56 protein-coding genes and 7 pseudogenes (2 of these 63 cut by a window edge) are annotated in these 55,336 nt (G+C 66.8%); 30 read left to right on the top strand and 33 right to left on the bottom strand.

Annotated features, from left to right (window positions below; all coding sequences use genetic code 11):
* Both tenA and VET27_RS04530 read left to right on the top strand, forming a co-directional pair.
* Nucleotides 1-24 carry the end of a thiaminase II gene (gene tenA / locus VET27_RS04535; RefSeq protein WP_526515554.1) on the top strand. The gene continues 654 nt to the left of window position 1, outside the view, so 24 of the gene's 678 nt are visible here — the last part of the coding sequence; its start codon lies off the left edge, out of view; the stop codon is at nt 22-24.
* Nucleotides 25-135: 111 nt separating this feature from the next.
* Nucleotides 136-1,071 (top strand): R2-like ligand-binding oxidase, encoded by a 936-nt coding sequence (locus VET27_RS04530; protein WP_526515552.1) that lies wholly within the window; start codon nt 136-138, stop codon nt 1,069-1,071.
* 13 nt (nt 1,072-1,084) lie between these two features.
* Here the strand turns inward: VET27_RS04530 and tpx are convergent, their stop codons facing one another.
* From tpx to VET27_RS04505, 5 genes are all read right to left on the bottom strand, one after another.
* Nucleotides 1,085-1,579: a thiol peroxidase gene (tpx, locus tag VET27_RS04525; RefSeq protein WP_526515550.1), complete on the bottom strand. Its 495-nt coding sequence runs from the start codon at nt 1,577-1,579 to the stop codon at nt 1,085-1,087.
* A 61-nt stretch (nt 1,580-1,640) separates the two neighbouring features.
* Nucleotides 1,641-2,657, bottom strand: coding sequence for an NAD(P)/FAD-dependent oxidoreductase (locus VET27_RS04520; RefSeq protein ID WP_526515548.1), 1,017 nt, complete (start codon nt 2,655-2,657; stop codon nt 1,641-1,643).
* A complete protein-coding gene (locus VET27_RS04515) occupies nt 2,654-3,163 on the bottom strand; it encodes an isoprenylcysteine carboxyl methyltransferase family protein (RefSeq protein WP_526515546.1) in 510 nt (169 codons plus the stop codon). The genes VET27_RS04520 and VET27_RS04515 overlap by 4 nt, the downstream gene beginning before the upstream one ends.
* 15 nt (nt 3,164-3,178) lie before the next feature.
* Nucleotides 3,179-4,237 (bottom strand): type III polyketide synthase, encoded by a 1,059-nt coding sequence (locus tag VET27_RS04510; RefSeq protein ID WP_526515544.1) that lies wholly within the window; start codon nt 4,235-4,237, stop codon nt 3,179-3,181.
* Between the two features lie 357 nt (nt 4,238-4,594).
* A complete protein-coding gene (locus VET27_RS04505; RefSeq protein ID WP_526515542.1) occupies nt 4,595-4,924 on the bottom strand; it encodes a hypothetical protein in 330 nt (109 codons plus the stop codon).
* A gap of 132 nt (nt 4,925-5,056) precedes the next feature.
* Here VET27_RS04505 and VET27_RS04500 point away from each other — a divergent pair, with 132 nt between their 5' ends.
* A complete protein-coding gene (locus VET27_RS04500) occupies nt 5,057-5,497 on the top strand; it encodes an SRPBCC family protein (RefSeq protein WP_526515540.1) in 441 nt (146 codons plus the stop codon).
* 48 nt (nt 5,498-5,545) lie between these two features.
* Here VET27_RS04500 and VET27_RS04495 read toward each other — a convergent pair.
* Both VET27_RS04495 and VET27_RS04490 read right to left on the bottom strand, forming a co-directional pair.
* Nucleotides 5,546-6,543: pseudogene (locus tag VET27_RS04495) on the bottom strand (amino acid permease); the annotation flags it as partial.
* A 115-nt stretch (nt 6,544-6,658) separates the two neighbouring features.
* Entirely contained in the window at nt 6,659-7,864 is a 1,206-nt protein-coding gene (locus VET27_RS04490) for an ABC transporter permease (RefSeq protein WP_526515538.1), read from the bottom strand.
* 232 nt (nt 7,865-8,096) lie between these two features.
* Between VET27_RS04490 and VET27_RS04485 the strand changes: the two genes are divergently transcribed.
* Nucleotides 8,097-8,690, top strand: a complete 594-nt coding sequence (locus tag VET27_RS04485; RefSeq protein ID WP_526515599.1) for a cutinase family protein — start codon at nt 8,097-8,099, stop codon at nt 8,688-8,690.
* 8 nt (nt 8,691-8,698) lie between these two features.
* Here VET27_RS04485 and VET27_RS04480 read toward each other — a convergent pair whose 3' ends face one another.
* The 3 genes from VET27_RS04480 to VET27_RS04470 are packed head-to-tail and all read right to left on the bottom strand — an operon-like array spanning nt 8,699 to nt 11,296.
* Nucleotides 8,699-9,634 (bottom strand): o-succinylbenzoate synthase, encoded by a 936-nt coding sequence (locus VET27_RS04480; protein WP_526515536.1) that lies wholly within the window; start codon nt 9,632-9,634, stop codon nt 8,699-8,701.
* A 21-nt stretch (nt 9,635-9,655) separates the two neighbouring features.
* On the bottom strand, nt 9,656-10,444 hold the full coding sequence (locus VET27_RS04475) for a GNAT family N-acetyltransferase (protein ID WP_526515534.1): 789 nt from the start codon (nt 10,442-10,444) through the stop codon (nt 9,656-9,658).
* Between the two features lie 9 nt (nt 10,445-10,453).
* The gene (locus VET27_RS04470) at nt 10,454-11,296 is read right to left on the bottom strand and encodes a hypothetical protein (protein ID WP_526515532.1); all 843 of its coding nucleotides are present in this window, start codon (nt 11,294-11,296) and stop codon (nt 10,454-10,456) included.
* 184 nt (nt 11,297-11,480) lie between these two features.
* Here VET27_RS04470 and VET27_RS04465 point away from each other — a divergent pair, with 184 nt between their 5' ends.
* From VET27_RS04465 to upp, 6 genes are all read left to right on the top strand, one after another.
* Complete coding sequence (locus VET27_RS04465; RefSeq protein ID WP_526515530.1) at nt 11,481-11,924, top strand: Fur family transcriptional regulator; 444 nt, start codon at nt 11,481-11,483, stop codon at nt 11,922-11,924.
* A gap of 43 nt (nt 11,925-11,967) precedes the next feature.
* Nucleotides 11,968-14,181: a catalase/peroxidase HPI gene (gene katG, locus VET27_RS04460; protein ID WP_526515528.1), complete on the top strand. Its 2,214-nt coding sequence runs from the start codon at nt 11,968-11,970 to the stop codon at nt 14,179-14,181.
* Nucleotides 14,182-14,301: 120 nt separating this feature from the next.
* A complete protein-coding gene (locus VET27_RS04455; RefSeq protein WP_526515526.1) occupies nt 14,302-14,913 on the top strand; it encodes a class I SAM-dependent methyltransferase in 612 nt (203 codons plus the stop codon).
* Between the two features lie 90 nt (nt 14,914-15,003).
* The gene (locus VET27_RS04450) at nt 15,004-16,287 is read left to right on the top strand and encodes a GTP cyclohydrolase II (RefSeq protein ID WP_526515524.1); all 1,284 of its coding nucleotides are present in this window, start codon (nt 15,004-15,006) and stop codon (nt 16,285-16,287) included.
* A complete protein-coding gene (locus tag VET27_RS04445) occupies nt 16,284-17,540 on the top strand; it encodes a DUF1688 family protein (protein ID WP_526515522.1) in 1,257 nt (418 codons plus the stop codon). The genes VET27_RS04450 and VET27_RS04445 overlap by 4 nt, the downstream gene beginning before the upstream one ends.
* Before the next feature lie 10 nt (nt 17,541-17,550).
* Nucleotides 17,551-18,180: a uracil phosphoribosyltransferase gene (gene upp / locus VET27_RS04440; RefSeq protein WP_526515520.1), complete on the top strand. Its 630-nt coding sequence runs from the start codon at nt 17,551-17,553 to the stop codon at nt 18,178-18,180.
* On the opposite strand, the gene VET27_RS04435 is transcribed toward upp, so the two are convergent.
* Nucleotides 18,181-18,888: an Rv0518 family GDSL lipase gene (locus VET27_RS04435; RefSeq protein WP_526515518.1), complete on the bottom strand. Its 708-nt coding sequence runs from the start codon at nt 18,886-18,888 to the stop codon at nt 18,181-18,183.
* Nucleotides 18,888-20,129, bottom strand: a complete 1,242-nt coding sequence (locus tag VET27_RS04430) for an acyltransferase family protein (protein ID WP_526515516.1) — start codon at nt 20,127-20,129, stop codon at nt 18,888-18,890. The genes VET27_RS04435 and VET27_RS04430 overlap by 1 nt, the downstream gene beginning before the upstream one ends.
* Before the next feature lie 296 nt (nt 20,130-20,425).
* On the opposite strand from VET27_RS04430, the gene VET27_RS04425 reads away from it, so the two are divergent.
* Nucleotides 20,426-20,872, top strand: coding sequence for a QcrA and Rieske domain-containing protein (locus VET27_RS04425; RefSeq protein WP_526515514.1), 447 nt, complete (start codon nt 20,426-20,428; stop codon nt 20,870-20,872).
* 7 nt (nt 20,873-20,879) lie between these two features.
* Here the strand turns inward: VET27_RS04425 and VET27_RS04420 are convergent, their stop codons facing one another.
* On the bottom strand, nt 20,880-21,527 hold the full coding sequence (locus VET27_RS04420) for a M15 family metallopeptidase (protein ID WP_526515512.1): 648 nt from the start codon (nt 21,525-21,527) through the stop codon (nt 20,880-20,882).
* Between the two features lie 64 nt (nt 21,528-21,591).
* Between VET27_RS04420 and VET27_RS04415 the strand changes: the two genes are divergently transcribed.
* The gene (locus VET27_RS04415; protein ID WP_526515510.1) at nt 21,592-22,728 is read left to right on the top strand and encodes an alkaline phosphatase family protein; all 1,137 of its coding nucleotides are present in this window, start codon (nt 21,592-21,594) and stop codon (nt 22,726-22,728) included.
* A 10-nt stretch (nt 22,729-22,738) separates the two neighbouring features.
* Complete coding sequence (gene yaaA, locus VET27_RS04410; protein WP_526515508.1) at nt 22,739-23,485, top strand: peroxide stress protein YaaA; 747 nt, start codon at nt 22,739-22,741, stop codon at nt 23,483-23,485.
* 106 nt (nt 23,486-23,591) lie between these two features.
* On the opposite strand, the gene VET27_RS04405 is transcribed toward yaaA, so the two are convergent.
* The 3 genes from VET27_RS04405 to VET27_RS04395 all read right to left on the bottom strand — a co-directional run bounded on the left by VET27_RS04405 (nt 23,592) and on the right by VET27_RS04395 (nt 25,112).
* Nucleotides 23,592-23,855 carry an EF-Tu/IF-2/RF-3 family GTPase gene (locus tag VET27_RS04405; protein ID WP_526515506.1) on the bottom strand — a complete coding sequence of 88 codons (264 nt, stop codon included), beginning with the start codon at nt 23,853-23,855 and terminating at the stop codon, nt 23,592-23,594.
* Between the two features lie 4 nt (nt 23,856-23,859).
* Nucleotides 23,860-24,273, bottom strand: coding sequence for a VOC family protein (locus VET27_RS04400; protein WP_526515504.1), 414 nt, complete (start codon nt 24,271-24,273; stop codon nt 23,860-23,862).
* Between the two features lie 263 nt (nt 24,274-24,536).
* Nucleotides 24,537-25,112, bottom strand: coding sequence for an alpha/beta hydrolase (locus VET27_RS04395; protein ID WP_526515502.1), 576 nt, complete (start codon nt 25,110-25,112; stop codon nt 24,537-24,539).
* Between the two features lie 557 nt (nt 25,113-25,669).
* On the opposite strand from VET27_RS04395, the gene VET27_RS04390 reads away from it, so the two are divergent.
* Both VET27_RS04390 and VET27_RS04385 read left to right on the top strand, forming a co-directional pair.
* A complete protein-coding gene (locus VET27_RS04390; protein ID WP_526515500.1) occupies nt 25,670-26,662 on the top strand; it encodes a TerC family protein in 993 nt (330 codons plus the stop codon).
* 48 nt (nt 26,663-26,710) lie between these two features.
* Complete coding sequence (locus VET27_RS04385; protein ID WP_526515498.1) at nt 26,711-28,171, top strand: amidase; 1,461 nt, start codon at nt 26,711-26,713, stop codon at nt 28,169-28,171.
* Here VET27_RS04385 and VET27_RS04380 read toward each other — a convergent pair.
* The gene (locus VET27_RS04380) at nt 28,139-29,710 is read right to left on the bottom strand and encodes an ATP-binding protein (protein WP_526515496.1); all 1,572 of its coding nucleotides are present in this window, start codon (nt 29,708-29,710) and stop codon (nt 28,139-28,141) included. The genes VET27_RS04385 and VET27_RS04380 overlap by 33 nt on opposite strands.
* 97 nt (nt 29,711-29,807) lie before the next feature.
* On the opposite strand from VET27_RS04380, the pseudogene VET27_RS04375 reads away from it, so the two are divergent.
* Nucleotides 29,808-30,023, top strand: a pseudogene (locus VET27_RS04375) (response regulator); the annotation flags it as partial.
* 164 nt (nt 30,024-30,187) lie between these two features.
* Here the strand turns inward: VET27_RS04375 and VET27_RS04370 are convergent.
* Nucleotides 30,188-30,611, bottom strand: a pseudogene (locus VET27_RS04370) (response regulator transcription factor).
* Nucleotides 30,612-30,725: 114 nt separating this feature from the next.
* Between VET27_RS04370 and VET27_RS04365 the strand changes: the two are divergent.
* Nucleotides 30,726-31,643 (top strand): alpha/beta fold hydrolase, encoded by a 918-nt coding sequence (locus VET27_RS04365; RefSeq protein WP_526515494.1) that lies wholly within the window; start codon nt 30,726-30,728, stop codon nt 31,641-31,643.
* A gap of 4 nt (nt 31,644-31,647) precedes the next feature.
* Nucleotides 31,648-32,004 (top strand): hypothetical protein, encoded by a 357-nt coding sequence (locus tag VET27_RS04360; RefSeq protein ID WP_526515492.1) that lies wholly within the window; start codon nt 31,648-31,650, stop codon nt 32,002-32,004.
* On the opposite strand, the gene VET27_RS04355 is transcribed toward VET27_RS04360, so the two are convergent.
* Complete coding sequence (locus VET27_RS04355; protein WP_526515490.1) at nt 31,980-32,747, bottom strand: alpha/beta hydrolase family protein; 768 nt, start codon at nt 32,745-32,747, stop codon at nt 31,980-31,982. The two genes, VET27_RS04360 and VET27_RS04355, sit on opposite strands and share 25 nt — an antisense overlap.
* A gap of 100 nt (nt 32,748-32,847) precedes the next feature.
* Between VET27_RS04355 and VET27_RS04350 the strand changes: the two genes are divergently transcribed.
* A complete protein-coding gene (locus tag VET27_RS04350; protein WP_526515488.1) occupies nt 32,848-32,982 on the top strand; it encodes a hypothetical protein in 135 nt (44 codons plus the stop codon).
* Nucleotides 32,983-33,232: 250 nt separating this feature from the next.
* On the opposite strand, the gene VET27_RS04345 is transcribed toward VET27_RS04350, so the two are convergent.
* The 5 genes and pseudogenes from VET27_RS04345 to VET27_RS04325 all read right to left on the bottom strand — a co-directional run bounded on the left by VET27_RS04345 (nt 33,233) and on the right by VET27_RS04325 (nt 38,643).
* Nucleotides 33,233-35,689, bottom strand: a complete 2,457-nt coding sequence (locus VET27_RS04345; protein ID WP_526515486.1) for an FAD-dependent oxidoreductase — start codon at nt 35,687-35,689, stop codon at nt 33,233-33,235.
* 42 nt (nt 35,690-35,731) lie between these two features.
* Nucleotides 35,732-36,655, bottom strand: a complete 924-nt coding sequence (locus tag VET27_RS04340) for a phosphotransferase (protein WP_526515484.1) — start codon at nt 36,653-36,655, stop codon at nt 35,732-35,734.
* A gap of 6 nt (nt 36,656-36,661) precedes the next feature.
* Complete coding sequence (locus VET27_RS04335) at nt 36,662-37,948, bottom strand: competence/damage-inducible protein A (RefSeq protein ID WP_526515482.1); 1,287 nt, start codon at nt 37,946-37,948, stop codon at nt 36,662-36,664.
* A 23-nt stretch (nt 37,949-37,971) separates the two neighbouring features.
* A pseudogene (locus VET27_RS04330) lies at nt 37,972-38,372 on the bottom strand (helix-turn-helix transcriptional regulator); the annotation flags it as partial.
* 46 nt (nt 38,373-38,418) lie between these two features.
* Complete coding sequence (locus VET27_RS04325; RefSeq protein WP_526515480.1) at nt 38,419-38,643, bottom strand: hypothetical protein; 225 nt, start codon at nt 38,641-38,643, stop codon at nt 38,419-38,421.
* Between the two features lie 194 nt (nt 38,644-38,837).
* On the opposite strand from VET27_RS04325, the gene VET27_RS04320 reads away from it, so the two are divergent.
* The gene (locus VET27_RS04320) at nt 38,838-39,887 is read left to right on the top strand and encodes a glycosyltransferase 87 family protein (protein ID WP_526515597.1); all 1,050 of its coding nucleotides are present in this window, start codon (nt 38,838-38,840) and stop codon (nt 39,885-39,887) included.
* On the opposite strand, the pseudogene VET27_RS04315 reads toward VET27_RS04320, so the two are convergent.
* The 3 genes and pseudogenes from VET27_RS04315 to VET27_RS04305 all read right to left on the bottom strand — a co-directional run.
* A pseudogene (locus VET27_RS04315) lies at nt 39,848-40,546 on the bottom strand (glycoside hydrolase); the annotation flags it as partial. The gene VET27_RS04320 and the pseudogene VET27_RS04315 sit on opposite strands and share 40 nt — an antisense overlap.
* A gap of 921 nt (nt 40,547-41,467) precedes the next feature.
* Nucleotides 41,468-42,529, bottom strand: a pseudogene (locus tag VET27_RS04310) (glycosyl hydrolase 2 galactose-binding domain-containing protein); the annotation flags it as partial.
* A 92-nt stretch (nt 42,530-42,621) separates the two neighbouring features.
* Nucleotides 42,622-43,245: a TetR/AcrR family transcriptional regulator gene (locus VET27_RS04305; RefSeq protein WP_526515478.1), complete on the bottom strand. Its 624-nt coding sequence runs from the start codon at nt 43,243-43,245 to the stop codon at nt 42,622-42,624.
* 61 nt (nt 43,246-43,306) lie between these two features.
* On the opposite strand from VET27_RS04305, the gene VET27_RS04300 reads away from it, so the two are divergent.
* Entirely contained in the window at nt 43,307-44,146 is an 840-nt protein-coding gene (locus VET27_RS04300; RefSeq protein ID WP_526515476.1) for an alpha/beta fold hydrolase, read from the top strand.
* Here the strand turns inward: VET27_RS04300 and VET27_RS04295 are convergent.
* Nucleotides 44,143-44,886, bottom strand: a complete 744-nt coding sequence (locus VET27_RS04295; protein ID WP_526515474.1) for a glucose 1-dehydrogenase — start codon at nt 44,884-44,886, stop codon at nt 44,143-44,145. The two genes, VET27_RS04300 and VET27_RS04295, sit on opposite strands and share 4 nt — an antisense overlap.
* A 99-nt stretch (nt 44,887-44,985) precedes the next feature.
* On the opposite strand from VET27_RS04295, the gene VET27_RS04290 reads away from it, so the two are divergent.
* On the top strand, nt 44,986-46,062 hold the full coding sequence (locus VET27_RS04290; protein WP_526515472.1) for an NAD(P)H-dependent amine dehydrogenase family protein: 1,077 nt from the start codon (nt 44,986-44,988) through the stop codon (nt 46,060-46,062).
* On the opposite strand, the gene VET27_RS04285 is transcribed toward VET27_RS04290, so the two are convergent.
* Both VET27_RS04285 and VET27_RS04280 read right to left on the bottom strand, forming a co-directional pair.
* Nucleotides 46,063-46,509: an ATP-binding protein gene (locus tag VET27_RS04285; RefSeq protein ID WP_526515470.1), complete on the bottom strand. Its 447-nt coding sequence runs from the start codon at nt 46,507-46,509 to the stop codon at nt 46,063-46,065. It abuts the gene before it with no gap.
* A 41-nt stretch (nt 46,510-46,550) separates the two neighbouring features.
* Nucleotides 46,551-46,940, bottom strand: a complete 390-nt coding sequence (locus VET27_RS04280) for an STAS domain-containing protein (protein WP_526515468.1) — start codon at nt 46,938-46,940, stop codon at nt 46,551-46,553.
* A 265-nt stretch (nt 46,941-47,205) separates the two neighbouring features.
* Between VET27_RS04280 and VET27_RS04275 the strand changes: the two genes are divergently transcribed.
* Complete coding sequence (locus tag VET27_RS04275; RefSeq protein ID WP_526515595.1) at nt 47,206-47,979, top strand: HAD family hydrolase; 774 nt, start codon at nt 47,206-47,208, stop codon at nt 47,977-47,979.
* Here VET27_RS04275 and VET27_RS04270 read toward each other — a convergent pair.
* Together VET27_RS04270 and VET27_RS04265 are read right to left on the bottom strand one after the other, a co-directional pair.
* Nucleotides 47,915-48,121 carry a (2Fe-2S)-binding protein gene (locus VET27_RS04270; protein WP_526515466.1) on the bottom strand — a complete coding sequence of 69 codons (207 nt, stop codon included), beginning with the start codon at nt 48,119-48,121 and terminating at the stop codon, nt 47,915-47,917. The two genes, VET27_RS04275 and VET27_RS04270, sit on opposite strands and share 65 nt — an antisense overlap.
* Nucleotides 48,121-48,810, bottom strand: coding sequence for a fatty-acid--CoA ligase (locus tag VET27_RS04265; RefSeq protein WP_526515464.1), 690 nt, complete (start codon nt 48,808-48,810; stop codon nt 48,121-48,123). The genes VET27_RS04270 and VET27_RS04265 overlap by 1 nt, the downstream gene beginning before the upstream one ends.
* A gap of 245 nt (nt 48,811-49,055) precedes the next feature.
* Here VET27_RS04265 and VET27_RS04260 point away from each other — a divergent pair, with 245 nt between their 5' ends.
* From VET27_RS04260 to VET27_RS04240, 5 genes and pseudogenes are all read left to right on the top strand, one after another.
* Nucleotides 49,056-50,657, top strand: a complete 1,602-nt coding sequence (locus VET27_RS04260) for a recombinase family protein (protein ID WP_526515462.1) — start codon at nt 49,056-49,058, stop codon at nt 50,655-50,657.
* A 291-nt stretch (nt 50,658-50,948) separates the two neighbouring features.
* Nucleotides 50,949-52,046, top strand: coding sequence for an IS110 family RNA-guided transposase (locus VET27_RS04255; RefSeq protein WP_526515460.1), 1,098 nt, complete (start codon nt 50,949-50,951; stop codon nt 52,044-52,046).
* Nucleotides 52,047-52,327: 281 nt separating this feature from the next.
* A complete protein-coding gene (locus VET27_RS04250; protein ID WP_526515593.1) occupies nt 52,328-52,687 on the top strand; it encodes a Gp19/Gp15/Gp42 family protein in 360 nt (119 codons plus the stop codon).
* 79 nt (nt 52,688-52,766) lie between these two features.
* Nucleotides 52,767-53,228: an HNH endonuclease signature motif containing protein gene (locus tag VET27_RS04245; RefSeq protein WP_526515591.1), complete on the top strand. Its 462-nt coding sequence runs from the start codon at nt 52,767-52,769 to the stop codon at nt 53,226-53,228.
* A gap of 318 nt (nt 53,229-53,546) precedes the next feature.
* Nucleotides 53,547-53,639: pseudogene (locus tag VET27_RS04240) on the top strand (hypothetical protein); the annotation flags it as partial.
* Nucleotides 53,640-53,693: 54 nt separating this feature from the next.
* On the opposite strand, the gene VET27_RS04235 reads toward VET27_RS04240, so the two are convergent.
* Entirely contained in the window at nt 53,694-53,975 is a 282-nt protein-coding gene (locus VET27_RS04235; protein ID WP_526515601.1) for a hypothetical protein, read from the bottom strand.
* A 412-nt stretch (nt 53,976-54,387) separates the two neighbouring features.
* Here VET27_RS04235 and VET27_RS04230 point away from each other — a divergent pair, with 412 nt between their 5' ends.
* Together VET27_RS04230 and VET27_RS04225 are read left to right on the top strand one after the other, a co-directional pair.
* A complete protein-coding gene (locus tag VET27_RS04230) occupies nt 54,388-54,726 on the top strand; it encodes a GIY-YIG nuclease family protein (protein WP_526515458.1) in 339 nt (112 codons plus the stop codon).
* 59 nt (nt 54,727-54,785) lie between these two features.
* Nucleotides 54,786-55,336, top strand: the beginning of a protein-coding gene (locus VET27_RS04225; protein WP_526515456.1) for a nitronate monooxygenase. It continues 583 nt past the right edge of the window; 551 of the gene's 1,134 nt are visible here — the first part of the coding sequence; its start codon is at nt 54,786-54,788; its stop codon lies beyond the right edge, outside the window.

Genomic DNA, 55,336 nt, shown 5'->3' with positions numbered 1-55,336 from the left:
CGCCGCGAGGACTGGCCCGTCTGAGCCCGACGGTGACGATCTTCGGGTTCGCCTGACTCCGGCCGCTGCGCGGAGGACGATGCGAGGAGGAGTCCACCGGGCCCCATCACCGACGTGATCTAGGAGGTCTGCTTCATGGAACGCACACGACTCGGGTCGCTCGCCGAGGGCGGGCTGAACTGGGACAGCCTGCCGTTGAAACTCTTCGCCGGCGGCAACGCCAAGTTCTGGAACCCGGCCGACATCGACTTCTCACGCGATCGCGAGGATTGGCAGTCGCTGTCGGACGTCGAGCGCGACTGGGCCACTCGGCTGTGTGCCGAGTTCATCGCCGGCGAGGAGGCCGTCACCGAGGACATTCAGCCCTTCATGACGGCGATGCGGGCCGAGGGTCGCCTCGGCGACGAAATGTATCTGACCCAGTTCGCGTTCGAGGAAGCCAAGCACACCCAGGTGTTCCGCCTCTGGCTCGACGCCGTGGGAATCACCGGGGACCTGCACCACTACCTCGACGACCTGCCGGCCTACCGGAAGATCTTCTACGAGGAACTCCCAGAGTCAATGGACACTCTGTCGACGGACCCCTCCCCCGCCGCCCAGGTGCGCGCCTCCGCGACGTACAACCACGTGATCGAGGGCATGATGGCGTTGACGGGATACTATGCGTGGCACAAGATTTGCGTGAGCCGCGACATTCTTCCCGGCATGCAGGAACTGGTCCGTCGCATCGGTGACGACGAGCGACGCCACATGGCGTGGGGCACCTTCACGTGTCGGCGCCACGTCGCTGCCGACGACTCCAACTGGTCGGTGTTCGAGACACGCATGAACGAGCTGATGCCGTTGGCCTTGAGCAACACCCAGGAGGCGTTCGCCCTCTACGACGAGATCCCGTTCAACCTCGACATGGACGAGTTCATGCAGTACGCCACCGACAAGGGGATGCGGCGGTTCGGCACCATCAGCAGCGCCAGGGGCCGGCCCGTGGGCGAAATCGACCTCGACTACTCGCCTCTTCAACTCGAGGAGACGTTCGCCGACGAGGACGAGAGGTCCCTGGCGTCGGCCTGAACGCCCTCGCCGCCTAGCTCAGTGCAGCAAGCGCCGCATCGTAGTTGGGCTCCTGAGCGATCTCGGGCACCAGTTCCGAGTACGTCACGTTGCCGTCCGCGCCGATCACCACGACGGCGCGACCGAGTAGTCCGGCGAAGGGTCCATCGGCGATGGTGATGCCGTAAGTCTGGCCGAAGTCGTCACGGAACCCCGAAGCGGTCGTGACGTTCTCGATGCCCTCGGCACCACAGAAGCGACTCTGAGCGAACGGCAGATCGTTCGACACGCACAGCACCGCGATGCCGCTCGCGGCGGCCCGCTCATTGAACGTCCGCACACTCGAGGCGCACACCGGCGTGTCCACCGACGGAAAGATGTTGAGCAACAAAGCCTTACCGCGGTACTCGTCGATGCTGACCGCGCCGAGGTCGGTCCCGGTGAGGGTGAAGGCCGGAGCCGAAGCTCCGACGGCGGGGAGCTCGCCGACCGTATTGATGGGATTTCCGCTCAAGGTTATCTGTGCCATGGGGACAGTGTGCCAAGCACGGTGGGGCTCGTGTGGCTCAGGGTCCACCTCGGCACGGCAGTCAGTAGGCCAGCTGGTTGACGGCGGTCGCGAAGACCGCGGGCAGGGCGGTGGCTGCCGGAACGATGCGGGCCCGGATCCGGGCATGGACACCGGCCTTGACCAGAGCTGCAGTCAGCATCCGGTAGCGCCGGGTCTCCCGGCGCCATTGACCGTCGTAGTGGCCCGGCCGGTCGGCGACCACACAGTTCACCAGCAGCTTGGCACCGCCGAACGCCAGCCCCACCCCCTCGCCCGTCAACGCGTCGATGTAGCCGGCGGCGTCGCCGACCAGCATCACCCGGCCGGCCGTCCGGCTGCGTGCCCTCTGGCGGAGCGGACCGGCCGCCCGGTCGGGTCCGTGCGCGTGCCCGTTAACCCGTGCCGTCAGTGCCGGGAATTCGTCGAGGTGGCTGTCGAAGCCTCCGCGCGTCGAGCTGAGGATGGCAATTCCGACGCAGTCGTCGGCGACTGGCGTGACATAGGCTTCGGCGCCAGGGGCCCAGTGCACCTCGACGGAGTCCGTCCACGGCGCGATGTGGACGTGGCGGCGGATACCCCACCGGCGCGGGCCGGGACTCGGCTTCTCGAGGCCGAGGGATCGGCGAAGGGGCGAGTGCAGCCCGTCGGCGGCCGCCAGATATCTGGCCCGCAGGTCCCCCGCGCGTACCGACGACGAGTCCTGAGACACCTCGCCGACGTCGCCGTGCACGAATTGCACGCCCGCGGCGCCGGCGGCGTCGCGCAGCGCCGCGTGCAGCACCGTCCTTCGCACCCCGAGGCCGGTGCCGGCCCGGAACGTGGCGTCGACCCGCCGATTCCCGTCGAGGTAGCTGATCCCATGCAGTGGTCTGCCCTCGAGGATGACGCCGAGGTGTGCCAGGTGCGCGAGGGTGTGCGGCATCATTCCTTCACCGCACGCCTTGTCGAGTGTGCCGTGGCGTCGTTCGACGACCATCACCTCGAGGCCGGCCTTCGCGCCGTACAGCGCGGTGGCAAGCCCTGCCGGGCCGCCGCCGGCGACCAGCAGGTCGATCACGTCAGGCTCGCGAGCGCGGCGTTCTCGACCTTGATCCGCGTCCGCAGCAGCGCCGCGTTGAGCACCGTGAAGGTCAGCGCGGTGAGCCAGGACGTGTGCACCAGCGGTAACGCGACACCCTCGACCACGACCGCCACGTAGTTGGGGTGAGCGATCAGGCGATAGGGGCCGCCGGTGATGCGGTCTGCTCCGGGAACGACGATCACCCTGGTGTTCCACTGCGGTCCGAGGGTGGTGATGCACCACCAGCGCAGAACTTGGGCGCCGACCACGACGGCCAGCATCGGCCAGCCCAGCGCGGGGATGAACGGCCTGTGCAGGACGATCGGCTCCACCAGACACCCGACGAGCAATCCGACGTGCAGCACGACCATGGTGGGATAGTGGGCAGCTCCGAACTCGGTGCCCCCGCGCTCGCGACTCCACGCCCAGTTGCGTTTGGAGACGACGAGTTCGGCCAGGCGTTCGACGGCGATTGCGGCAATGAGAAGGCCGTACCAGATCACCTGATCAGCCCGCCCTCAACGCCAGCGCAGCAGGACGAGTTCCGAGCAGAAGCCGGGGCCCATCGCCATCATCAGACCGGGAGTTCCCGCCTCAGGTCGTTTGGCGATGGTGTCCCGCAGGACGTGGAGCACCGAGGCCGATGACAGATTGCCCACCTCGGCGAGGGAACGCCACGTGAGCTCCAGCGCGTCATCGGGTAGGCCGAGCGTGGCGGTGATGGCTTCGATGACCTTCGGCCCTCCGGGATGACTCACCCAGGCGCCCACGTCCTCGATGCGCATGTGGTGAGCGGCGAGGAAGTTCGTGACGTCGTCGCCGAGGTACTGCTCGACGACCTGCGGTACGTCGGGCGAGAGCACCAACCGGAAGCCGGTCGAGTCGACGTCCCAGCCCATCGTGCGCTGCGAATCCGGGTACAGGTGGCTTCGCGAATCGCGCACTTCCGGACCCGAGGCGCCGATCTCCTCGGCGCGCCGGTCCCCGACGGCCACCACGGCCGCGGCCCCGTCACCGAACAAGCTGCTGCCGACCACGGTGGCCATCGACGGATCGCGCTTGGCTATCAGCGAGCACAGCTCCACGGCCACCAGCACGGCGACGCCGTCGGGTGCACCGCGGAGATAGTCGTTGAGCCGGGCCACGCCGGCGGCCCCCGCCACGCAACCCAGCCCGAACATGGGCACCCGGCGGACGTCGGGGCGCAAGCCGATCTTGGCTGCGATCCGGGCGTCGAGGGTGGGCACCGCCAAGCCCGTGACCGTCGTCGAGAAGATGACGTCGACGTCGGAGGGTTTCTGCCCGGCATCGTCCAGCGCTCCCAACACGGCGGCGCACCCGAGCTCGACCGCGTGTTCGATGAAGATGTCGTTGGCTTGGCCGAAGTCGTCGAGCGCGGCGTAGTCCTCGAGCCGCAGCACCATGTGCCGGCTGTCGACCCTCGCGCTTCGATGCAACTTCCTGATGGGTTCGGCGTACTCCGCATACCCGGGGACGGTGAGCAGCGCTTCCGTCACCTCGGCCTGCGTATAGCGGTTGGCGGGCAGTTCTCCTCGTACGGCGGCGATCACGCTCACGGCACCCTCCTCATTCCTGACAACGACCCCCGCGACCATTTAGTTCACGCTACGGATACTCGGAGCTTGCGCCATTGTGGTCTCGGGCCTGGGGCTGCCGGGCGATCCTGGTCCGGGAGTGAGCGTTCGGGGTCGGATGGCGTCACGACTGACTCCTCAGCGGTGAGCCATGTCAACGACTGATGACTCGCGACGGTAAGCACTCGCCAGGTCATGTCAACACATGGTGACTCATGCTCGGATCTGCGCCGCGAGGGCCAAGGCGGTCAGCCGTCACCCGTGATGGAACGGCAAAACCCCCGAGGTAGGGGAACAATCACCTCGAGGGGTTTGCGTGTGTTGCGGATGTGGTGCTAGTTAGCCAGCGGTGGCGCAGAAGTTGGGAACGCAGAAGCTCGCGCCGCCGGGTCCCGCGGTGGCACTCCCGCCAGGAACGAACGCGCCCGTGCCGTCCGGGCCGGCGTTGACACCGGCGCCCGGCACGGTGGCGCCTGCACCGTCGGGTCCGGCGTTCACTCCCGCTCCGGGGACCGTGGCCGCCGCACCGTCGGGTCCGGCCGTGACGCAGGCGGGAGTGCCCTCGACGCCACAGGGAGGTGGTGGGTTGGCCCCTGCGAGGGGAGCGAAGGCGATAGCGGTCGCGCCAGCGCCGGCGACCAGGATCTGTGTCAAGAGGTGCTTTCTCATGAAAGCGGAGTACCACCCGTAAACCTCGTCGAAACATCCTCCTCGACGTATTTGGGTGGTGCAGAGAGTGTTCCGAGCCACGTTCACACGGCGACTTCGTTGCTCGCGAAGGCGTCGGCTAAGTTTGCCGGCATGGCCGTCACCGAAACTCGTGAAGTCGTCATCGAGGCGACGCCCGACGAAATCATGGACGTCTTGTACGACCTGGAAGCGCTGACCGAGTGGTCGTCGGCGCATCAGAAGGTCGAGATCCTCGAGCGCGACGAGGATGGGCGTCCGAGCAGGTCCAGACAGGTCGTCAAGATCGTCGGGATCAGCGACGAGCAGGAACTCGCCTACACGGTTCACGCGGACGGCGTGAGTTGGTCGTTGGTCAGGGGTACGCAGCAGCGCGCCCAGAACGCGCGGTACACGCTGACGCCCGAGGGCGATTGCACCCGCGTGCGGTTCGAGCTCACGGTAGATACCTTGGTGCCGCTGCCGGGCTTCCTGATCAAGCGCGGTGCCAAGGGTTTGATGGAAACGGCGACCGACGGGCTACGCAAGCGCGTGCTGCAACTCAAGAAGAGCTAGAGACCGACGAGTCCGCTCCTCGGTGCTCGCTGCGCCGGTGCACGAATACGCCTGCACCGATGAGATGACCGCGATCGTGAGGTACGGGAAGAGCCATATCCGTACCGGTTCGCGCTCGCCCTCGGCCCGCACCGTGCGGCCGAGCACGAACTGGCTGACGGCGATGGCGAGATAGACGAACAGGGCGACGGCGCCGCTGGTCGCGAGGAGGTAGGCGAACAGCTTCTCCGGCAGCAGATAGTTGCCCACCACGGCCAAGTAGCCGACCACCATCGAGGCCAGTACCGCGACCCAGGGCACGCCGTTGCCGGTCAGCTTGCGCACCGCACGCGGCGCGTCCCTGCGCGCCCCGAGCGAGAACAAAATGCGAGACGCGGTGTACAGCGCGGAATTCAGACAGGATGCCACCGCCGTCGGGATCACCAGATCCATGATGATCTTCGACCCGGGTATCCCGATGGCCTCGAGGGTGGACTGATACGAACCGTCGTCGAGTTGGTCATACGTCATCAGGGCGACGATCACGAAGATCGATCCGATGTAGAACAGCGAGATTCGCCAGATCACCGAGTTCACGGCCTTGCTCATACCGGTCGTCGGGTCCGGTGACTCGGCGGCCGCGATGGTGACGATCTCGGTCCCCATGAAAGAGAACATCTTCACCAACATGCCAGCGATGACGGCGCCGAACCCATTGGGCATGAATCCATCTGGCTGCCACAGCGAACTGATTCCACTTACCTGCGAGTCGGGAATGAGACCGAAGATCGCCGCCACCCCGATGCCGATGAAGGCCATGATGGTCACCACCTTGATCAGTGCGAACCAGAACTCGAACTCCCCGTAATTGCCGACCCTGACGAGAGGTGACCGTGAGCAGGAGGGTGACCGCGAGCGCCCAGATCCACTGGGGAGCGCCGAAAAGATCCGACAGGATCGCGGGCCGCTGCAGTCGCTTCGACGGGGATGAACCCTACCCAGAACCACCAGTACAGCCAGCCGACCGAGAACCCGGCCCAGCCACCGAGCGCGCGTTCGGAGTAGACGCCACCCTTCGGTCCAGACCGGGTGAGCAACGCAGACCCGGAGACGGCGACGTCGCCCAAGCCGCGACGAGTCGAAACCCCCGGTGCTCGGAGCACGATGCGCCCGACCGCGGGATCAGGCCGGGGGGCCGTGCGGCGACTGAGATGCGCGGTACGTCACCATCTCGCGGGAGAGGATCCGGCGGATCCGGGGTTCGCGACTGCAGGTGACCGCGAAGACGGTGAGCAGTACCCAGCTCGTCATCGCGCTGACCAGCACCAGCAGGAACGCCGCCCACTCACCGCCGACCAGTTCGGTCGATGCCGTCTGGCGTGACCACAGACGCCAGAAGATCATCAAGTTCACGGTCAGGCCCACGCCGTAGGACAACGCGAACGAGAACAGGTACGGCTGCCACGTGTCGTCGTGCAGGCGTGCCGAAAGCGGTTCGTGCCGAATCGGATACAGCACCGACAGCACGTTTCCGACGCCAAGCCAGATGAACACCATCGTGATCAGCTGGTCCACCAGCGCGATGGGGTTGCCTTCGTTGGCGACGGTCAGGAATCCGATGACCGGAAGCGCAGCGACGGTCACCAGCACGGCCATGGCGAGGTTCTTGGCCACCAGGATCTGCCAGATCCGTTCACCGCGCGACATCGCGTCGCGGACGCGCTGCGCCTCGAAACACAGCGCGTTGGTGCACACCACGCTGCCGACCACCGCCGAGAACAGGTACAGCGAGAGCCGGCTGACGTCGTCGTACCTCGTCCAGCCACTGAAGTGGTAGAAGGTCACCAGCGACAGGCTGATGCCCAGGGTGATCAGCAGTCGGACGAGGATGTCCCTGGGCTTGTCGGTGACGACGTGACGCACTTCGTCGACGATGCGCCTCCCCACCCCGGACACGGGCGCCACGCGAAGGACGGCCAGGCGTTTCGTCGGCGTGGCGCCGACCACTCCGACTTCAGCGCTGCGCGCGCGGGTGACGGCGAGGATGGCCTCGGCGATGGCAGCCCTGGCGAGTGCCACCGCAACGACGGCATTCGCGCTTGCCTGTTCCGGCGGCACCTCCAGTGCTCCCGTGAGCTCGGCGTCCCGCGCGTGGTCGGCGGCGCGCACGCGCCACGGGTCCGACGCCGCTGCCGCAGCGATGTCGTCGTGGATGGCCTCGTGCACCGCGGTCAGTTCCGCGTGCGCGTCTGCGACCACCCGGGCAAGGGCGTGGTCGTCCCATTGCGCGGCGGCGGTCGCGGCGTCGACGCGTCTCAGGGCGTCGGCGAGGAACCGCAGCTCATCCACGGCCGCGATGTCGGGAGCGGAATCGGCTTCCGAGGTCATGGCGCTTACTGAACCATCCCGCGACTCTGGTGGCGACGTCGCTTGACCCCGGGAACTCGGAGCGGGCGGTAATCTGTTAACAGAGTGATGGGAGTGATAATTGGGTATACGGTCGGCGATTTTCCGACCCACCCCTTCAGGTCAAGGAGCGGCCTTGAACGTCTCAGGAAGTGCTGTGCGGCGCAAACGCCGGGCGGCGGCCGCCAGCGCGGTACTGGTGCTGGCCACCGCGATGCTGGCCGGTGCGCCGATGCCGTCGGCGTCAGCCGCCGACTGTCCGGACATCGAGGTGGTGTTCGCCCGCGGAACCGACGAGCCACCCGGCATCGGCGTCGTCGGCCAGGCCCTCGTCGATTCGCTGAAGCCGCTGGTCAAGGGCAAGTTGATGCGCTCCTACGCCGTCAAGTACCCGGCTTCGTACGACTTTCTGGGCGTCGCGACGGGGGCCAACGATGCCAGCGCCCGCGTTCAGGCGACCGCGAAGAACTGCCCGAAGACCAAGATCATCCTGGGCGGTTACTCACAGGGCGCGGCGGTCATGGACGTCGTCACCACGTCTCCCATCTCCGGGCTTGGATTCAGAACTCCGATGCCGCCTGCGATGGCCGATCACGTCAGCGCCGTCGCCGTCTTCGGCAATCCCTCGGCGCGGCTCGGCCAGCCCCTGACGACGCTGAGCCCCCTCTACGGACCCAAGACCGCCGACATGTGCAACACCAACGACCCGATCTGCTCACTCGGCAAGGACTTCACCTCGCACGTGCGGTACCCGCAGTCGGGCCTGGTCAAGCGGGCCGCTCAGTGGATCGCGGACAATCACCTCTAGGCCGTTGATCACGCGGCGGTCCGAGCCGACCGGAGCCGCCGACGCCACCAGGCGATCCGCTCCATGTCGGTCAAGGCGTACCGCTCAACGAGCTCCGGCGCCGGCGAGGCGGGCATCGGTGCGACGGGCAGGTGGCCGTCGACGGGACGCAGGGAGCGGCGCTCCACCACGACGTCGCCAGCGAGCAGTGAGATGGTGCCGAGCGCACACGCGAACGGAAGTTCTGGAAGCGCGCCCGCCAGCGCGAGACCGGCGGTGAGTCCGATGCTGGTCTCATTCGACGAGGACACCACGCACGGTCGTTCGAGCCGCTCGGCCAGCCGCAACGCGCGTCGCACTCCGCCGAGGGGGCCGCTCCTCAGAACCGCGACGTCGGCGGCCTCGGCCAACGCCGCACTCGCGGCAATCCGGACGTCGACCTTCCGGCGGACGGTGGCCAACTCGTCGAGGGTGCGGCAGGGCTGCTCGACGAACTCGAGCTCGCCTGCCGCCTTCGCGAAGATCGCGATCGCCCGCACGGCGTCGTCCACGTTCCACATTCCGTTGGCCTTGAGGCGAATTCGACCCTCGGGACCGAATGCATCCCGAACCGCCTCGACGCGTGCGACGTCAGCGGCCAGGGAATCCGGTTGGGCGGCGACGGTGACGTCGGCGGTCAGGCACCCCGAGTCCTCGACGATCCGGCGCGCCTGGACGGGATCGACGGCGGGCACGGCCACGGCGATCGGAATCCGGCCCCGCACCGGGTCCGGCCACCCGACGGTTCCCCCCTCAGTCGACGCGGTCAGCCACCGCGCAGTCTCGCGGTCATCGCAGTCCGGTGGCGGGCTGAACTCACCCCACCCCTGGGGGCCCTCGACCAGCATGCCTTCGCGGACGCCCGACCCGTCGATCATGGGAATGCCGAAGACCGGCGCGGCGTCGAAGTCGATCAGTGCCTTCATCAAGCACAAGCTAGCGAAGCGTCATGGGCGCGGCGCGAGGTATGCCTGCACGCTCGGAGCGACGAGTTCGAATCCGGCCTTGCGGTACACGCGTCCGGCAGGGTTGACCGCTTCGGTCACGATGACCCATTGCTTGCATCCGCGCGAAGAGGCCCACCTTGCGGCCACGCCCAGCAGGTGTGACGCGATCCCCCGGCCGCGATGTTCGGACGCCGTACCGACATTCTGGTAGCGCGCAGTCCCGCCGCAGTCGACGATTCCCAGTTCGGCGACCGGCCGGTCCTCGAAGAACGCGCCGACGAACTGGGCGACGCCGCGCTCGACCAGGTCACGCTGGGATTGGGCGCGAGCCCGGGCGAAGCGCTCGTGCGATCGGGGTTCGTGCTCCGCGGTCTCGGCGTTCTCGGTCATCGCACGAACGACGACCTGCTCCCAATCCGCGCCGACGAGGGCGCGGACGTCATACCCGACGGGCGGTGCCGTCTGCCTCGGCAGAGTCGCGGTGGCGAGGACGTCGTCCATCTCCAGTTCCAGCCCGCTCGTCGCCCACTCCTCCTTGTTCGCGGGCATCCGAGCGAGGCCGATCGCGATCCAGTCGGCACCCGGCACGGCCCGCCGGAACGTCTGCACCCACCGGTCCGCATCGTCGACGGCGTCGGGATCGGTGACGAATATGCAATTGCCCCAATGGAAGTCGGGGTTCTGCGCCGTGCGGACGACGAGGTGATCGCCACGATGCTCGACGGTCGAACCCATGTGCTTCAGCACTGCCAGATCCGTGGCCCAGCCGAGCGGGAGGATGCGGGTCACCCCACGGTCTTACCAGCCAAAGCCGCCGCGCCTCGAGGAATCTCCCGGAGTCGAGGAGTTGCGCGGAGGCGGCGGCGGCTGCGGTGGCGTCGCGCTGAGGGGCGCCCGGGTCACGTTCGTCTGCGGCTTCTTCGGTTGGTCGGGGGTCTGATAACGCGGCGTGTACTGGCGTGTGACGACCGGTGGGATGAGTTCTTCGGCCGAAGGTGGTGGTGGTGGCGGCGGTGGTCCCGGCGGCGGTGGCGGCAACGGGGCGTTCGAGGACAGGGCGGGCGCCGAGGTCGTCGACGCAGGGGGTCCGGCGGACTCGCTCGGTGCCACCGGTGTCGACTCCTCGACGGCGGGCGCGGGAGTGCGCAGGACGAGGACGACTCCGACGATGGCCAACACACCCGCGACGATCGCGGCAGCCATCAAGACGACCTTCGACCGGTACCGCGTGCCGCCTGACGCCGCCTTGAAGTCCCAGGCGCCGCTGTTGGACAGCCGGGATTCCCATGACGTCGGAGCGGAGGCACCGACGAAGCCCTTGCGCCGCGTCGGCATGATGGTCAGCGTCGCCGCGATGGACTCGGTCACCGGGCGGTGGTCGACGTCGGCACGCGGACGGTCGTCGAGTTCGACGAGGTCCATGTCCCGAACGAACCACCGGTCGGTGTCTTCGGACGGGTCCTCGTAGTGGTCCGACGCATCGCCGTGCTCGGATCCCTGGCTCGCGTCGTGTGTCCACTGGTCGCGGGCAGATTCCTCGGCGGGGCGCGCCGGGGTGACGTCGGCTGGCCGAGCCATGCCGAACCACCCCTCATCGGGGTCGTCGAAGGTGTATTCGACGTCTACGCCCCGGACGGTCACGGGTCGATGTTAGCGCTAGTGACGTGCTCGAAGGTCGATCGTGTTCACGCGCCACTCCTTCGGGGTTCGGAAGAGGTCGGCGAACGCTCGCGAGGCCACTACGTCGCGGAACCTCGGCGCTGTCACCGGCGTGTCCTTCGCGAAGTCTTGACTGATTCCAGAAAAGAGCGGCATAGTGGTACGTGTGACATCGTCGCCGGACTACGTGGAGCAGCTGCGCCTTGCAGACCTCCGCGTGACGCGGCCACGTGTCGCGGTCCTCGGGGCCGTGTGCGAGCACCCACATGCCGATACGGAGACGATCTTCGATTCGGTGCGGACCGGTCTGCCGGAGGTATCGCGACAGACCGTGTACGACGTGTTGGCAGTCCTGGCGACGGTCGGATTGGTTCGCCGGATTCAGCCATCCGGTTCCGTCGCCCGCTATGAGTCACGGGTCGGCGACAACCATCATCACGTCGTGTGTCGATCTTGCGGCGTGATCGCCGACATCGACTGCGCCGTCGGTGAAGCACCCTGTTTGACCCCGTTCGACGGCGACGGTCTTCTCGATGGCTTTTCCATCGACGAGGCCGAGGTCATCTACTGGGGCCTGTGCCCCGACTGCTCCACCGTTCGAAGTGATTGATTCGCAACAACGCTCAACCGAACAGCCCCGGAAAGGATCTCCCATGGCCGAAGGCAAGACTCCGAACGCAGAAGTCGGAGAAATGAATGAGTCGAGCATCGAGGGCGGCTGCCCCGTCCGCGCTCCCTACCCCACCGAGAGCGCCCGCACCAACGAAAGTTGGTGGCCCAAGAAGCTCAACCTGAAGATCCTCGCCAAGAACCCCGTCGAGACCGATCCCTTCGGCGGCGAGTTCGACTATGCCGCGGCGTTCAACGGCCTCGACCTCCCCGCCGTCAAGCGCGACATCGAAGAGGTGCTGACCACGTCCCAGGACTGGTGGCCCGCCGACTACGGCCACTACGGGCCGCTGATGATCCGCATGGCTTGGCACAGTGCAGGCACCTACCGGGTCAGCGACGGCCGCGGCGGTGCAGGCGCCGGTCAGCAGCGCTTCGCCCCGTTGAACAGCTGGCCCGACAACGGCAACCTCGACAAGGCCCGTCGCCTGCTGTGGCCCGTCAAGAAGAAGTACGGCAAGAGCCTTTCCTGGGCCGACCTGATGGTCCTGACCGGCAACGTGGCACTGGAGTCGATGGGCTTCAAGACCTTCGGCTTCGCCGGAGGCCGTGCCGACGTGTGGGAGCCCGAGGACGACGTTTACTGGGGTCCCGAGACCGAGTGGCTGGGCGACGCGCGCTACACCGGCAAGCGTGACCTCGAGGATCCGCTCGGTGCCGTGCAGATGGGCCTGATCTACGTCAATCCCGAAGGCCCCAACGGCCATCCGGATCCGCTGGCCGCAGCCGTCGACATCCGCGAGACGTTCGGCCGGATGGCGATGAACGATGAGGAGACCGTCGCGCTGATCGCCGGTGGTCACACCTTCGGCAAGACTCACGGCGCGGGTGATCCCGACGCCAACGTCGGGCCGGAGCCCGAGGGCGCCCCGCTGGAACTGCAGGGTCTCGGCTGGAAGCAATCGTTCGGCAGCGGCAAGGGTCGCGACACGATCACCAGCGGAATCGAGGTCATCTGGACCCAGAAGCCGACGGAGTGGACAAACCTCTACTTCGACAACCTGTTCAAGTACGAATGGGAGTTGACGAAGAGCCCCGCGGGCGCCAATCAGTGGGTCGCCAAGGACGCTCCCGAGTCGGAGTACGTGCCCGATCCCGAGGACCCGTCGTTGAAGCGCAAGCCGACGATGCTGACGACGGACCTTGCGCTGCGGCTCGACCCCATCTACGCGCCGATCTCGAAGCGGTTCCACGAGAACCCGGATCAGCTCGCCGACGCGTTCGCGCGCGCCTGGTACAAGCTGACCCACCGCGACATGGGACCCATCCAGCGGTACCTCGGTCCCGAGGTGCCGGCCGAGACCCTGGATTGGCAGGACCCGGTGCCGACGGGCCAGAGTCAGCTCTCCGCCGACGACGTCGCCAAGCTCAAGGGCGACATCCTGGCGTCGGGTCTTACCGTCGCGCAACTGGTTTCGACCGCATGGGCGTCGGCGTCGACCTTCCGTGGCAGTGACAAGCGTGGCGGCGCCAACGGTGGCCGCATCCGGCTGCAGCCGCAGTCGTCGTGGGAGATCAACAACCCCGATGAGCTCGCTCAGGTGATCCGCGTGCTGGAGGGCATCCAGCAGTCGTTCGGTGCCGATAAGGTGTCGTTCGCCGACCTCGTCGTGCTCGGCGGCGTCGCTGCGGTCGAGAAGGCCGCCAAGGACGGCGGCTTCGCCGTAACGGTGCCATTCACGCCGGGCCGTGGTGACGCGACCCAGGAGTGGACGGACGAGGAGTCGTTCGCTTACCTCGAGCCGAAGACGGACGGGTTCCGCAACTACCTCGGCAAGGGCAACCTGCCTGCCGAGTACCTGTTGGTCGACCGGGCGAACCTGCTCACCCTGACCGCGCCGGAGCTGACGGTCCTCGTCGGCGGACTGCGCGTGCTGGGCGCCAACTGGGACGGCTCGGCACACGGGATGTTCACCGACAAGGTGGGGACGTTGACCAACGACTTCTTCACCAACCTGCTCGACATCGGCATCACCTGGTCGGCGACCGACGACTCGTCGGACACCTTCGAGGCTCGCGACGGGTCGGGCAACGTCAAGTACACCGGCACCCGGGCCGATCTGGTGTTCGGCTCGAACTCCGAGTTGCGGGCGATCGCCGAGGTGTACGCCAGCGATGACGCGAAGGAGAAGTTCGTCACGGACTTCGTCGCCGCGTGGGCCAAGGTCATGGACCTCGACCGGTACGACCTCACCTAGTAAGTTCTGCGGCCCAACCGAGCATCCCGCGAGCCGTCACCGGTTCGCGGGGTGTTTCGCGTCGTAGCATCGAATTTGCCACCTCGGCAGCATGATTCGCCGTCTGCGATGATGGCGTCAATGGGTACCCGATGGCAGGATACGGACGCGCCTCGCGGCGAGGGTTATGACGCACGGTGGACGGAGCTCGCCGCGTCCGGTGCGAGCATCCACGGCGAGGCCGACCTCGTCGACGACCTGTTGCCCGAAACGGGCGGTGGGCGCGTTCTCGACGCAGGCTGCGGCACGGGCCGGATCGCCGTCGAACTGACCCGCCGAGGACATTCGGTGGTCGGTGTCGACGCGGACGCTGCGATGCTCGATGCCGCCCGGACAAAGGCTCCCGGCAACCCTTGGATTCTCGCCGACCTCGCAGACCTGCCGGAGAGCATCGGGTCTACTCCGTTCGACGTCGTCCTGCTGGCCGGGAACGTCATGATCTTCCTGACCCCGGGGACCGAGGGCCTCGTCGTGCAGGAACTGGCGGACCGCCTCGCCGCAGGTGGACTACTGGTGGCCGGCTTCTCGATCAAGCCGGACCGCTTGACGCTCCAGGAGTACGACCGGCTTGCCCGTGCCGCCGGCCTGGACGACGTGGCTCGCTGGGCGACGTGGGATCGCGAGCCGTACGACGGCGGCGACTATGCGGTATCGGTCCATCGTCGGGCCGGTGTGACGGGGTCGTCGACTTGAGTCGACGGACGGCGTTGCTCGGGCCCAGTCGATATGCTGGCGCCTCTGCAGGGACTGCCCGGCCGGACGACCTACCAGCGAGGAGCGACCATGGTTGCTGAAGCCGACGCCGTGCCGTCCCCTGCCGTGTCGAAGTCCGCCGCCGGACACATCCGGCTGACCTCGCACAGCGGAGGTATCGGTGCACTCCAGATCAACTGGGACGCCCCGACGGCGACCGAGCGCGGGCCGGTGATCGGCACCACCACCAAGCGCGCCCACCGCAACGTGATCGGTACGCACAGCGGCTCCTACAGCGTGTACCGCGCGCTTGCCGTCGCGGCGGGCGCGTTGTCCCGAGAGCACAAGGCCGACCTCACCAACACCGCACCCACCGACGTCATCGGCCCGTACCCGCAGTGGAGCGAACCGGGCAAGATCGTCAGCCTGGATCCGTGGGGCGCGATGGTCGCCGAGGTGTTCGCCGATGAGTTGGCCGCGGGCCACGACATGCGCCCGACGATCGCCGTCACCAAGGCGCACGTGATCCTGCCCGAGATCGTCGAGGCGGTGCAAAGGGGCAGGCTGGTCCCCGACGGCCACGTCCTGCTGCCCAGTGGCGCGGCGCTCGTCACCAAGGCGGCGGTCGAGCCGGTCTGGTACCTGCCCGGCGTGGCGCAGCGCTTCAACTGCAGCGAGACCGACCTGCGCCGCGTGCTGTTCGAGGAGACCGGCGGCATGTATCCCGAGCTCGTCACCCGCTCGGACCTCGAGGTGTTCCTCCCGCCGATCGGCGGGCAGACCGTCTACGTCTTCGGTGACGCCGGTGATCTGGCCGACCCATCGGTCGAGCTGACGGCGCGCGTGCACGACGAGTGCAATGGCTCGGACGTGTTCGGCTCGGACATCTGCACGTGCAGGCCGTATCTCACGCACGCGATCGAGGAGTGCATTCTCGGCGCCCAGCGCGGCGGCGTGGGGCTGGTCGCCTACTCCCGCAAGGAGGGCCGCGCACTCGGCGAGGTCACGAAGTTCCTCGTCTACAACGCCCGCAAGCGGCAGGTGGGCGGCGACACGGCGGATCAGTACTTCGCTCGCACGGAATGCGTTGCGGGAGTGCAGGACATGCGCTTCCAGGAGCTGATGCCGGACGTGCTGCACTGGCTGGGCGTTCGCAAGATCCACCGACTGGTGTCGATGAGCAACATGAAGTACGACGCCATCACGGGCTCGGGCATCGAGGTTGGCGAGCGCGTCAACATCCCCGAAGAACTGGTTCCGGCAGATGCGCGCGTCGAGATCGACGCCAAGATGGCCGCCGGCTACTTCACCCCGGGGCCGGTACCCGGTGACGAAGAGTTGAAGAAGGCGAAGGGCCGCGGGTTGGGCGGATGAGCCTCGGCACCACTGGCAATCTGGACACCGAGAAGGCCAACGGCGCAACGGCGTTGCTGCGTACCACCACCGCGATCCGCGAACGCGCCGCCCACCTGCTGCGGCGTGCGCGGGCGGGCGAGTCGGCGTATTTCGACGTCGACGACTCATCGGTACCGATCGCGGTGGCCGAGGTCGTTGACGTCACCCGTCACCGCTATCACGACCTGAACATCCCATTCCACAGCCGCTGGCGGCACTTCGAGGCCGGCGGGGTCGACCGCAAGGCCGAATTGGAGGCGCGGCTGACGGCACTCGATGCGGCGGCACGGGCCCGCGCCATGATCGACCTCGCGGTGGTCAGCGTCCTGCTCGACGCAGGCGCCGGCCCCGACTGGCACTACGACGAGGCGGCCAGTGGACAGCGTTTCGACCGGTCCGAGGGGCTTGGCGTCGCCACGTGGAACGCGTTCGTGGACGGGCTGTTCTCCGGTGATGCCGGCGCGCCCCTGCGGGTCGACGCACGGGGCCTGCTGAGCGTGACCCCTGCACGCCTCGCCGAGGCGTTCCAGGTCGGGCCCGACAATCCCCTGGTCGGCATCGACGGCCGGGTGCGGCTGCTGCACCGGCTGGGCGAGGCATTGGCCGCGCAGCCCGATACCTTCGGCCCGCTGGGTCGCCCCGGCGGGTTGTTCGACCGGCTGCTCCCCCAACGCGGTCCCGCCACGATCGCCGCGCACGACATCCTGTCGCAGCTGCTGGTCTCGCTATCGGGAATCTGGCTGACGGACAACGCAATCGGTGATCAGCCGCTTGGCGACTGCTGGCGTCACGCGGCAGTGCCCGGACCCGGCCTCAGCAAGGGCTGGATGCCCTTTCACAAGCTGTCGCAGTGGCTGACCTACTCACTGCTCGAGCCGTTCGAATGGGCGGGTGTCCGCGTGCAGGGTCTTGATTCATTGACCGCGCTCCCCGAGTACCGCAACGGCGGGCTGCTGTTGGACACCGGCGTGCTTCGCATGCGCGATTCGCGATGGCTCACGAGCGCGTGGGCCGTCGGCGACGAGCTGGTCGTCGAATGGCGTGCGCTCACGGTCGCTCTGCTCGACGAACTGGCACCGTTGGTGCGCGACGAGCTCGGCGTGGACGCCTTACGGATGCCGTTGGCATGTGTGCTCGAAGGTGGCACTTGGGCCGCCGGTCGGGTGCTGGCGCAGCGGCTCCGAGGTGGTCTGCCACCGTTCGTCATCGTCAGCGACGGCACGGTCTTCTAGGAGGATGGCAATGGGCGGCATACATCTGATCGATCACCCACTGGTGCAGCACAAGCTGACCCTCCTACGTCGAAAGGAGGCTTCCACCAAGAGCTTTCGGCAACTCGTCAACGAGATTGCAGCTCTGGTGGCCTACGAGGTGCTACGCGACATCCCGCTGCACGACATCGAGATCGAGACGCCGCTGGAGACGATGACGGGCCGGGTCATCGACGGCAAGAAACTGGTGTTCGTGTCGATTCTGCGGGCGGGCACCGGGATTCTCGACGGCATGCTGGACGTGGTGCCCGGTGCCCGTGTCGGCCACATCGGGCTCTACCGCGATCCGAAGACGCTCGTCGCCGTCGAGTACTACTTCAAGATGCCGGGAGACCTGCACGAGCGCGACGTGGTGATCGTCGACCCCATGCTGGCGACGGGCAATTCGGCGGTCGCTGCGGTGGATCGACTCAAGGAGTGCGGCCCCAAGTCGATCAAATTCGTGTGCCTGCTGACGTGCCCCGAGGGGGTGGCGGCGATGCAGGAGGCCCACCCGGACGTGCCGATCTACACGGCCGCCATCGATCGCCAACTCGACGAACACGGTTACATCCTGCCGGGGCTCGGCGACGCAGGCGACCGGATCTTCGGCACCAAGTAGTCAGACCCGACGGGGCAGCTGGTCGCCGATGAGCGGCGCGATCTTGTCCGCCATGTAGACGTGGCCGGCGTCCGTCGGGTGCACGCCGTCACGACCGATCAGGTCGGGCCTGTCGACGAACCAACCCGCAGCGATCGGGTCGATGAACGTGGCGCCCGCCAACATGGACTGGAACGCCAGGATGTCGCGAATCTGCAGGACGGCCGGCGGCACGTCGGCCGTTGGCCACGGCGGTCCGATGACCAGCAGTCGCGCGGTAGGTGCAATGCGGTGCGCGAGGGCGAATGCGTTGAAGATTTGTCCACTGAGCACGTTGGGGTCGGCGCCGTGGTCGTTGCGGGAGCCGTAGAACACCACCAGCGCGTCGTCGGGTTTGACGGCCCGCGGCGTCAGATCGCCGAAGAGGCTGCCCTTCTCACCGCGCACCCCGTAACCGGCCCGGCCCTCGGCGGCCACGTCGGCGACGACCTGCACCCCTTGGCGCGCCAGGGTCCGCCACGCACGAACGGGCCAGGCGTTCGCACCCTGTCCGCCGATCGCGGTGCCGTTCGTATAGGAGTCGCCGACGATCGCCACGCGGCTTATCGGAGCGCCTGCGGTCAGAGCGTCGTAGGGCGTGATCCGGGCCGACGGCGCGTTCAGCACCAAGCCGAGGAGCAGGCCCACCGAGATGACGAACGTGGCGAAACGACTACCGAATGTGCGCATCAACTTGCTCGCAGGGTCTTGGGCCGGTCCTCACGTGGGCCGTGGATTGATTTCAGGTTGTTGTCGGCCGGGTCGGACAGCGGGGTGTGCTCGACCTCCACCGGGGTTCTGCGCTCACCGACCATCCGGCGCATCCACATCCGCGCAGGTTCCTCCACGATGTGGAACAGCAGGATCGCGAGGACGACGGCGACGGCGATCAGCCCCACGAAGACGAGCTTCGCGTTGAGGCTCGGCACCATGGTGATCTGGTACTGCGCCATGATCCAGAGCCAGGCGGTATGCACCAGCTCGTGCACCATGTAGAGGCCGAACGAGGCCTGCCCGCCGTAGACCAGCAGCCTGGTCGACAACAGGGCGGGTAGCGTGCCCGTGCCGATCGCCAGCGCGACCACCAGCGGCATGAACGCCACGTCGACGAGGCCGAAGTCGTCGCGGATGGTGGGTATGGGGTGCGCGTTGAACCAGTAGAGAGCGCCGACGATCGCGGCGATCAGCACGACCGACGCGAACCCGGCGCCGCGACGGACGCGGTCGGTGGGCCTCAGCTTCCGTACGGCGGCACAGGCCAGTGCGCCCGCGGTGAACTGCAGGACGATGCGCGGCAGCCAGCTCCACGGTGTGTAGAACTGTCCCCCCGACGCCATCAGCAGCAGCACTGGCGGCAGGGACGCCGCGACGGCCAACAGCAGTAGGCCCCTGGCCCGTGTCGCGCGCTCGATCCGGAAGACCGCGAGCACGAGCAATCCGAAGAGGAGGTAGGCGAGCCATTCGGCACTGATGGACCAGGCGGGGCCGTCCCAGCTCGAGCCGTCGAAGAACGGTTGAAACCAGAGCTGGACCATGACGAGCTGACGGATGTAACTCGTCGCCGTGAGCGTGCCGGCCTCGGTCGACGGGAAGTCTCCGACGTTGAGCGTGAAGATGATCCACAGCGCTGCGAGGTGCAGGGTGACCAGGTACAGCGGCCACACTCTGGCCAGTCGAAGCCACAAGAAGTGCAGCGTGGCCTTCGTCGACCACGAATCGCCCATCCGGTCCAGGTAGTTCCAGGTCAGGACGAAGCCGCTGAGGATGAAGAAGAGGTCGACGCCCTGCGCGCCGCAGTCGAGAATCGGCTTGAGCGAGTCGTAGACGGGCGGTGACGCCATCTGCAGCAGGGGCCGGAAGTGAAACAGGACCACCCAGAGCGCGGCAACGATGCGCAGCCCGGATAGGGCTCTGATCTCTCCGGTGCGCACAACACTCTTTCCGTGACTTGGGTTGTTCGTTTCGCGTGTGATCCGCGCCGTTGCGTCCGCCAGCCGTGCGGTCGGCGACCTGCCACCGGCTCATGGCAGGGTAACAGCGCCGTTGCGACAGTGGACGTCCACAACGCTGTGCGGTTCCTGAATGGGCCCAATTCGCCAGTGTGCGAGCCTGTCTCGCGATTCGGTTTATCGGCGAGTCCTTCGGGCTAGGCTTCATGCAATTGACCTACGCGACCCTGCACGGCCCGCATCGGTCGCGCAGCCCCATCGACTTGAGGATCCCGCCCATGCTCGAAGAGATTCGTCCACCGCGCAGAGCGGTCGTCGTCGGCGCAGGACTCGGCGCACTCGCCACCGTCGTGGCCGCGTGCAGTTCCTCCGGCAAGACGCCGGAAACGGGTTCCGAGGCAGCGAGCTCGTCGTCCGCACCCACCGGCACGTCGGGCGCGGCGCAATCCGGGGCGCTCGCCAAGATCGCCGACGTACCCGTCGGATCGGGGGTCATCGTCGAGGACGTCGTCATCACCCAACCGACGGCAGGCGATTTCAAGGGCTTCTCGTCGGTCTGCACGCACGCCGGTTGCAACGTCTCCTCCATCGCCGATGGAAAGATCGTCTGCCCCTGCCACAACAGCGAGTACAACCTCGACGGCACCGTGGCTCAGGGGCCGGCGAAGCAGCCACTGGAAGCCAAGGCCGTTTCCGTGCAAGGTGATTCGATCGTCGCAGGCTGAACCGGCTCTACCCAGCTGCGTTGGGCCTCAGCGGTGGGCAGTTGCCCTGGGCGTCGACGGCGAGTTCGAAGTGCCAGATCTCGTTGGCGTATATCTGGCACAGTCCGAACCTCGCGCCGTTGCGGATCATCCAGTCGTCCGCGTTGGTGGGCCCCACGTCCACTGCCCTGCCGAGAACGTGCATCGACACGTCCGGTGACGCCACGAACTGGCTCGCGACGTCGACACTGCCGTAGGTGGCCACTGCCTCGTCGAAGAGTCGCCTCTGGAAGCCCTTCGACCGCCAACCCGACGTCAACCTCACGGCGACCCCTTCGGTGTCGGCGGCCTGAGCGGCGTCCTGAATGGCCTTGAGCAACAACGGATCGAGGAGGCCGACCATGGGGTTCTTGACGTCGAATGGCGAGGCCATCTGGCCGTCGGGAATCGATCCGCCCGTCGTGTCGACGGCACCGGTGCCGATCGACAGTGCAGTGGCCTCGCCTGAGTTCGGGTTGCCTTGAATTAGGGTCGCCGCCGACCCGATCGTCAGCGGTTCGATGGCGACGGTGGCGCCTCTCGTCGGCGTGGGGGTCTGCGCCGTCGGGCCGCATCCCAGCAGAATTGTGCTCAGTCCCAGGGCCGTCACGACCGCTCCGTTCACCCCCTGTCGCATGGGGTGAGCGTATTCGCCGTCGACGATGGCCCGCGCCTCGGAGCCTGTGGCAGGCTCTCCGGTCGTGGACCTTCCGCGCCCCGATCCCGGTCTCCCCCACCTCGCCGACGTGGTGCCATCGGTGTTGGCGGCGCTGGGCGCCTCCGACTTCGAGCGCCGGATCCCCCTGCGCGACGAGATTTCCGGCGCCAGCGTGTTGCTCATCGACGGGCTCGGCGCCGAACTGCTCAACACCTACGCCGATGACGCTCCCGTACTGGCCGAACTCCGCGGGCAGACGCTCAGCGTCGGCTTCCCCTCGACGACGGCCGCGGGATTGGCCGCGGTGGGCACGGGATGCCGCAGCGGTGAACACGGCTTGGTCGGTTACAGCTTCATGTTGCCCGGTACCGGTGTCATCAACGCCCTGCGGTGGCGGCCGCACCCGTGGGGCGAGGATCTGCGCGACTCGGTGCCACCCGAGCAGGTGCAACCGTTGCCGACGGCCTTCGAGAGGGCGGCGTCGGCGGGCTTCGCGGTGAGCGTCGTCTCCAACGCGCAGTTCGCCGGTTCCGGATTGACCCGCGCCGTGCTCCGAGGCGCCCGCTACGTCGGTGTGCAGGGACTCGGCGATCTCGCTGCGGGCATGCACGAGGCGATCGCGGGACGCGGCTTCTGTTACGGCTACCACGGCGACCTCGACGTCATCGGCCATCTTCACGGCCCAGGTTCGTTGGCCTGGCGCCTGCAACTGCGCCAGGTCGACCGGTTGGTGCAGTCCGTGGTCGAAGGCCTGCCGCCCGGCGCGCTGCTCGCCGTGGTGGCGGATCACGGCATGGTCGGCGTCGGCGACGCGGACCGGGTGGACCTCGACGGGAGCGCGGCCCTGCTCGACGGGGTGAACGCGATCGGCGGCGAGGCGCGGGCCCGGCACGTCTACACCGACGACGGCGCCGCGGAGGGAGTGCTCGCGGCCTGGCGGGAGATACTCGGCGATCGGGCGTGGGTGGTGTCACGGGACGAGGCCGTCGCCGCGGGCTGGTTCGGTGAGCGGATCGCCGACGGCGTTCGGCAGCGGATCGGTGACGTCGTGGCGGCCGGCCGCGACTCGACGGTGCTGGTGCGACGCACGGTGGAGCCCATCGAATCGGGACTCGTCGGACACCACGGCTCGCTCACCACCGCCGAGCAGCGTGTCCCGCTGCTACTGGCCTACGGATAACCTCTTCGCCGTGATCGTGCTGCTGCCGCCGTCGGAGACCAAACGTGACGGAGGCGACGGGCCGCCGTTGCGTCTGGATGCCCTGGCTTCACCGGAGCTGGGGCCGCTTCGCGCCGCGCTCGTCGACGAGCTCGTCGCCCTGGCCGCCGACCGTCCCGCGGCCCGGCGGGCGCTGGGCATCTCCGCGTCGCAGGACGGCGAGATCGACCGCAACGCAGCCCTGCTGACCGCGCCGACCATGCCCGCCATCGAGCGCTACACGGGCGTCCTGTACGACGCCCTGGACGTCGAATCCCTGCGTGGCGCCGCGGCTTCGCGCGCCCGGTCGCGACTTGCCGTCGGCTCGGCGCTGTTCGGGCTGCTGCGCACCGACGACGCCGTGCCTGCCTATCGGCTGTCGGCCGGTTCGAAGTTGCCCGGCGGCGCGACGCTGGCCGCGAGATGGCGTCCCGTCCTGGAACCCGTGCTGGCCCGGCTGGCAACCGATGAGGTGGTCGTCGATCTGAGGTCCGGTTCCTACGCGGCGCTCGGCAGGCTACCGGGGGCCGTCGACGTGGACGTCGTCGCCGAACACCCCGACGGCCGGCGGACGATCGTCAGCCACTTCAACAAGTCGCACAAGGGCAGGCTGGCCCGGGTGCTGGCATCCAGCAGATCCGAGCCGAACGACGCGTCGGCGGTGGCCGCGCTGGCCCGTCGCGCCGGGATGCGCGTCGAGCGCAAGGGCAACGAGCTCATCGTGGTGGTGCCCGCCTGAGCGCTACTTCGAGGGCGAGGCGCCAGGGACCGGGGTCAGGCGGTAGATGCCGTGGCGAGCGCACGCGTCCGCTTCGTCAACTCCACGTAGGTCAATTCTCGCCGGACTAGAGGACCGTTGGCGCCGACAGCACGTCGCCGCGGTCCAACCGAGACTTCTCGATACCGGTGAACACCAGTCCGACGTTGTCACCGACGGTGGCTTCGGTGAGCTTCTTGCGGAACGCCTCGATGGCGTCGACGCGCAGGGTGGGGCCACCGTTGACGCTCACCTCGTCACCGGGTCGCAGGGTGCCCGATTCCACTCGGCCCGTCGCGACGACGCCGCGGTTCTTGATGAGGAACACGTCCTCGATGGTCATGGAGAACATCGGCTCACAGCGTCCCGAACAGCTCGATGGAGTTGCCGTCAGGGTCGGCGATGAACATCCAGCCCATCCCTGGGACCGGCTCGAATTCGGTAGGCGGTTCGACGATTTGGTAGCCCGCGGCCTCGACCTTGGCGGCGACGTCGTGAAGGTTTCGCACGCCGATGGTGAAGTACCTCAGCCCCGCCTGCACCCGGCCGCCACCCGGCGTGACCGGCAACTCGGGCGGGGTCGAATACGTGACGAGCTTGAGCACGCTGCCGCCGAGCGCGTACCGCCGCTGAGATCCATCGGCGAACTCGATCTCGCCCTGGGGTCCGAGCCCGAGGAAGCCCTCGTAGAACTCGACCATCGCCTCGAGGTTCGTCGTCACCAGACCGATCTCGATACTGGGGCTCAGCAGGTCCAGGATCACGGACACCATCTAAAACCACCCGAGCAGACGGCGCGCGCGAATGGCGGTCAAGGCGCACACCCAAGGTAGTTCAGAGGCCGGTGGTCGTGAGCCAGGCGTCGATTCGTTCTGCGACCGCCGACCATTCAGGCTCGAGCATCATGTCGTGGCCCATGCGCGGGAAGATCTCGGCTTCAGTGCGGTAGGCGCGTGCCGTGGCTCGTACCTCCGTCGTGGTAAGGCATCCGTCGTGTTCAGCCCCCAGTACCAGGAGCGGTGCGGTGACCTGCTCAGGTCTTGGCAGGTTCAACACCATGCCATCCCAGGACGCACGGGAGCTCTCCTCCTGGAGTCGGTCGGCGCAACGAGCGACCACTTCGTTTGGAGTCGCCTCGGAGCCCCGCACCGCCTCCTCGCTCCAGCAGCAACAACGACTTCCGTGTGATCGCCGAAATGGTGAACTTCCACGGATGTCGCCGCGCCCAGCGCATCGCGAACCCGTTGGCTCCCCGCGTCGGCACGGACGCCAGCAGTACCCCGGCGGGCCCGCGGTGAGTCTCGAGATACTTCTGCACGACGAGGCCGCCCATCGAATGGCCGATGACGACCGGCGGCACGGGTAGCCGGTTCGCCACGGCGCAGACGTCCTCGACGAAGTCGCCGATCGAACACTTGTTGAGTGTCCTGGGCGCCGGTCGCCCACCGTGACCGCGCAGGTTGATGGCCACGGCGTGATATCCACGATCAGCGAAGAAGTCCAGGAAGTGCTCATCCCAGCACCACGCGCCATGCCAGGCGCCGTGAATGAAGACCAGCGGCGCGGGATGGCCGCCGGTACTACGCCCCTTGTCGATCGTTTCGAACATCGTCAACCCCCACCCGTGATCATCCTGTTCACTGCGGTCCTGTGCAGGGAATTCGCAGATCGCCCGTGGCGACGGGTGCGGGGATGCTCACAATATGCTTACCGCGAAATGCTTACCGCGAACAGCGGTCGGCGCGGAGGGAGATCGACGGGATGGCGAAGTTCTGGCGCTACGTCCGCATTCAACTCTTTGTCCTCGTCTGCGACATCGTCGGTCCGATCTTCTTGCCGTTTACTTTGCCGCGCAACCAGAACCAGGCTTGAAGTGGACGTACCGGGCCGGCCTCTTCGTCACCGCGGCGGACGTGTTGATCGCTCTGGGCATCACCAATTCGTCGAGCCCCGTCGACGAGGTGCTCGAGAACTCCCGATATCCGGTGGGGATGGTTGATTTCCCGTCGGTGTTGTCGTCTGACACACTGGATGCCGAGGGGAGTATTCCTTCGCCACGGTGTCGTCATCACGTTGTCCAACGCTGGGCAGCCGGTGCCTTGGATCGCACTCGGTGCGGTGGCAGAGACCTCGGCCGTTTGACCACGCCCGGAGGCAGCCTCAGTCATGCAAGTCACGCAGATCGAATGGATCGTCACCCTCGGTGTGACGGTGGCCGTCCTGCTGTTTGACATCATCTTCATCGCCCGCAGGCCGCACGAGCCGACATTCCGAGAGTGCGCGATCGCGCTGACGTTCTACATCGGACTTGCCGTGGCATTCGGAATCTGGGTCTGGACATCTCACGGCAGCCAGTACGGCGTCGAATTCTACGCGGGCTGGCTGACCGAATACAGCCTGTCCATCGACAACCTGTTCATCTTCCTGATCATCATGGCGAGCTTCAAGGTGCCCAGGAAGTATCAGCAGGAGGCGTTGCTGATCGGCATCATCCTGGCGCTGATCTTCCGCGGCATCTTCATCGCGCTCGGCGCGGTCGCGATCAACCAGTTCTCCTGGATCTTCTACGTCTTCGGCGCGTTCCTGGTGTACACCGCGATCAAACTCGCCCGCGACACCGAGCACGACGACGACGCCGAGAACGCCGTGGTGAAGTTCGCCCGCAAGCACCTGACCCTCACCGACAAGTGGGACGGGCTCAAACTGTGGATCAAGGAGGACGGCAAGCGTCTGATGACGCCGATGTTCCTCGTGATAGTGGCGCTCGGCACGACCGACCTGCTCTTCGCGCTGGACTCGATCCCTGCCATCTACGGGCTCACCAAGGAGCCCTACATCGTGTTCACCGCGAACGTGTTCGCGCTGATGGGTCTGCGACAGCTGTACTTCCTGCTGGGCGATCTGCTCAAGCGCCTGGTCTACCTGTCGCAGGGGCTGGCGTTCATCCTGTTCTTCATCGGCGTGAAGCTGGTGCTGCACGCTCTGCACGAGAACGAACTGCCCTTCATCAACGGTGGCGAGAAAGTGCCCGTGCCCGAGATTCCGACGTTGCTGAGCCTCGGCATCATCATCGTGACGTTGGTCATCACGACGGTCGCGAGTCTGTACAAGACCCGGGTCGCGGACAAGCGCACGGAATCGGTCGACGACCCCAGCTGAAGCCCGTCGAGTTGCCGAACGCGGTGCCAGCCTTCATGATCCGATCCAATGGACTCCCAACATGCTCGCGAGCTGGCTTCCGTCGATGCGTTCGGTCAGGCAGAGCTCGTCGCGTCGGGTGAGCTGACGGCCGTCGAACTCGTCGACGCCGCGATCACCCGGCTCGACGCTGCCCGCCAGCTCAACGCCGTCATCACCGATCTGTTCGACATCGGTCGACGGCAGGCGGGGGCGCTCGACGACTCCGGCGCTCTGCGCACGGGCGAGGCGGGTCCACTGGCCGGCGTTCCCTTCCTGCTCAAGGACCTGGGGTCGTCACTGGCCGGGACGCCGGAGGCGATGGGTTCGCGGGCGCTGCGCTCATACGTCGCGCCCGAGTCGGCCTGGACCGTCGAACGCTATCTGGACGCCGGCCTGGTCGTTTTCGGGAAGACCAACACTCCCGAGTGGGGCAACCAATGCACCACCGAGCCGTTCTTGTTCGGTCCGACGGCGAATCCGTGGTCGCCCGACATCACCCCTGGCGGATCGAGCGGCGGGTCGGCGGCAGCGGTCGCGGCGGGCGTCGTGCCTGCCGCGTCCGGCGGTGACGGCACCGGCTCGATCAGGGTGCCCGCCTCGTGCTGTGGGCTGGTCGGGCTGAAGCCGCGGCGCGGGCGCAGCTCGTTCGCGCCGGACGGGGGCCAGGGCATGGAGGGTCTGGTCAACGGCCACGCACTCACGCGGACGGTTCGCGACAGCGCCGCCCTCCTCGACGTCATCACCGGATCCGCCGTCGGTGATCCGTACACCGTGCCACTACCTGACACTCCGTTCCTGGCGGCGATCGCGCAACGGCCCGCGGCCACGCGGATCCTCACCACCACGGACTCGCCGTTCCCCGGCGCGCCGACGCATCCAGAGGTCGTCGCCGCCGTTGAATCGGTGGCCCGTGTGCTGGCCGACCTCGGCCACTCCGTGGACGCCGGCGCCCCGAGCTTCGACCCCGACGTCGTCGCCGACGCGATCGCCGTCCTGCACACCGTCAGCAACGCTCAACTGCACGCCTTCGGCAAGCAACTGCTCGGCCGCGAACCCGAAGAGGACGACTTCGAGCCAAGCAGCTGGGTGATGATGCGCGAGGGCTTCACCACGACGGGCGTCGCCTACGCGGAGGCGATCGGCGCCGTGCACGCGCAAACCCGCAGATTCGCCGCGGGCATGGCCGCCCATGACGTGCTGCTGGTGCCGACGCTGCTCACTCCCCCGCCGCCCTACGGTCTGCTGAATCAGCCGCGCGGCACCACCCGTGCGTTCTTCGACGTCGAGTTCGCCACGACGGGCTGGACGACGATGGCGAATGTCACTGGCTGGGCTGCGGTTTCGCTTCCCCTCGGGGTGACGTCGACGGGCCTGCCGATCGGCGTTCAGCTGATGGCTCCCGACGAGACGGTCCTGCTCCAGCTCGCCGCTCAACTCGAGGTGGCGATGCCGTGGTCAAGCAGGCTGCCCGCCGGGTGGATCGGCTAGCGCGGTCTGCGGGATTCGTGCCGTCAACGTCGTCCCCTCCCTGGGCGTGCTCGACACGTCGAGGCGTCCCGACACCGCCTCCACCCTGTCCCTGAGGCCGACGAGACCGGAACCTCCGCCCGCCGACGTTGCGCCGCCCACGCCGTCGTCGGCGACCTCGACCTCGAGTGCGTCGGCCGCCAGCGTCACGCGGATGGTGGCCCCCGAGGCCCGAGAGTGCTTCGCGGCGTTGGTCAGTGCTTCGGCGACGAAGTAGTAGGCGGCGACTTCGACGGATTCGGGAAGCCGGCCCTCCACGTCGACGTGGACGCTGACCGGCACCACCGAACGCCGCGCGAGTGCCCTGAGTGCCGGTCCGAGACCGCCCTTGGACAAGATCGCCGGATAAATGCCGCGGGACAGTTCCTGCAGGTTGGTGTAGAGGTCCGCCAGGCCGTTGATGACGTTGTCGAGTTGCTTGCGCACGGCCAGGTCCTCGGGCGGCACCGACGCTTCGATCGTCCGAAGTCCGAGTCCCAGCGCGACGATCCGCTGCTGTGCGCCATCGTGGAGGTCGCGTTCGAACCTCCTCCTGGCCTGATCCGAGGCGGCCACGATGCGCGCCCGGGAGGCCTTGAGTTCCGCGCGCGTCTCCGCATTGGCGATCGCGGTGGCCACCAGGTCGGCGAAATCGCAGATTCGTGCTTCGGTGTAGGGGGGCATCGGCTGGGTGCGGACCGAGCCGACGATCAGCGCGCCTCGCGGTTCGTCGTCGATGGTGACGGGTGCGCCGACGCCGGAGCGAAGACCGAGTCCATGCATCCGGGCGGCGATGGTGCCCGTCATGTCCGCGTAGTCGTCGATCCTCGCCGCCTTCCCGGTTTGGTGAATCGAGCGACTGAGGCTGTCACCGTCGAGTGGGAGTCGTTCTCCGACATGCAGAGTCGCCTTCCCCGGGGAGTCGCGCGCGGCCAGCACGGTGCACGCCTGCCCGTCGTCGAAGCGCACCAGCGTGACGTGCTCGACGCACAGCCCGCGGGCCAACTCGGTGACTGTGACGGGGTAGACGTCGGCGGGATCGGCGCCCCTGGCCACCAGGGTCGCGACGCGGCGCAGCGCGGCCTGCTGGGTGGCCGACGCATCGGCCTCTCGGCGGCGTTGCTCGGCCTCGGCGGCACGCAGTCGGGCCTGCCCGGCCAGCACGTTGGCCAGCAGCGCCAGCGGCAGGAACACGAACAGTGCGGCCGCGACGCCGTCGAGGTGGAAGAAGAGGTACACCAGGGTGCTGGCAATCGAGGTCGCGATCGCCAGACCGATGTTCCAGCCGGCGGATACGACGAGCACGCCGAGAAGGAAGATGGCCCCGAAGGCGTTCTCAGGAGCGACCCGCGTCAGATACAGCACGATGAGCGTCTCGGCGACGAGGAAGCCAACGGCGACCACGATGCCCCAGCCGAGCGGGCGGGCCGTCGGCCGCAGCAGCATCGCCAACATGCGGCCGCGCAAGGTCTCCCACCGGGTGTGGGGCGTGTCGTCGGGTGACGTCAGTGGTTCGGTCATCGCACCGGATGCTAGTTGGTTTCACAGCGAACATTCCGGCTAGCAGCAATGCCTCCCACCGGACCGTCTGCCACCATCAATTGGTGTGGTTCTCCGAATGTGTCCCGTGCGCTGTTTGATCGTCGACGACAGTGCCGATTTCCGCGACGCCGCGACCGACATCCTCGAGCGCGCCGGAATCAACGTCGTCGGCGTCGCAAGCAGTGCGGAGGAGGCGTTGGCCCGCTACGCCGATTTGCGCCCCGACGTCACGCTCGTCGACGTCGAGCTGAACGGCGAGAGTGGATTCGACGTCGTCGAGCAGCTGCACCGGGCGGATACGCCGGCGCCCTCGACGATCCTCATCTCCACGCACTCCGAACAGGACTACTCCGAGATGATCGCGGCCAGCCCGGCCCCTCGGCTTCCTGGCGAAGTTCGCCCTGTCGCCCGCCGCGATCAGGGGTCTGGTCGAAACGCACCGATAGCCGGACCTACCTACAACGAGTCGAGGTACATGATCACCGCACGGACGCGGCGGTGCTCGTCGTGGGTCTCGGGAAGGTTCAGCTTCGTCAGGATGCTGCGCACGTGCTTCTCGACGGTCCCCTCGGTGACCCAGATATGTCCGGCGATCCCCGAGTTCGACAGGCCCTCCGCCATCAGCGTCAGCACCTCGCGCTCACGGTTGCTCAGGGCCTCGAGAGGGTCGTCGCGGCGACGGGCCGACACCAACTCCTGCACGAGGGCGGGGTCGACTACCGACGCGCCGCCTGCGATCCGCGCCGCGGTCTCGACGAAGTCCTCCACGTTGGTGATCCGGCTCTCCGACGACCTCGAAACCCGACCGCCCGAGAAGGCTGGCAAGGCCCTCGCGGAGCAGGACGTCGTCATCAGCGAGGACGACGCGTACGGCACTCATCGGTGAAATTCTCGCATCCGCCGCGGGCGCGTGCGGTGATCGCCCACCCATAGTCGCCGAAGCGGTACCTCCAAGCTGGGCTTACGCGCGAAACCCGCGTGCGACACTCTCAGGATGCTCATGCCAATCGAACGTCCCAAGCTGGAAGGCAATGTCGCCGTCGGGGATGGCCGTCAGATCGGTTTCGCCGAGTTCGGCGACGCCAGGGGCCGCGCCGTGTTCTGGCTGCACGGCACTCCGGGCGCGCGCAGACAGATCCCGGTCGAGGCCAGGGCCTACGCGCTGCGTAAGAACATCCGGCTGATCGGTATCGACCGGCCGGGCATCGGCTCGTCCACCCCGTTCCAATACCGGAACGTGCTCGCCTTCGCCGACGACCTGCGCACGATCGCCGACGTCCTCGGCATCGACGAGATGGCCATCATCGGACTGTCCGGCGGCGGCCCCTACGCGCTGGCCTGCGCGGCGGCGATGCCGGACCGCGTCGTCGTGGCAGGCATCCTCGGCGGTGTCGCCCCCACGACGGGACCCGAGGCCATCGGCGGCGGATTGATGGGCTTCGGCTCGACGATGGCGCCGCTGATGCCGATCATCGGGATGCCGCTCCGGCTGGCGGCGGTCGGGCTGATTAAGATGATCCGGCCACTCGGTTCCCGTGCGGTGGACATGTACGCGCGGATATCGCCCGAAGGCGATCGCCGCCTCCTGTCGCGCCCGGAGTTCAAGGCCATGTTCCTCGACGACCTGCTCAACGGCAGCCGCAAGCAGATGGCGGCGCCGTTCGCGGATGTCGTCGTCTTCGCCAAGGACTGGGGGTTCCGCCTCGACGAAGTGAAGGTGCCGGTGCGCTGGTGGCACGGCGACAAGGACCACATCGTGCCCTTCGCGCACGGTCAGCACGTGGTCTCGCGACTACCCGACGCCGAGCTGTACGAGCTGCCCGGCGAGAGCCACCTCGCCGGGCTCGGTTACGCCGAGGATATCCTGGACAACCTGATGACGCGGTGGGACGACCTCGAGCCGACCATCTGACGCGGTGTGTCCCCCGCCGCCGCCGCGGAAGGCGCCCATCTCGGCGGTCGACCTGACCGTGTCCATCATCGCTCTGGTGCTGACGGTGCTCGCCGGGGCGGGTGCGGCGGTGATGGGATTGTTTCTGCTCGCCTTCCTCGACCACTGCCCGCCGGAGACGTGCAGCGCAGAGGGAGCCGTGACGGCCGTCGGCACAGCCCTGATCGTCGCGCTCGCCGTCGGGGTCGTCGGAACCGTGGTCACCATCGTCCGGCTGGTGCTCCGCAAGGCGGCGTGGCCCTTCGCGATCGGCACGCTGCTTCTGTGTGGGGTGATCTGCCTCTTCGGTGTGGCGGGTTACTCCTCCGCCGTCGGAGCCTGAGCACGTCCGAGTATCCGGTCGAGCCAGTCGAACGCGTAGCCCTCGAAAAGGGTGCTGCCGAGGCCTTCGGAGTGGCCACCCGCACCTTCGGCCTCGCTGAAGGTCGTCAGTCGCCTCCCACACATCAGGTGCTCGAACAGCAGCTCGCCCTGTGACGCGAAGTCGCCCTCACCCACGGTGAGCAGGGTCGGGCAGCGGATGTCGCCGGCGATGCCGTCCAACGAGAACTCCAGCTGTTTGCGGAGGAAGTCACCGATTGTGGTGGTGGTGCCCATCGCGGCCATCCGCGAGCCGTACCACTCGATGTTGCGGGGACCGGAGAGCGCCTCCTGCAGTTGAGCGTCGAGGTCGGGGTCGGCAGCCAGCAGGCGCGCCAGGAACGCTTCGGGATCGTCGTGGCCCAGGCTCTTGGCGAAGCCTCGGATCCGGGACGCGAAGTCGTACTGCCCCGGGTCGGCGACGAGCGCGGCGACCCGCGACTCGAAGGCCGCCGCTCGCGGTCCCAGATACCCGCCGAACGATCGCCCCATCACGATCACCGCGTGCGGGTGGACCCCGTCCTGGTCGAGCAGCCACCGGAACGCCTCGGCGAACGGAACCTCGAAGTCCGGCCGAAGGTGCGCCGATGCTCGAAGAGCGTGCCGCCCTGCCCGGGCCCCTCGAAGACGAAGAAGTTGTACCCGCGGGCAGAGCCATGTAGCCGGTGGCGACGTAACCGGCTTCGGCGGTCGAGTCGAATCCACAGGGCGCCAGAACCGTTGGCCGTGGGGTGTCGGCGTCTGCAGGCCGGAACAGGTAACCGGTCATCGACACGCCGTCATACGGGATCTCAACGGTCACCGCGTGGCAGTCGAGTCGTTCGTCGTCGAGGTCGTGACGGATGAACAAGAAGGACTGCCGCCAATACTCCGAGGCGCGCAGGAACGCCTTGCGTGCCGTCACCACGTGACCGCCGCGCAGCACGTGCTCGGCGAGTGACTGGGCGACCTCGGCGGTCGCCGACCATTCGGTGAACCAGGAGTCGTAGTCTCCGTCGGTGACGCGGGCCGCCGTCGTCATGACCTCCCCCAGGTCGGCGGCTTCGGCCGACACGGCGATGAGGGTCCGGCCGAGTTGGGCGTCCATCTCCTTGTCGTGAGCAGTATCTTCACGAGCCGCCTGTCTGTGTCGGAGTGTTTGGAACGGGCGCGATCCTATCGCCGGTGGAGACGCTGGGGTCGCGCATCGGTCAGCGGATCCTGGCGTTGGTCGGGTCGTAGATTGCCTTGAGTGACAAGGTGATCGGGTGCAGTGTGCCGCCGACGCTCACCTCGTAGTCCCCCGCGCCGATCCACCGGGCGTCGACCTTCTCGTGGTCGGCGGATCGGACGTACGCAAGGCCGACACACGCTCCCTGCGTCTCCGCCCACGCCGCCGACGTGACTTGTCCGGCGACGTCGCCGTTGCGCAGGATGAGCTCGCCGCCCCACAGCATGGCGTCCGCCGAGTCGACCGAGAACCCGACGACGCGGCGGCGAGGACCTTCGGCCCTGGCCTTCTCGACGGCGGTGCGGCCGAGGAAGTCGACATCGGTCTGGAGCTTGCAGGCGAACAGCAAACCGGCCTCGACCGGATTGTCGTTCGGGGTCAGCTCGCGCCCGAACGCCCGGTAGCCCTTCTCCAGACGCAACGACTCGATCGCGTAGTAGCCGCCGCGGCGAACTCCGTACTCGGCGCCCGCGGTCATCAGGTCCTCGTAGACGCCGACGGCGAACTCGGTCGGGACGTAGAGCTCCCAACCGAGCTCCCCCACGTAGGTGATGCGGGTTGCGCGAACGGTCGAGTACCCCAGGGTGATGCGCTGACTGGTGCCGAACGGGAAGGCGTCATCGCCCAAGTCGGCATCGGTCAGAGTGGCGAGCACGTCCCGGGATCGGGGGCCCATCACCCCGAAGACCGCAAGCGACGACGTCACGTCGACGAGTTGCGCCTGCGTTCCGGCGGGCAGATTCCTCCTGATGTGGTCCTTGTCCCGCTCGGTGGTGGCCGCGCTGCTCACGATGAGGAACTCGTCGTCGGCAGTGCGCGTCACGGTGACGTCGGACTCGTAGCAGCCGCGTTCGCTGAGCATCCCCGTGTAGACGCATGCGCCGATGTCGACGGCCATGTCCGCGGTGCACAGCCACTGCAACGCCGCTTCCGTGTCAGGGCCGACGAGCAGGTACTTCGAGAACGACGTCTGGTCGAACACGGTGACGGCGGTGCGGGTGCTCACCTGTTCCGCCGCCGACCAGCGCAGCCAATTCTGCTTTCCCCACGAGTATTCGATGACCGGTTCGACTCCGGTCGGAGCGAAGAAGTTGGCGCGTTCCCACCCCATCCGGCTGCCGAAGTTGGCTCCTGCCGCGACGAGCAGATGGTGTACCGGCGAGCGGCGGAAGGGGCGCGCGGTCGTCATTTCCCGGTTGGGCCAGGGTATTTCGTAGTGCAGCCCGAGGACCTCGGAGACCCGGTCGTGCAACCACCTGTTGTTTCCGTTGAAGGGCGCGAAGCGCCGGATGTCGACACTGGTGAGGTCCGTCGTCGGGGAACCGTTCGCGATCCACTCAGCCAGTGCGCGTCCCGCACCACCGGCGGAGGCGATGCCGACCGAGTTGAAGCCGGCGGCGACGAAGAAGTTCGCGACCTCGGGGGCCTCGCCCAGGATGAACTGGTTGTCGGGAGTGAAGCTCTCCGGCCCGTTGTACAGCTTCTTGAGACCCGTGTCCTCCAGCACCGGGATGCGCAGCAGGGCGTTGTCCATCAGGATCTGGAAGTGCTCCCAATCCTCCTCCAGCAGTTGGAATTCGAAGGGATATGGGATGGCGTCCGGGCTGACCCACGGCTTGGCCTCCGGTTCGAAGCCGCCGATGACGAGGCCGCCGACCTCCTCCTTGAAGTACGTGTAGCCGTCCGGGTCGCGCAGGATCGGCATGTCGGGGTGCACGCCGACGATCGGCTCGGTGACGACGTAGAAGTGTTCGGCCGAGTGCAGCGGGACGTTGACCCCTGCCATCGAACCGACCTGCTTGGCCCACTGGCCCGCGCAGTTGACGACGATCTCCGCCTCGACGTCGCCTCGGTCGGTGCGCACGCCGGTGACGCGGCCGAGCTCCGTGATGACCCCGGTGACCCTGGTGCGCTCCATGACGCGAGCGCCCCTCAGCCGTGCGCCCTTCGCGAGGGCCAGCGTGAGGTCCGTGGGGTTGGCCTTGCCGTCGGCAGGCAACCAGATGGCTCCGACGAGGTCGTCGATGCGGATCACCGGATAGTGTTCGAGCGCCTCCCGCGGGGTGAGCAGCTCGCACTCGAGGTCGAACGCGGCCGCGTTGGCCGCCGTTCGGCGCAGCTGGATCATCCGATCCTCGGTGCGTGCGACGGTCACGCCACCACACTGCTTGTAGCCCGCGGTGAGGCCGGTCTCGGCTTCGAGCTCGGTGTAGAGCTCTCCTGAGTACTGCACCAGACGTGTGCCGCTTTCGGAGGCGCGCAACTGACCCACCAGGCCTGCGGCGTGCCAGGTGGTTCCCGAGGACAACTGACCCTGCTCGAGTAGCAGGAGGTCGGTGAGGCCGAGCTTGGTCAGGTGATAGGCCACGCTCGCGCCGATGACACCGCCGCCGATGATGATGACTCGTGCTCGGTCGGGAATGGTTGTGGGGCTCATGAATTCGTCTCATCCGGTGGTTCCGTAGATGTCATGTCAATCTCAGTCCGAGGCCTGGACGTCGTCGAGCAGGCGGGTGAAGTCGGGTCCCCTGAACTCCTCGACGGCGTTCTCGTAGCGCTCCATGCCCCACTCCCAGTAGTCGAAGTCCAGCGCGCTGCCTCCATTCTGAATGCAGCCCCACAACGTCCAGCCGTACTGCGACACGGTGCCCTGGAGGCGCGCCCTGGCGAGTTCGTGGCGCGTGGAGCGGCCGTGGTATGCGGTGACCAACTCCTCGAGCTGCTCGAGTGTCAATCGGTTGTCCCGCCAGATGTTGCCGAGCTCGAAGCACGGGTCGTTGTTGCCCGAGTACTCGTAGTCGATCAGCCAGATCTTTTCGCCGTCCTCGACGAAGTTCGCGGCCAGCAGGTCGTTGTTGCACGGCACCGTCGTCTGGTGCCGGTGCGCGAGCGCCCGTCGGATCGACTCGAAGCGATCCTCGAAGTCGAGATAGTCGTCGGGTATCCGGAATCCGTTCTGCCGGATGATCTTCAGGTAGGACGACTGAAGCGCGAACATGTCGAAGTCGTTGTTGAACCGCGGTCCGCCGTGCAGGGTTCGGCAGGCGTGCGCCGCCTTGGCGAGGACGCCCGGCCGGGAGAAGTCGTCCTTGGTCAGGGTGACCCCGTCGAGATAGCCGATGAGCAGGATGCCGAGGTCGGGCCGGTAGTCGATGACCGGCGCTCCGACACCGGCTCGTTCGGCGGCCCGGGAGTTGTAGTACTCGTCGTCGCGGTCGATGGCGAGCAAGGTCGACGAAATCCCCGAACAGCGCGCCACGTAGACCGCGTCGGACGTGGTGATCTTGACGTTGCGGTTGGTGAGCCCGCCGGCGAGGTCTTCGAGCCGACGCGCCCGGCCCGCGAGCGCCGGTAACTGGTCGAGAACGGCGTTGAGCTGAGTGTCGTTGAGCGAGAGAGACATCAGAGCTCAGCTGGCGTCGCCGGATGGGCTAAGGATCCGCCGGAGCAGGTGCATGGCGACGGTGGTGGATCGTTCGCGGATGTCGGATCTGTTGCCGGGCAGCAGGAGTGTCCGGGTCAGCGTGGGGCCATCGGCGAGCCGGACGCTGAAACACACCGTCCCGACGGGCTTTTCGGCGCTGCCTCCCCCGGGGCCTGCAATACCCGTGATCGCCACCGCGGTGTCGGCACCGAATCGCTGCAATGCACCGGCGGCCATGGCCTCCGCCACGGGTTCTGATACCGCGCCGTGATCGGCCAACAGCTGCGGGTCCACGCCGAGTAGTTCCATCTTGGCCTCGTTCGAGTAGCTGACGACTCCGCCCGCGACGTAGTCCGACGATCCCGGCCGGTCGGTGAGCCTCGCGGCGACCAGCCCCGCGGTGCAGGATTCGGCCGTCGCGATCGTGCGGCCCGCCAACAGCTCTGCCACCTGATCGTCCACCAGCGACCCGTCCTCGGAGAAGATCTGCTGTCCGTGGCGCTCGCGCAAGAGCCCCAACAGATCGGCGTACACCGGGGCGGCATCGGGCTCGTAGCGCGTGACGATCTCCAGCTCGCCCCGCCGCAGACAGGTGGTGACCTCGAGCCGATCGAAGTCGGCGATGCCGACCTCGCCGTCACGCAGGGTCTCGGCAAGGCCGGACTCGGGGAGCCCGAACATGCGGATCGTGTCCACCACGTACTCGGTGCGGCCGGCGATCGCCTCCTGCACACCCGCGGTCTGCACGGCCTTGTCCCACATCGGTTGTAGCTCGCGCGGCGGACCCGGCAGCACCACCACGGTCGGCGTTCCCGGTACGACGACGCCGGGGGCCGTACCGACGGGACCGAGGATCTCCGCGCCGGCAGGCACCATGGCCTGCTTGCGATTCGCGGCCATCACGGCCTCGAAGTCGATGGCACTCGAGGCATGCGAGCGCCCCATCAGCCTCTTGAGGATGTCGGCGATGGTGTCCTCCAGCGCCGAGTCCAGCACCAACTCCTGCCCGCAGAACCGCGCCACGGTCGCGACCGTCAAGTCGTCGGCAGTGGGGCCAAGCCCGCCGCTGGTGACGATGAGGTCGACGCCCTCCACAGCGAGAAACCGGAGCTGAGCCTCGATGTCCGAAGGTCTGTCGCCGCAGATCGTGATGTGCGCCAGCTCGACGCCGAGCTCGAGCAGCCGATCGGCGAGCCACGGACCGTTGCGGTCCTGGACGCGTCCGGTGAGTACTTCGGTTCCGGTGACGACGATGCCCGCGCGTGCGCTCACGGGTATGACACTACGACGGGCGGTCAGGAGTCGGGATGGCGCGCGGCTTCTTGAGCGAGCTGGACACGGGAGCTGACACCGAGTTTCGCGTAGACGTGCGTGAGGTGGGACTGCACCGTGCGCGGCGAGATGAAGAGGCGCGCGGCGATCTCCTCGTTGGGCAGGCCTTCGCTGAGCAGCCGGACGACGTCGCGTTCGGCCGGGGTAAGGACGCCCATCCGCTGGATGGTCGTTTGCGTTCGCCGCGGCCTCGCCGGGCAGAAGCGATCGCCTCGTTGGGCGTCAGTGCGAACCCCTCCTCGTGAAGCTCATCGAACTGCTCGTCTCCAAGCGCTTTGCGCAGTGCTTCCTCCGCCGCATCGCAGGCCGCGTCGTGCACGCGGAACCGGACCTCCTTCGTGCGTTGCCGGAGCGCGGTGGCAGCGGCGTCGCTACTCCGCGCCGTCATGACGAGGCAGCGGGCGGAATGACTACCTGGCCAGCCAGCCCTTGACCGTGTCCAGATCCCGCGAGTACGTCTCCAGGTTGTCGTCCTGGTAGCGGGATGCCCCGCTGATCGCATCGTTGCCGCGCCAGATGACCCGGACCCGCGTGGAACCCCGCAGGTAGATGTCCACCCGGTCGTCCACGCGGCGGTCCCAGCCCGCGGCGGCAGTGATCTCTGCGAGTTCCGACCGCATGTCCGGCGTGGTCATCGTCGGCTCCTCTCGGATGAGCTCATGGGGACATCCTCCCGGTAGGGGTTCGGTCCCGTGCGGCCGCCCCGGCTTTCAGGAACCGTCCAGCGAACCTCCGTACCGTCGAGGCCGATGTCGATGAAGGCAAACGCGTGGGTGCGCGTGTACGGGTCCGTCGTCCTCCTCGCGGCTCTGACCGCGTACACGTGGGAATGTACGTGCGATGGCCCAACCTCGCTGGTCAGGTCGATCTTCTGGTCTACCGATTCGGTGCCTCCCGGGTGCTCGCGGGCCAGGATCTCGACGCGATCGGACTGACGGGCAACCCGCACACGCTGTTGTTCGACTACCCGCCGTTCGCCGCGCTGTGCTCGGTGCCGCTGACTTTGATTACACCGTTGATTGCGCAGGTGTCGGGACTGATCGTGAACGCCGCGCTGGTGGTCTACGTCGTCCGACGCTCGCTCGTGGGTCTCGGGATGACCACCTCGACCGAGCTGTGGGGTCTCGGCGCAATGCTGACCGGTCTCGTCTGCTGGCTGGAGCCGGTGCGGTTGTCACTGCAACTGGGACAGGTCAATCTCGTCATCCTCGCCGTCGTCGTCGCCGACGTGCTGGGGTCGGACAGGCGTCGGTGGGCCGGCGTCGGTGTCTGCATCGTCGCGGGCATCAAGCTCGTGCCCGCGTTGTTCATCGTCTACTTGTTCCTCGTCGGTCGGCGGCGGGCCGCGGTGGTGGCGTTGCTGACGTTCGCCGCCACGGTCCTGCTCGGATTCATCTTCCTGCCCGGGGACTCCGGCAACTTCTGGCTCCGCGGCGGGTTCGACGACGTCGCGCGGATCACCAGTGATCCCGTGGCGAACACCAGCCTCAAGGGTCTGTTCGTTCGTCTGCACGTCGTCGGTGCCTCGACCACCGTCGCGACCGCGGTTCTGGCCGTCGTGGCGTTGGCGGTCGCGGTGCTGGCGTGGCGGCGTGGCCACGCGGGGTTGGCAATCGTGGGGATGTCCTCGGCCGCGTTGTCCCCGTTCAACCGGAGCCACCACTGGGTGTGGGTCGCACCTCTGATGGCCCATCTCGGACACCGCGCCTACGTCCTGGGCGCAACCGCGTGGTGGCTGCGCGGGCGTCCGGTCTACGAGACGGGTACCACGACCGGTGACGTGTTGTACCCGGTGACGCGCACCCAGTCGGCCGGAGCGGAGCGATACGGCACCGTGGCGTGCACGTCGACCGTCTCGCCCGGGAACACCGTCACGTAGTTGTCGTCGTAGGTGATGGGCAGGACTTCGTCGCCGTCCTGAGTCGACGTCACCTCGGCGCGTTCGAAGAACGCGATCCGCCTGGTCGGGTTGCGCAGCGAGATCGTGACCCCTTCCTCGGCGTCCTCACCGCTCGAGGTTCGCCTCGCCGAGACCTCCAGGGGCACCCTGGTCATCGAGTTGAGCGCTCTCATGTCGGCCCAACTGTCCTGGTGAAGTTCGAAGGCGAAGTCCCCGTTGGGATCTCCGACGTTGTCGTTGCGCTGCGACTGCCAGTACACGTTCTCGTCGACGACCTTGCCCGACGCGTCGAGCACTTCGCAACGCACGAAGAACACCCTCGAATCGCGCGCCTCCCGCGGCAGCGTCATGGCCGGCGCGATGCCTCCCGACGCCACGTCGAGGTTTCCGGTTGTCTGGTCGTCGCGCAGCCTGCCCTGGAGGTCGTAGACCCTGACCCGCACCCGGACGTCCCTGACGTCACCTGGCGTCTGGTTGACCACGGTGACCTTGGCTTGGCTGTGGTCCCCCGTCGCATAGGAGTCGAAGACCGCGGACAGAGGCCGCAACCCCTTCTTGGCGCCGTAGTACGCGCCGCCCGGGCGCAGGTAGTAGTCGAAGACGTTGCCGAAGAACGACGGCCAATGGTTGTTCAGCATCCAGTAGATGGTCATCTTGTGGCCGGCCCAGCCGAGGGCGGCGAACGACTCGAACTGGGCGCGGGTGGACTCGTAGTGCGCCAGTTGCGCCTTGCGCGCGAACTCGTAGGCCCCGCTGGACGGACCGTAGCGGCGATTGATGGCCAGTTGGATGCTGGTCAGCGCGGCGTTGCCGGGGTTGGAACCGGCGTGGAACGTCCAGTAGTCGTTGATCGGCCACAGCTTGTCCGGCGGAATGAACTCCTGCAGGCTCGCGAACGGCGGGATGTGTTCGTTGTCGCCCTGTTCGGCCGAGGCGCCTCTGGCGGCGCGATACCGCCCGCTGAACCAGTACGACGGCGGGCGCCACGTGTACGGTCCGGCCATCTGGATGCCGTCCCACAATCGCTCGCCCTCGGCGTCGGTGGTGTAGGACGACACCGTGTCGACGATCGCGTTCTGCCAGTGCAGGTCTCGCAGAATCTGGTGATAGTCGTCCCTCACCTCGTCGGGCGGTCGGCCGTCGCTGGCGTTGGCCCAGACGAATGCGGACGGGTGGGAACGCAGCATGGTGACCTGGGACCGCAGGCTGTCCCTTGCGACGCGGTTGTCCTCCTCGTCCCACTGCGGCCACTTCTCCCACTGGTTGCAACACATCCATCCGACCATCAACGGGATGCCCAGCTCGTCAGCGGCTTCGACGAAGCGTTCGTCGGGGATCTTCGACTCCAGTCGCAGCATGTTCAGGCCCAGGTCGCGGACGTAGGACAGGATGGCGTCCTCGCGGTTCGGGTCATACGCGTACAGCAGGTCTGGGGTGTAGGTCGCGCCGCGCACCAGGAAGTCGCGGCCGTTGACCTGGAGGTAGAAGCTGCCACCGGTGCCCAACTCGGGGAACCGTTCGTCGTCGTCGCGGAACTGGGAGATGGTCCGCACGCCGAATCGTTGATGAGTCTCGTCGACCGGACTGCCGAACTGGCGGAACTCCAAGCGCAGGTCGTACATGTCGGGATCGCCCATGGTGTACGGCCACCACAGGTCGGGGTTCGCCACGGTGAGTTGGCTGAAATCCGTTGCGGTGAAGCTCACTTCGCGCTGCTCACCCGGTGTCAGGCTGACCGCCCGTTCGACCTGGACGTCCGGCTTGCCCGGCCGGCTGATGGTGGCCCGTACGACACCCCGAATGCGGTCGGTCGAGAAGTTCCGCACGTTGGTGAAGATGGACAGGCGGGCGGAATCGGTATTCGGCAGGGGCAGTTCGGTGTTCACCGTTGCAGCGGCGATCGCGACCGGGCCGGACATCCGCAGTGTCACGGGCTTCCAGATTCCCGCGTTGCGGTCGGGGACGAAGGAGTTGCCGTTGCCGGAATTCTTGTCTGGCCCCTGGTAGCCCAGATAGTTCCAGTTGATCCAGTCGAACCAGCTGTCCGCCAGCTCGACCCCGTCGATGTCCTGCAACGACCGCTCGGGTGTCACCTTGACCGCAAGCGTGTTGGTCTGACCGGGCCGGATCCATTGCGTGACGTCCAGGTCGTGGTCGACGTACATGCCGACGATCTGCCTGGCGTCGGCGATGAGGCGGCCGTTGAGCCACATCTCGGCGCGGTAGTTGATTCCGGGGAAGTTCAGTTGATACGCGGTGTGGCCCGCCGGGGCGTCGAACGTGGTGCGATACCACCAGTCCTGTCTCCAGAGGTCCTGGGGCACTTCTTCGGCGAGGTTCTTGCCGTAATAGAGGTTCGGGTAGGTCCCGTCGTCCTCGAGTGCCTGCAGGACGGTGGCGGGCATGCGATGAACGTCGTGCCAGTTGGGTCCGCGGTATCCCTCGAGTGAGATGGCCGAGCCGTCGTCCCTTACGTCCCGGGCAGATGCCAGCTGCCAGCCGTCGGACAACTGGACCTCTTGGGCGGGGGGTTCGGGCCTGGCGAAGCGGGGCAGGTCCCCAGTGCTGATCAGCAGCAGGACGAGGAGAACCACGAAGCCCAGGATTGCGGTTCGGCGCATCTCGGGCGCGATGGTGCTACTCCTTCCTGGCACGGGGGCGCGTCAGGGAAGACGCGGGGGCCTTCATTGTGCCTGCCGATCGACGGGCGGGCTTACCTGCCCGCGATGCCGCTGATGAGGCGATCGCAGACCGCGTACATCTGATCGAGGGCTTGGTCGGTGTCGTCGGCGCGGGAGATGAAGAGGGCGGCCTCGTCGAGTGCGCCCAACAGGATGTGCGCCGTCGGGCGGAGCGGCTGTTCGGGGATGACCCCGTCGGCCATCGCCGCGGCCAGCATCGCCTCGATCACTCCGAGGCCGTACTTCATGCCGACTTCGCGCCACCGGGCCCAGCCGAGGACGGCGGGCGCATCGATCAACCCGATTCGCTGCACGTCGGGCCGCGAGCATTCCTCCAGGAACAGTCGGGCGCCGATCCGCATCGCGGCCAGCTGATCCGGGGGCGCGGCCGTGACGATTCTGGTGGTGATGGTGCTGACGAGGTCCCGCTCGACCTCTTCGTACACCGCCGCGAACAGTCCCGTCTTGTCGCCGAACTGGTGATAGAGCGCGCCCCGCGTCACCCCGGCCGCGTCGACGATCGCCTGCGTCGAGACGCCTGCGAAGCCATCGATGGCGAACAACTGCCTGCCCGCCTCGAGCAGGCGGGCGCGGGTCGCCGCGGTGCGCTCCGTCTGTGTGCGGCGGGCCGGCGGCGTATCACCGTTGACTTTCATACAGGCTGCACGTAACTTCCATACCGAGTGTTCGTAACTTGTGATCAGGAGGTTAGCCCACATGCCGCAGGTCAAGTTGCAACGAGCGACCATCGAATACCGCGTGTTGGGTCCCGACGACTCGCCCCATCCCCCGGTGCTGTTCGTCCACGGCATCCTGGTCGATCACCGGCTCTGGTCGAAGGTTGCAGAGCAGTTGGCGCACAACGGCTTTCGATGCATACTTCCGGACCTTCCGCTCGGCTCGCACACAATTGCCGTGGATCCGTCGGTGCCGCTGACCCCGGGAACGGTCGCCGAGGTGGTGCACGAACTCATCGTCGCGCTCGATCTGCGCGACGTCACGCTGGTGGGCAACGACACCGGCGGTGGGCTCTGCCAGTTGCTCGTCGACGCCCATCCCGAGGACGTCGGGCGGCTGGTGCTGACCAACTGCGATGCCTTCGAGAAGTTCCCGCCGTTCCCGTTCAACGCCGTCTTCGCGACGATGCGGGGTCCGACGTCGATCCGGCTGCTGTCCAAACTGATGAAGGCTCGGGCACTCAGGCATTCGCCCCTGGGCTACGGGTTGCTGTTGGAGAACCACGAAGCGTTGACTGCTTCCTGGGTGGAGCCCATGAGCGCCGATCCTCGGATCGCCCGCAACCTGGCCACCCTGCTGCGCGCCGTCGCGAAGACCGACCTCGTCGACGTGGCGACGCGACTGCCACGGTTCACCAAGCCGGTCACCCTGGTGTGGGGCATGGCCGACCGCTGCTTCACGCCGGCTCTCGGGCGCAGGCTCGCGGCGCTCTTCCCGAATGCGGCCTGGGTGGAGGTGCCCGGGGCGCGCACGTTCGTCGCCCTCGACAACCCCGCGGCCGTCGTCGACGCGATCGCCACCGTCGGCGCTCGCGCCTAGAACATGTCCTTGTGCGGCACGTCGGTGACCAGGCCGCCGTCCACCACGAACTCGCTGCCCGTCGCGTACGACGACTCGTCGCTTGCGAGGAACACGATGAACGTGGCCACCTCTTCGGACTGACCGGGGCGGCCGAGCGGCGTCGTCACCATGTCCTCGGGGAAGTGCTTGGTCATCGGCGTGCGGATGAAGCCGGGATGCAGTGAGTTGACCCGGATGTTGTGTTTGCCGAGTTCGATTGCGGCCGACTTGGCCAGCCCACGCACCGCCCACTTCGACGCCACGTAGGGGTGCACCATCGGGGCGCCCCGCAGGCCTTCGATCGACGAGACGTTGATGATCGATCCGCCGCCGGCTGCCTTCATCGCCTCGACGGAGGCCTGCATTCCGAGGAAGGTGCCGGTGAGGTTGACGTCGATGACCTTCTGCCACTTGGCCATGTCGAAGCTGCCGATCTTGCCCAGCGCGACGATGCCGGCATTGTTGACCAGAACGTCGAGCTTGCCGAACTCGGCCACCGCGGTAACGACGGCGGCCTCCCACTGGTCGGCTTCGGTGACGTCGAGGTGGACGTAGCGCGCCGACTCCCCGATCTCGTCGGCCAGGGCCTTGCCCTCCTCGTCGAGGATGTCGCCGATGACCACTTTTGCGCCCTCGGCGACCAGCATCCGTGCGTGCGCGGCGCCCATTCCCCGCGCCCCGCCGCTGATCAGTGCAACTTTTTCGTCCACGCGTCCCATGACGGGTCAGGCTACCGCATGCGGTTTTCGAACTAGAACCTGTTCCAATTCGGGGGCTCGGCCCGCATACTGCAGGGCATCCATCGTGAGGAGAAATGAATGGCGATCCGCGTTGCGCTCATTGGCACCGGTAACTGTGGCAGCCTCGCACTCAAGCAGTTGATCACCGACCGGCGCTTCGATCTGACCGGAGTGTGGGTCTCGTCCGAGGCCAAGGTCGGCAAGGACGCCGGCGAGCTCGCCGGCCTCGACGTGTCGACGGGCGTCGTGGCGACCAACGATCTCGACGCGATCGTGGCCGCCAAGCCGGAGTGCGTCGTCTACTGCGCGATGGGTGACGTCCGACTGCCGGAGGCGATGGCCGACGTCCGCCTGTTCCTGGCCGCGGGCATCAACGTGGTGGGCTCAGCCCCCGGTGTTCTGCAGTACCCGTGGCAGGTGATCCCCGACAAGTACATCGAACGCGTCGAAGAGTCTGCGCGACAGGGTGATTCGAGTGTCTTCATCACCGGCGTCGATCCCGGGTTCGCCACCGACCTGCTGCCCTTCGCCCTGGCCGGAACCTGCCAGAGCATCCAGCAGATCCGCACCATGGAGATCGCCGACTACGCCACGTACGACGGCGTGACGGTGATGTTCGACGTGATGGGGTTCGGCAACGACATCGGGGACTTCCCCATGTTGTTCCAGCCCGGTGTCCTCAGCATTGCGTGGGGTACGGCTATCAGGCAGCTGGCGGCAGGCCTCGGCGTCGAGGTCGACGAGATCAGGGACTCGGTGGAGCAGGAGCCGGCTCCCGAGGACTTGGACGTGGCGGCCGGGCACATCGCCAAGGGAACGGTTGCGGCGCTTCGCTTTCAGATCGAGGGCATGGTCAACGGTGCGCCCGTCGTCGTGGTCGAGCACGTCACGCGCCTGCACGCCGACCTCCGGCCCGACTGGGCGCAGCCCGCACACCCGGGCGGTTCGTACCGGGTCGAGATCACCGGTGAACCGTCGTATGTCGTCGACATCATTCCCACCAGCCGCCACGGCGGTGCGCCCTACGCGGCAATACTCGCCGCGGCGGCCAGAATCGTGAACTCGATACCCGACGTGGTGGCGGCCGCTCCCGGTATCCGAACCACGCTGGATCTGCCGTTGGTGACGGGGCGGGGCGTCGTGTCCATCGGCTAGTCAGCGCTGGTGGACGCCCACCCACACCAGCCGAACGGACGTGCCGTCGGTGGACGTCTGGATGGACGCCCGGTCGGACAGGGCCTTCATGAGTGCAATCCCGCGGCCACGAGTCCGGTCGCCGGGGGTCGGGGGTGCGGTCCGCCACAACCCGCGGTCCGCGACGGTGACCGTCAGAGTCGATTCGGTGGGGTCGTGTGACGCTCGCACGTCCATGGTCCCCGTGAGACCCATGGATACATAAGCGAATTCAGCGGTGTTGGCGAGGGCTTCGTAGGTCGCGAGCGTCAGATCGTTGGCGCGGTAGGGATCTAGCACGAATGCGCCGTGCAGCCACCTCGCGAACTCGTCACGGGTCTGCGCCGCCATACGCGGATCGGCCGGCACGCCGACGCGCTCGAAACGTTCGGCGTGCGAGACGTCAGCCTTGGCAATTGAATCGATCATGGCTCTATGTGGTACCCCGTGGACCGACCGACTATGCGTACCTACGCGGAAAGGGCCGCAAGCGCCTCGTCGAGAGTGGGGTGCAGCGGCACGATGTCGGCGATGCCGACCAGTTTGAGGGGCCGACTGGTGGCAGGTCCCTCTGCGACGATGTGGATGCCGACGCCTTCTGGCGCCGCGTCGTGTGCCGCCACGATTACTCCCATGCCGGCCGACGCCAGGAACTCGACGTCGGTGAAGTCCACGACGATGCCCTCGGGTGACTTGGCGAACGAGGCGTGGATCGCTTCCTCGAGCTGGGGTGCGGTGATCATGTCGACTACCCCTGAGGTGGCGATGACGGCGACCTGACCGATCCATCGTTCGGTGACTTCGCAGGTCGATCCGGATGCCGTAGGAGTGCCGTCGGTCGATTCCCGTTGTTCGTTCAAAGTCCGTCTTCCATGTCTAACCGCATCGAAGCAATGCGTGTCGCCATTCTCCCCCGCCTCGGGCTCTGGCTGAACCTCGCGCGAATTTGAAACCGCCGTGGTCGAACCTATCCGATGGGTGCGTCATCGTGCCCATCAGCCGGTGGTTGACCCCCCTAGGATGTCATCTACCGGTAACACCGTCTCGGCCACGGTCCATTGGAAGTGGTGCTGCAATGGAGTCTCGAGGCGGGCAGCCGTCGCCACCAGTGTCACCAGGAGCTACATGAACCCGGATGCGCCCGTGGCGCGCCAGCTCGAGGAGATCGCGTCGGGTCCGCAGGGCCGCCATGTTGGCGCCTTCTTCGATCTCGACGGCACGCTGGTCTCGGGCTTCACGGCGACCGCGCACGCTGGGCACCGAATCCACGCCCGTCAGGCCAGCATCGGGGAGGTCATCGGGGTTCTCGAGGCCTCTATGCGGTACCGGCTGGGTCGAATGGAGTTCGAGCGGCTCGTCGTGCGGGCGGCGGGCTACCTGCGGGGCGACTCACTCGACGAGCTCGACGACCTTGGTGACTACCTCTTCCGCCGCCACATCGAGACGCGGGTGTTCGCTCAGATGCACGACGTCGTTCGCGCCCATCAGGATCGTGGTCACACCGTGGTGCTCAGTTCCTCGGCGCTCACGATCCACGCCGAGCCGGTGGCGCGATTCCTGGGCATCGAGCGCGTCATCTGCAATCAGTTCGAGGTGGACGACGCACGGCGGCTGACCGGCGGAATCGTCACGCCGATCATTTGGGGCGCCAGGAAGGCCGAGGCGGTCATGCGCTTCGCCGATGAGGGCGGAGTCGACCTCCGAGGCAGTTACTTCTATGCCGACGGTGACGAGGACGCCGCCCTGATGCGGGTCATCGGCCATCCCCGGCCGGTGAATCCGCGCGCCGGCCTGGCAGCGGAGGCGCTGCGCAACGGTTGGCCGGTGCTGAAGGTCAGCGCCGCTCCTGCGCGCCGGGGACCTGCCGCGGTCCTTCGGCGGTTCGGCGGGAGTCGATGATGGCCCGCACGGTGCGACGACAGCGTCCGCATTCGCCGCCCGCGCCGCACGCATCGGCGACTTCTCTCGAAGTCCTCGCACCGGCGTCGACGGCGTTGGCGACCGTCTGATTGGTGACGCCTGCGCAGAGGCAGACGTACATCAGCGATCGTCCGCGTGGGCGGAGCCCGTGGCCTCGCCGATGCGGATCATGGTCTGGAACCGGCCGACGAAAACGGGCGGATAAGCGCCGATTCCGGCCTTGGTCAGCCATTCGGCGGCCAACTCGGAGTCGCTCAGCCAGTGTTGCGCGTGCTCCTCGTCGTCGATCTGCAGCAGCATCATGACTTCGAGCGGATTGTCGAACGCGCTGAAGATCGTCACCCTGCGGACGCCGGCGTTGTGCATGCCGATGCTGGTGTCGCGGACGTGACTGCGGAGCGTCGCCAGGTCGTCGACCGGTGTCACCATCGAGACCATCACCTCGGGGACGGTGGTCGCCGCCTCGGGGGTGAGCTCCAGTCGCTCGATCAGTTCGCCGGCGAAGACCGCGGGGATGTCCTCCACGCCCACCGCATCGAACCACTCGAAGAAGACGCGGGACCGCAGTAGGTCGAGCACCGGTTCGCGAGCGTGGACGGCGATCATGACCAGCACGCGTTCGGGGTCGGTGGTCGACGTGTAGACCAGCACGTGATGCGCCCCGAGATCGACGAGGGCATCCTTCCTGCGCTCGAGCAGCGGTCCGACGCGCTCGGGGTTGGACACCCGATAGTCGGATGCGAGGACGAGCGAGTGGTTGAGCCAGTGCGTCACGGCGGTGTCCTCCGGCGGCACGATCGTGTGTGTCAAGAGCATTCTTAAGAACGGCAATTGCGTTCTCGGCTGATGTCGAGTGCGAACTGATCGTACGGAATGGGCCCAGTCGCCAACGGCGCTCGACGAAGGTACTAAACTAGAACACGTTCCAGTTCGCCTTCTGGTTCTTCACGGCCCCACTTCGAGGAGCAACCCGGCATGCACACTCCCCTCTGCGACCAGCTCGGCATCGAGTTCCCGATCTTGAGACTTTGCGAACGAGCCGCTACCCTGCTGACATGCGCGTACTTGGAAGGGTGAGGCTCTCCAGAGCCTCCGAGGAATCTACCTCTGTCGAGCGTCAGCGAGAGCTGATAGAGAACTGGGCCAAGGCGAACGATCACCAGATCGTCGGCTGGGCCGAAGACCTGGACGTGTCCGGTTCGGTGGACCCGTTCGACACCCCGGCCCTTGGGCCGTGGCTGACCCAGGAGCGGGCCACCGAGTGGGACATCCTCGCCGCGTGGAAGCTGGACCGGCTCGGCCGTGACGCGATTCGCCTCAACAAGCTCTTCGGCTGGGCCATCGAGCACAGCAAGACCGTGGCGTCGTGTACGGAGGGCATCGACTTGTCGACCCCGGTGGGCCGACTGATCGCCAACGTCATCGCGTTCCTCGCCGAGGGTGAGCGGGAGGCGATCAAGGAGCGGACCCTCGCATCGCAGAAGAAGCTCCGCGAGACCGGCCGCTGGGGTGGCGGGAAGGTCTTCTACGGCTACAAAGCCGCAGAGCGCCAGGACGCCGCCGGTTGGGAGCTAGTCCCAGACGAGCACTCGTCCAAGGTGCTGGGGGAGATCATCGACAAGGTGCTCGCTGGAAAGTCGACGGAGTCAATCGCCCGCGAGCTGAACGAGGCCGGCGAGCTGTCTCCGCTGGACTACCAGCGCCAACGCGCCGGGAAGCCGATCAAGGGCGGCAAGTGGAGCAACGCACACCTACGTCAGCAACTGCGTTCGAAGGCCCTGCTGGGCCACATGACGCACAACGGCAGCACCGTCCGAGACGAGACCGGCCTACCGGTCCTCAAAGGCCCTCCGCTGATCGATCAGGACAGGTTCGACCAGCTACAGTCCGCACTCGCCGCCCGGTCATTCCAGGTCAGCAGCCGGTCAACCAACGCCTCGCCGTTGTTGGGCGTGGCGTTCTGTGGCGTGAAGCTGCACAAGCCGGGGTGCAACAACAGCCCGCACAGTGGCCCGGTCTGCGATTGCGACGTGTGCGGGAAGCCGCTGCACATTCGCCAGCACCGCAGGAACGGGAAGCTTTACCGGTACTACCAGTGCAACGGCGGTGCGGACGGCCACGTCAAGGCGCACGCCGACGCGAACATCATCAAGGCCGATGAACTTGAGGAGTCGTGCGAGGAGACGTTCCTCGGGATCTACGGCGACGAGAACGTCAAGGAGAAGGTGTTCATCCCGGCCGAGGACCGCCAGGCCGAACTGGACGAGGCGGTACGAGCCGCCGAGGAGATCGCCCCGATGCTGGGCACGGCAACCTCGGACACGATGAGGAAGCTGTACCAGAACCAACTGGAGGCCATCGACCGCCGCATCGCGGTGCTGGAGAAGCTCCCGACATCGTCGGCACGCTGGGAGTGGCGCGAACAGCCCCAGACATACGCGGAGGTGTGGGAGAGCGCCGACACCGAGTCGCGGCGGCAACTGCTGATCAAGCGGAAGGTGCGTGCGGAGGTGGCGGTCCCGAAGGGAGAGGGGCGCTACCGGACGAACGGGCAGGCGATGGTTCACATGTTCGCGCTCGACATGGACCCGGAGGAGTTCCAGTCGTGGGAAGCCCGAGCCGCTGAGGAGCGGGCTCGATACAGAGTCCCCGACTGAGCGATCGACACGCCCGAGCGCGGGTGTCGGGCGACCTTCCCCGGTAGGTGTCAAGTTTCGGTTCGCGGTGTGATCGCCTTCTGCCGACGCCGACGTTTCGGCTTTTCGTCTTCGACTACGCGGGGTGGCATCTCCACTGTGATCGATTCGAACAATTGATTTAGCGGGGAGCCTCCGAACGGGAGCTGTCTCCCGAGGAGACGGCGCTAGACGGTATGAGGGGCTGGGGCCTCGCTCACATGTGAACGTGGGTTGCCGACAGGAAGTGGTCCTGGCCGGTAGAGCCGACAGATGTGGGAGGCCCCAGTGGAAATTCATGGTACGAGTATCGGATTGGATGTGCACGCACGATCGGTGGTTGGGTGTGGGTTGGACCGGTCGACGGGTGAGGTGTTCGAGCGACGGTTGACTCCGGATCACCGAGAGATCTTGGAGTGGATCGGGTCGCTACCGGCCCCGGCGGTCGTGACCTATGAGGCCGGGCCGACGGGATTCGGGTTGGCCCGGGCTCTGGATGCCGCCGGGATCACGTGTGTGGTGGCGGCGCCGTCGAAGTTGCAGCGCCCGGCCGGGGATCGGGTCAAGACCGATGCCCGCGATGCCCGTCATTTGGCCCGGTTGCTGCATCTGGGTGAGATCACCGCGGTCACCGTCCCCAGTGTCGAGCAGGAGGCTGCCCGAGATTTGGTCCGGGCGCGGGAGGACTGCCGCGGGGATCTGATGGCCGCCCGGCACCGGCTCTCGAAACTGCTGCTGCGCCAGGGCATCGTCTACTGCGACGGCAAGGCGTGGACGACGCGGCACGAACGGTGGTTGCGGACCCACCGCTTCGAGGCCCGCGGGCTGCAGCTGGCCTATGACAGCGCCTTGGACACCATGCTGGGCACCCTGGACCGCCGCACCCGCCTCGACGCGGCGATCACCGAGATGGCCGCTGATTCGGTGTTCACCCCGGTGGTCACCCGGCTGGGGTGTGTCCGCGGCATCGCCACGCTGACGGCGTTCGGGTTGGCCACCGAGATCGGCGACTGGGATCGGCTGACCGGCCGCTCGATCGGCGCCTACGTGGGGTTGGTGCCCACCGAGAACTCCTCGGGCGGCACCCGGTCTCAGGGTGGGGTCACCAAGACCGGCAACGGTCACGCCCGCCGACTCCTGGTCGAAGCAGCCTGGCACCACCGGGCACCGTACCGGCCCGGCGTCGATCTGCGGCGACGCTGGGACGCCGCCTCCCCGGCCGCCCGCGCACGTGGTCAGGCCGCCAACCGGCGTCTGCACGCCCGCTGGCTGCGTTTCGATGAACGCAAGAAACGTTCCGTGGTCGCCAACGCCGCGATCGCCCGTGAACTCGCCGGCTGGTGCTGGTCCTTGGCGGTCCTGCCCGACTGACACCCCACAACTGTCCGGATGACACCACCCTTGGTGGCGTGGCAAGCGTCTGGGAGTGACCCGCGTTTCGGCTATGAGCAATCATGTTGCAGCACAACTCAACTGATGACGCTCGATCTCTAGACCAGCGGTCCACTCCGACTCGAAAGTCCCGTCCTGCGGTAACCAACCCGCGTATTTCAGACTGACAACGCGTCGACACGACACGCTCGACGTCACCGAGACCCTCATCCGGTCAACGAAGCGGCGGCCCCAACGACGGTTGCGGCCGCCGCTTCACCCTGCCACTTGACAAACCGACCTACATATCAGTCGAGCGCCGACTGGCCCAGGTGGAGCGGATGCTCGTCCGCAGGATCCCTGACCTGGCCGAGAAGATCTCGGCCGGCGACATCGACGCCGAGGACGTTCGAGACATCGCCGCAGAGGCCGTCTACCGCTGCGTGCGGAACCCGGATGGGTTGTTCAGCGAGCAGGACGGCCAGTACGGCTACCAACTGTCACGCGAGGCTGCCGACAACAGCCTCCGCGTCACTGCGGACGAGTGGCAGACGCTGGGCATCAGGCCCAGCAAGATGTTCCAGATAGTGCCGAATCTCGTTGCACCGGCCGGTCGCCCGTCGTTCGGGACGGGGGGCTGAGGTGTCATCTATCGGCAAGGCAGAACGGGCGCGGCGCGAGGAACTACTGGCCCGAGATCTGAAGCACTGCCCGAAGTGCATGGTCACAAAGGGGGTAGCGAGCTTTGCAGTGAGCCGGTCCAAGTGGGACGGCCTGCACGGCATTTGCAAGGCGTGTGCCGTGCTCAGCGCGAAGACATCCGCCGCCAATAATCCCGAACGTCGCAAAGCCACGAACAGCAGTCACGCCAGGCACAAGCTTGCTGGAGACCCATTGTGGGCTCGGCTCAATACAGGTAGCTGGAAAGCTCGCCAGCTCGGTTGTGTAGTTGAAAGGTTCACCTCAGCGGACCTACTGGCCCACTGGGAATCTCGGGGGATCAACCCGACCCGGTGCTACTACAGCGAAGAGCCCCTAGGCGATGACTTCCACCTAGACCACATGACGCCGCTCGCACGCGGCGGGGTTCACGCGGTTTGGAATCTCGTCCCGTGTGCGGCAACCGTAAACCGGGAGAAGTTCGACAGAACAGCAGAGGAGTACGCGAATGTCGCTGCTTAGCAGGGGGAATGAAGTGGTCCGTGTGTTTCAGGAAGTGGCAGCCGTCGAGTACGACTCAGACGGCAACCGGGTCTCACGACCCTCTCTGATAGGGACGACGTACAAGGCCCGTATTCAACCGATCAGCTCGACTGAGAATGCCGTCGGTGGGTTCAACACCGAGAGCCGCTACCGGCTCCGGTTGATCAACTACCCGAGCATCCTCGGCGCTCAGTCGCAGATTGAATGGAACGGTAAGCGGTACAGCATCGAAGGTGACGCGATGATCTACAACGGCTCGGCGCGTACAGCTCGCGCTGAGTACGTGATGACTCGATCGTGATCCGTCCTCAGCGGGTGGCCCTCCCGATTCTGCGGGAGGCCCTGCCGGATGTCTCGGTCGTCTCGGTCGTCCCGGACGTGGACTACCAGACGTTTCCGATGGTCTCCATCCGCCGAGCCGGTGGCACCCGGGACGCAACGCGCCTACGGCTTATCTCCTTGGAAACCGTTCGCGTCCCCAATGTTGAGCAGTTCATCGTAAGACCCCGTGTCGGGCACTTCGTGGGTGGCGTTGCTGTCGACGATGTTGTTCACCGAGGTGCCGTCATGAACCTCGATAAGTTCGTCGTAAGTCCCCGTGTCGGGCAAAGTGCCATCGGCAACGGCGGTGCCGACGCCCGCAAACAGGCCGAAGCCAGCCAGTCCGAACGCTAAACCACCGGCGGCGAGGAACTTCTTCGTGGTGCTGGCGACGTGCTTCGTCATTGGTTTACCTTCCCCCAGTCGGACCCCCGCGCACGGCCATCACAGCAGGTCGTGAACGCTGAGGATGCATTTTATCGCGCCGCACTCACGCATGTGTCAAAAAACGAGCAACTCGCTCGCCTGGCTTGGCCAGACCCCCCGACCTTCCCCGGCAGTTCTCGCTGCCGGTGCTGGTGATGACAGCCGTCTCCGCAGACGGCCTGATACAGGCTCAGGAGCTGTACGAATATGCCCTAGAGGCTCTGTACGGCGCTGTGCGCCAACAGATCGCAGTCGCAGGCACCACCGGTACCTGCACAGCATTCGGGAGATCGCGGGGCCGTCACCGCGCCCCTCCGACTATGCGGATACGTGGGCGGTCGAGGGATCGGTTCGGGTCGGCTTACGGCCCCCCCACCGGTAGCGTTCGGGTGTGCCGCGACGGAAGCAGGTCTACAAGATCACGTACCCCAACGGAAAGATCTACGTCGGATGTGACCTGCTCGGCATCGGAAACCTAACCTATTTTGGCAGTCCGAGTGTCTTCGTGAAGGCTCGTATCGCCGCCGAGAACGAGGCGCACCGCCTGGACTTCAAGGTTCGCAAGGAGATCTTGTGGGAGTCGGAGACAGCATCGGACGCCGAGGTTCGTGCGTTGGAGATGAAGCTGATCAGGGAGACGGGGGCCAACAATCCCGAGATCGGCTACAACAGGGCACCGCGCTACGTGCCGCCTATCCAGTCAGTCTCCGACTGGGACGCCTCCAACTAGTCGAGGCCCCACCCGCGTCGATCCCGATGGCACCAAACTAGAACGTGTTACATTTTCCTATGAAGACAGTTCTTTCGCAAAGTCTGAACATCGAGTTCCCGATCTTCGCGTTCACCCACTGCCGCGACGTCGTCGTCGCCGTCAGCAAGGCGGGAGGCTTCGGAGTCCTCGGCGCGGTGGGCTTCACACCCGAACAACTCGAGATCGAACTCAACTGGATCGACGAGCACATCGGTGACCACACCTACGGCGTCGACATCGTCATCCCCAACAAGTACGAGGGCATGGACTCGAACCTGTCCGCCGACGAGCTTTCGAAGATGCTGCAGGACATGGTGCCGCAGGAGCACCTCGACTTCGCCCGCAAGGTTCTGACCGATCACGGAGTACCGCTCACCGACGAGGACAACGAGAGCACGCTGCGGCTGCTCGGTTGGACCGAGGCGACCGCCACCCCGCAGGTCGAGGTGGCACTCAAGCATCCGAAGATGACGCTGATCGCCAACGCGCTCGGCACTCCGCCCAGGGACATGATCGAGCACATCCACGCCGAGGGACGCACGGTCGCGGCACTCTGCGGGTCGCCGAGCCAGGCGCGCAAGCACGCAGA

The organism is Mycobacterium sp., from assembly GCF_035633495.1.
In the GTDB taxonomy this organism is placed as follows: Bacteria; Actinomycetota; Actinomycetes; order Mycobacteriales; family Mycobacteriaceae; genus Mycobacterium.
The sequence above is the reverse complement of the archived record's forward strand: the minus strand, read 5'-3'. Positions and strand labels throughout refer to the sequence as shown.

Excerpts from the sequence above, each read along its gene's own strand:
- katG (WP_526515528.1), top strand. The coding sequence starts at position 11,968 with ATGGCCGAAGGCAAGACTCCGAACGCAGAAGTCGGAGAAATGAATGAG.
- VET27_RS04325 (WP_526515480.1), bottom strand. The coding sequence starts at position 38,643 with ATGACCACGCCGGACATGCGGTCGGAACTCGCAGAGATCACTGCCGCC.
- tpx (WP_526515550.1), bottom strand. The coding sequence starts at position 1,579 with ATGGCACAGATAACCTTGAGCGGAAATCCCATCAATACGGTCGGCGAG.
- VET27_RS04380 (WP_526515496.1), bottom strand. The coding sequence starts at position 29,710 with ATGACCGAACCACTGACGTCACCCGACGACACGCCCCACACCCGGTGG.
- VET27_RS04275 (WP_526515595.1), top strand. The coding sequence starts at position 47,206 with ATGAACCCGGATGCGCCCGTGGCGCGCCAGCTCGAGGAGATCGCGTCG.
- VET27_RS04305 (WP_526515478.1), bottom strand. The coding sequence starts at position 43,245 with ATGAAAGTCAACGGTGATACGCCGCCGGCCCGCCGCACACAGACGGAG.
- VET27_RS04435 (WP_526515518.1), bottom strand. The coding sequence starts at position 18,888 with ATGCGCACATTCGGTAGTCGTTTCGCCACGTTCGTCATCTCGGTGGGC.
- VET27_RS04320 (WP_526515597.1), top strand. The coding sequence starts at position 38,838 with ATGTACGTGCGATGGCCCAACCTCGCTGGTCAGGTCGATCTTCTGGTC.
- VET27_RS04390 (WP_526515500.1), top strand. The coding sequence starts at position 25,670 with ATGCAAGTCACGCAGATCGAATGGATCGTCACCCTCGGTGTGACGGTG.
- VET27_RS04295 (WP_526515474.1), bottom strand. The coding sequence starts at position 44,886 with ATGGGACGCGTGGACGAAAAAGTTGCACTGATCAGCGGCGGGGCGCGG.
- VET27_RS04445 (WP_526515522.1), top strand. The coding sequence starts at position 16,284 with ATGAGCCTCGGCACCACTGGCAATCTGGACACCGAGAAGGCCAACGGC.
- VET27_RS04455 (WP_526515526.1), top strand. The coding sequence starts at position 14,302 with ATGGGTACCCGATGGCAGGATACGGACGCGCCTCGCGGCGAGGGTTAT.
- VET27_RS04365 (WP_526515494.1), top strand. The coding sequence starts at position 30,726 with ATGCTCATGCCAATCGAACGTCCCAAGCTGGAAGGCAATGTCGCCGTC.
- VET27_RS04235 (WP_526515601.1), bottom strand. The coding sequence starts at position 53,975 with ATGACGAAGCACGTCGCCAGCACCACGAAGAAGTTCCTCGCCGCCGGT.
- VET27_RS04290 (WP_526515472.1), top strand. The coding sequence starts at position 44,986 with ATGGCGATCCGCGTTGCGCTCATTGGCACCGGTAACTGTGGCAGCCTC.
- upp (WP_526515520.1), top strand. The coding sequence starts at position 17,551 with ATGGGCGGCATACATCTGATCGATCACCCACTGGTGCAGCACAAGCTG.
- VET27_RS04340 (WP_526515484.1), bottom strand. The coding sequence starts at position 36,655 with ATGTCTCTCTCGCTCAACGACACTCAGCTCAACGCCGTTCTCGACCAG.
- VET27_RS04260 (WP_526515462.1), top strand. The coding sequence starts at position 49,056 with ATGCGCGTACTTGGAAGGGTGAGGCTCTCCAGAGCCTCCGAGGAATCT.
- VET27_RS04480 (WP_526515536.1), bottom strand. The coding sequence starts at position 9,634 with ATGAAGGCACTGATCGACTTCGACGCCGCGCCGGTCTTCGGCATTCCC.
- VET27_RS04425 (WP_526515514.1), top strand. The coding sequence starts at position 20,426 with ATGCTCGAAGAGATTCGTCCACCGCGCAGAGCGGTCGTCGTCGGCGCA.
- VET27_RS04345 (WP_526515486.1), bottom strand. The coding sequence starts at position 35,689 with ATGAGCCCCACAACCATTCCCGACCGAGCACGAGTCATCATCATCGGC.
- VET27_RS04255 (WP_526515460.1), top strand. The coding sequence starts at position 50,949 with ATGTGGGAGGCCCCAGTGGAAATTCATGGTACGAGTATCGGATTGGAT.
- VET27_RS04285 (WP_526515470.1), bottom strand. The coding sequence starts at position 46,509 with ATGATCGATTCAATTGCCAAGGCTGACGTCTCGCACGCCGAACGTTTC.
- VET27_RS04420 (WP_526515512.1), bottom strand. The coding sequence starts at position 21,527 with ATGCGACAGGGGGTGAACGGAGCGGTCGTGACGGCCCTGGGACTGAGC.
- VET27_RS04300 (WP_526515476.1), top strand. The coding sequence starts at position 43,307 with ATGCCGCAGGTCAAGTTGCAACGAGCGACCATCGAATACCGCGTGTTG.
- VET27_RS04270 (WP_526515466.1), bottom strand. The coding sequence starts at position 48,121 with ATGTACGTCTGCCTCTGCGCAGGCGTCACCAATCAGACGGTCGCCAAC.
- VET27_RS04385 (WP_526515498.1), top strand. The coding sequence starts at position 26,711 with ATGGACTCCCAACATGCTCGCGAGCTGGCTTCCGTCGATGCGTTCGGT.
- VET27_RS04505 (WP_526515542.1), bottom strand. The coding sequence starts at position 4,924 with ATGAGAAAGCACCTCTTGACACAGATCCTGGTCGCCGGCGCTGGCGCG.
- VET27_RS04500 (WP_526515540.1), top strand. The coding sequence starts at position 5,057 with ATGGCCGTCACCGAAACTCGTGAAGTCGTCATCGAGGCGACGCCCGAC.
- VET27_RS04245 (WP_526515591.1), top strand. The coding sequence starts at position 52,767 with ATGGTCACAAAGGGGGTAGCGAGCTTTGCAGTGAGCCGGTCCAAGTGG.
- VET27_RS04530 (WP_526515552.1), top strand. The coding sequence starts at position 136 with ATGGAACGCACACGACTCGGGTCGCTCGCCGAGGGCGGGCTGAACTGG.
- VET27_RS04405 (WP_526515506.1), bottom strand. The coding sequence starts at position 23,855 with ATGTTCTCCATGACCATCGAGGACGTGTTCCTCATCAAGAACCGCGGC.
- VET27_RS04450 (WP_526515524.1), top strand. The coding sequence starts at position 15,004 with ATGGTTGCTGAAGCCGACGCCGTGCCGTCCCCTGCCGTGTCGAAGTCC.
- VET27_RS04395 (WP_526515502.1), bottom strand. The coding sequence starts at position 25,112 with ATGTTCGAAACGATCGACAAGGGGCGTAGTACCGGCGGCCATCCCGCG.
- VET27_RS04485 (WP_526515599.1), top strand. The coding sequence starts at position 8,097 with ATGCTGGCCGGTGCGCCGATGCCGTCGGCGTCAGCCGCCGACTGTCCG.
- VET27_RS04490 (WP_526515538.1), bottom strand. The coding sequence starts at position 7,864 with ATGACCTCGGAAGCCGATTCCGCTCCCGACATCGCGGCCGTGGATGAG.